The sequence below is a fragment of the Delftia tsuruhatensis NBRC 16741 genome (assembly GCF_001571325.1).
Taxonomy (GTDB): Bacteria; Pseudomonadota; Gammaproteobacteria; order Burkholderiales; family Burkholderiaceae_C; genus Comamonas; species Comamonas tsuruhatensis.
This window is the reverse complement of the sequence record NZ_BCTO01000040.1, coordinates 1-54,594: the sequence shown is the minus strand read 5'-3', so window position 1 is coordinate 54,594 and position 54,594 is coordinate 1. Positions and strand designations below refer to the sequence as shown.

Annotated in this window: 55 protein-coding genes and 1 riboswitch (1 of these 56 only partly in view); of the genes, 23 read left to right on the top strand and 32 right to left on the bottom strand. The window is 67.3% G+C overall.

Going from position 1 to position 54,594, the window contains the following annotated elements; all coding sequences use genetic code 11:
* Positions 1-757: the 5' portion of a bifunctional diguanylate cyclase/phosphodiesterase gene (locus DTS01S_RS19615; RefSeq protein ID WP_026062289.1), read on the bottom strand. The gene continues 2,525 nt to the left of window position 1, outside the view; 757 of the gene's 3,282 nt are visible here — the first part of the coding sequence; it begins with the start codon at positions 755-757; its stop codon lies beyond the left edge, outside the window.
* A 581-nt stretch (positions 758-1,338) separates the two neighbouring features.
* Between DTS01S_RS19615 and prpF the strand changes: the two genes are divergently transcribed.
* Positions 1,339-2,550 carry a 2-methylaconitate cis-trans isomerase PrpF gene (gene prpF, locus DTS01S_RS19610; RefSeq protein ID WP_026062288.1) on the top strand — a complete coding sequence of 404 codons (1,212 nt, stop codon included), beginning with the start codon at positions 1,339-1,341 and terminating at the stop codon, positions 2,548-2,550.
* 34 nt (positions 2,551-2,584) lie between these two features.
* Here the strand turns inward: prpF and DTS01S_RS19605 are convergent, their stop codons facing one another.
* On the bottom strand, positions 2,585-3,517 hold the full coding sequence (locus DTS01S_RS19605; protein ID WP_026062287.1) for a pyridoxal-phosphate dependent enzyme: 933 nt from the start codon (positions 3,515-3,517) through the stop codon (positions 2,585-2,587).
* Between the two features lie 67 nt (positions 3,518-3,584).
* Here DTS01S_RS19605 and DTS01S_RS19600 point away from each other — a divergent pair, with 67 nt between their 5' ends.
* Positions 3,585-4,505, top strand: coding sequence for a LysR family transcriptional regulator (locus tag DTS01S_RS19600; protein ID WP_016453509.1), 921 nt, complete (start codon positions 3,585-3,587; stop codon positions 4,503-4,505).
* On the opposite strand, the gene prpR is transcribed toward DTS01S_RS19600, so the two are convergent.
* Entirely contained in the window at positions 4,506-6,503 is a 1,998-nt protein-coding gene (gene prpR, locus DTS01S_RS19595; RefSeq protein WP_017405023.1) for a propionate catabolism operon regulatory protein PrpR, read from the bottom strand.
* 219 nt (positions 6,504-6,722) lie between these two features.
* Here prpR and DTS01S_RS19590 point away from each other — a divergent pair, with 219 nt between their 5' ends.
* From DTS01S_RS19590 to DTS01S_RS19580, 3 genes are read left to right on the top strand one after another with little or no spacing between them, the layout of a single operon-like run.
* On the top strand, positions 6,723-7,733 hold the full coding sequence (locus DTS01S_RS19590; protein ID WP_017405022.1) for a tripartite tricarboxylate transporter substrate binding protein: 1,011 nt from the start codon (positions 6,723-6,725) through the stop codon (positions 7,731-7,733).
* 44 nt (positions 7,734-7,777) lie between these two features.
* The gene (locus DTS01S_RS19585; protein ID WP_061288561.1) at positions 7,778-8,788 is read left to right on the top strand and encodes a Bug family tripartite tricarboxylate transporter substrate binding protein; all 1,011 of its coding nucleotides are present in this window, start codon (positions 7,778-7,780) and stop codon (positions 8,786-8,788) included.
* Positions 8,789-8,832: 44 nt separating this feature from the next.
* Complete coding sequence (locus tag DTS01S_RS19580; protein ID WP_017405020.1) at positions 8,833-9,693, top strand: isocitrate lyase/PEP mutase family protein; 861 nt, start codon at positions 8,833-8,835, stop codon at positions 9,691-9,693.
* Positions 9,694-9,710: 17 nt separating this feature from the next.
* On the opposite strand, the gene DTS01S_RS19575 is transcribed toward DTS01S_RS19580, so the two are convergent.
* Complete coding sequence (locus DTS01S_RS19575) at positions 9,711-10,307, bottom strand: TetR/AcrR family transcriptional regulator (protein WP_026062285.1); 597 nt, start codon at positions 10,305-10,307, stop codon at positions 9,711-9,713.
* A gap of 122 nt (positions 10,308-10,429) precedes the next feature.
* Between DTS01S_RS19575 and DTS01S_RS19570 the strand changes: the two genes are divergently transcribed.
* The gene (locus DTS01S_RS19570; protein WP_017405018.1) at positions 10,430-11,650 is read left to right on the top strand and encodes an MFS transporter; all 1,221 of its coding nucleotides are present in this window, start codon (positions 10,430-10,432) and stop codon (positions 11,648-11,650) included.
* Positions 11,651-11,684: 34 nt separating this feature from the next.
* On the opposite strand, the gene DTS01S_RS19565 is transcribed toward DTS01S_RS19570, so the two are convergent.
* Positions 11,685-12,566 (bottom strand): LysR family transcriptional regulator, encoded by an 882-nt coding sequence (locus DTS01S_RS19565; RefSeq protein ID WP_016445906.1) that lies wholly within the window; start codon positions 12,564-12,566, stop codon positions 11,685-11,687.
* Between the two features lie 113 nt (positions 12,567-12,679).
* On the opposite strand from DTS01S_RS19565, the gene DTS01S_RS19560 reads away from it, so the two are divergent.
* On the top strand, positions 12,680-14,224 hold the full coding sequence (locus tag DTS01S_RS19560) for an MFS transporter (RefSeq protein ID WP_017405017.1): 1,545 nt from the start codon (positions 12,680-12,682) through the stop codon (positions 14,222-14,224).
* Between the two features lie 103 nt (positions 14,225-14,327).
* Here the strand turns inward: DTS01S_RS19560 and DTS01S_RS19555 are convergent, their stop codons facing one another.
* A complete protein-coding gene (locus tag DTS01S_RS19555) occupies positions 14,328-14,909 on the bottom strand; it encodes a superoxide dismutase (RefSeq protein ID WP_016445904.1) in 582 nt (193 codons plus the stop codon).
* A gap of 318 nt (positions 14,910-15,227) precedes the next feature.
* On the bottom strand, positions 15,228-16,553 hold the full coding sequence (xseA, locus tag DTS01S_RS19550) for an exodeoxyribonuclease VII large subunit (protein WP_026062284.1): 1,326 nt from the start codon (positions 16,551-16,553) through the stop codon (positions 15,228-15,230).
* A gap of 395 nt (positions 16,554-16,948) precedes the next feature.
* Between xseA and DTS01S_RS19545 the strand changes: the two genes are divergently transcribed.
* The 6 genes from DTS01S_RS19545 (at position 16,949) to adk (ending at position 21,067) form a co-directional block, all read left to right on the top strand.
* Positions 16,949-17,581 (top strand): MotA/TolQ/ExbB proton channel family protein, encoded by a 633-nt coding sequence (locus DTS01S_RS19545; protein ID WP_016445902.1) that lies wholly within the window; start codon positions 16,949-16,951, stop codon positions 17,579-17,581.
* Positions 17,582-17,603: 22 nt separating this feature from the next.
* Positions 17,604-18,029, top strand: a complete 426-nt coding sequence (locus DTS01S_RS19540; protein ID WP_012205405.1) for an ExbD/TolR family protein — start codon at positions 17,604-17,606, stop codon at positions 18,027-18,029.
* Between the two features lie 13 nt (positions 18,030-18,042).
* Positions 18,043-19,059, top strand: a complete 1,017-nt coding sequence (lpxK, locus tag DTS01S_RS19535; RefSeq protein WP_017405015.1) for a tetraacyldisaccharide 4'-kinase — start codon at positions 18,043-18,045, stop codon at positions 19,057-19,059.
* A gap of 64 nt (positions 19,060-19,123) precedes the next feature.
* The gene (locus DTS01S_RS19530) at positions 19,124-19,306 is read left to right on the top strand and encodes a Trm112 family protein (RefSeq protein WP_016445900.1); all 183 of its coding nucleotides are present in this window, start codon (positions 19,124-19,126) and stop codon (positions 19,304-19,306) included.
* 53 nt (positions 19,307-19,359) lie between these two features.
* Positions 19,360-20,154, top strand: a complete 795-nt coding sequence (gene kdsB / locus DTS01S_RS19525) for a 3-deoxy-manno-octulosonate cytidylyltransferase (RefSeq protein WP_017405014.1) — start codon at positions 19,360-19,362, stop codon at positions 20,152-20,154.
* Positions 20,155-20,410: 256 nt separating this feature from the next.
* Positions 20,411-21,067 (top strand): adenylate kinase, encoded by a 657-nt coding sequence (gene adk / locus DTS01S_RS19520; RefSeq protein WP_016445898.1) that lies wholly within the window; start codon positions 20,411-20,413, stop codon positions 21,065-21,067.
* A gap of 90 nt (positions 21,068-21,157) precedes the next feature.
* Here the strand turns inward: adk and DTS01S_RS19515 are convergent, their stop codons facing one another.
* Positions 21,158-22,147 carry an asparaginase gene (locus DTS01S_RS19515; RefSeq protein WP_026062283.1) on the bottom strand — a complete coding sequence of 330 codons (990 nt, stop codon included), beginning with the start codon at positions 22,145-22,147 and terminating at the stop codon, positions 21,158-21,160.
* Between the two features lie 98 nt (positions 22,148-22,245).
* On the opposite strand from DTS01S_RS19515, the gene lexA reads away from it, so the two are divergent.
* Together lexA and DTS01S_RS19505 are read left to right on the top strand one after the other, a co-directional pair.
* Positions 22,246-22,920: a transcriptional repressor LexA gene (gene lexA, locus DTS01S_RS19510; RefSeq protein WP_016445896.1), complete on the top strand. Its 675-nt coding sequence runs from the start codon at positions 22,246-22,248 to the stop codon at positions 22,918-22,920.
* Between the two features lie 162 nt (positions 22,921-23,082).
* Positions 23,083-23,490, top strand: coding sequence for a hypothetical protein (locus tag DTS01S_RS19505; RefSeq protein ID WP_016445895.1), 408 nt, complete (start codon positions 23,083-23,085; stop codon positions 23,488-23,490).
* A gap of 83 nt (positions 23,491-23,573) precedes the next feature.
* Here the strand turns inward: DTS01S_RS19505 and DTS01S_RS19500 are convergent, their stop codons facing one another.
* Positions 23,574-24,755, bottom strand: a complete 1,182-nt coding sequence (locus DTS01S_RS19500; RefSeq protein ID WP_017405012.1) for an MFS transporter — start codon at positions 24,753-24,755, stop codon at positions 23,574-23,576.
* A 141-nt stretch (positions 24,756-24,896) separates the two neighbouring features.
* Between DTS01S_RS19500 and DTS01S_RS19495 the strand changes: the two genes are divergently transcribed.
* The 3 genes from DTS01S_RS19495 to DTS01S_RS19485 all read left to right on the top strand — a co-directional run bounded on the left by DTS01S_RS19495 (position 24,897) and on the right by DTS01S_RS19485 (position 27,394).
* Entirely contained in the window at positions 24,897-25,778 is an 882-nt protein-coding gene (locus DTS01S_RS19495; RefSeq protein WP_026062282.1) for an AraC family transcriptional regulator, read from the top strand.
* 157 nt (positions 25,779-25,935) lie between these two features.
* Positions 25,936-26,412 (top strand): sigma-70 family RNA polymerase sigma factor, encoded by a 477-nt coding sequence (locus tag DTS01S_RS19490; RefSeq protein WP_017405010.1) that lies wholly within the window; start codon positions 25,936-25,938, stop codon positions 26,410-26,412.
* Between the two features lie 4 nt (positions 26,413-26,416).
* A complete protein-coding gene (locus tag DTS01S_RS19485) occupies positions 26,417-27,394 on the top strand; it encodes a FecR domain-containing protein (RefSeq protein WP_061288559.1) in 978 nt (325 codons plus the stop codon).
* 57 nt (positions 27,395-27,451) lie between these two features.
* Here DTS01S_RS19485 and DTS01S_RS19480 read toward each other — a convergent pair whose 3' ends face one another.
* Both DTS01S_RS19480 and crcB read right to left on the bottom strand, forming a co-directional pair.
* Positions 27,452-28,003: an AAA family ATPase gene (locus tag DTS01S_RS19480; protein ID WP_026062281.1), complete on the bottom strand. Its 552-nt coding sequence runs from the start codon at positions 28,001-28,003 to the stop codon at positions 27,452-27,454.
* Between the two features lie 178 nt (positions 28,004-28,181).
* Positions 28,182-28,568 (bottom strand): fluoride efflux transporter CrcB, encoded by a 387-nt coding sequence (crcB, locus tag DTS01S_RS19475; RefSeq protein WP_016445889.1) that lies wholly within the window; start codon positions 28,566-28,568, stop codon positions 28,182-28,184.
* Positions 28,569-28,649: 81 nt separating this feature from the next.
* A riboswitch (Fluoride riboswitch) is annotated at positions 28,650-28,713 on the bottom strand.
* Between the two features lie 167 nt (positions 28,714-28,880).
* On the opposite strand from crcB, the gene DTS01S_RS29835 reads away from it, so the two are divergent.
* On the top strand, positions 28,881-29,525 hold the full coding sequence (locus tag DTS01S_RS29835; protein WP_074931696.1) for a DUF4124 domain-containing protein: 645 nt from the start codon (positions 28,881-28,883) through the stop codon (positions 29,523-29,525).
* A 547-nt stretch (positions 29,526-30,072) separates the two neighbouring features.
* On the opposite strand, the gene DTS01S_RS19465 is transcribed toward DTS01S_RS29835, so the two are convergent.
* Together DTS01S_RS19465 and DTS01S_RS19460 are read right to left on the bottom strand one after the other, a co-directional pair.
* Positions 30,073-30,771, bottom strand: coding sequence for an SOS response-associated peptidase (locus DTS01S_RS19465; protein ID WP_061288557.1), 699 nt, complete (start codon positions 30,769-30,771; stop codon positions 30,073-30,075).
* Positions 30,764-31,264 carry a hypothetical protein gene (locus DTS01S_RS19460; protein ID WP_061288555.1) on the bottom strand — a complete coding sequence of 167 codons (501 nt, stop codon included), beginning with the start codon at positions 31,262-31,264 and terminating at the stop codon, positions 30,764-30,766. The genes DTS01S_RS19465 and DTS01S_RS19460 overlap by 8 nt, the downstream gene beginning before the upstream one ends.
* A gap of 59 nt (positions 31,265-31,323) precedes the next feature.
* On the opposite strand from DTS01S_RS19460, the gene DTS01S_RS29830 reads away from it, so the two are divergent.
* Genes DTS01S_RS29830 through DTS01S_RS19445 form a run of 3 tightly spaced genes read left to right on the top strand, consistent with a single transcriptional unit; the run spans position 31,324 to position 32,052 of the window.
* Positions 31,324-31,533, top strand: a complete 210-nt coding sequence (locus DTS01S_RS29830; protein WP_016453331.1) for a hypothetical protein — start codon at positions 31,324-31,326, stop codon at positions 31,531-31,533.
* The gene (locus DTS01S_RS19450; RefSeq protein ID WP_061288550.1) at positions 31,526-31,747 is read left to right on the top strand and encodes a hypothetical protein; all 222 of its coding nucleotides are present in this window, start codon (positions 31,526-31,528) and stop codon (positions 31,745-31,747) included. The genes DTS01S_RS29830 and DTS01S_RS19450 overlap by 8 nt, the downstream gene beginning before the upstream one ends.
* A 26-nt stretch (positions 31,748-31,773) precedes the next feature.
* Positions 31,774-32,052 (top strand): hypothetical protein, encoded by a 279-nt coding sequence (locus DTS01S_RS19445; protein ID WP_074931639.1) that lies wholly within the window; start codon positions 31,774-31,776, stop codon positions 32,050-32,052.
* On the opposite strand, the gene DTS01S_RS19440 is transcribed toward DTS01S_RS19445, so the two are convergent.
* The 18 genes from DTS01S_RS19440 to DTS01S_RS19360 form a co-directional block, all read right to left on the bottom strand.
* Entirely contained in the window at positions 32,049-32,594 is a 546-nt protein-coding gene (locus tag DTS01S_RS19440) for a Gp49 family protein (protein ID WP_306307630.1), read from the bottom strand. The genes DTS01S_RS19445 and DTS01S_RS19440 overlap by 4 nt on opposite strands.
* Positions 32,591-32,926, bottom strand: a complete 336-nt coding sequence (locus DTS01S_RS19435; RefSeq protein WP_061288547.1) for a hypothetical protein — start codon at positions 32,924-32,926, stop codon at positions 32,591-32,593. The genes DTS01S_RS19440 and DTS01S_RS19435 overlap by 4 nt, the downstream gene beginning before the upstream one ends.
* Positions 32,923-33,312 (bottom strand): hypothetical protein, encoded by a 390-nt coding sequence (locus DTS01S_RS19430; RefSeq protein ID WP_306307629.1) that lies wholly within the window; start codon positions 33,310-33,312, stop codon positions 32,923-32,925. The genes DTS01S_RS19435 and DTS01S_RS19430 overlap by 4 nt, the downstream gene beginning before the upstream one ends.
* 46 nt (positions 33,313-33,358) lie before the next feature.
* Positions 33,359-33,928 carry a lysozyme gene (locus DTS01S_RS19425; RefSeq protein ID WP_061288545.1) on the bottom strand — a complete coding sequence of 190 codons (570 nt, stop codon included), beginning with the start codon at positions 33,926-33,928 and terminating at the stop codon, positions 33,359-33,361.
* Positions 33,928-34,227 carry a holin gene (locus tag DTS01S_RS19420; RefSeq protein WP_061288543.1) on the bottom strand — a complete coding sequence of 100 codons (300 nt, stop codon included), beginning with the start codon at positions 34,225-34,227 and terminating at the stop codon, positions 33,928-33,930. The genes DTS01S_RS19425 and DTS01S_RS19420 overlap by 1 nt, the downstream gene beginning before the upstream one ends.
* Positions 34,228-34,266: 39 nt before the next feature.
* Positions 34,267-34,665 (bottom strand): hypothetical protein, encoded by a 399-nt coding sequence (locus DTS01S_RS19415; protein ID WP_255247326.1) that lies wholly within the window; start codon positions 34,663-34,665, stop codon positions 34,267-34,269.
* Positions 34,666-34,805: 140 nt separating this feature from the next.
* Positions 34,806-35,660 carry a hypothetical protein gene (locus DTS01S_RS30605; protein ID WP_074931642.1) on the bottom strand — a complete coding sequence of 285 codons (855 nt, stop codon included), beginning with the start codon at positions 35,658-35,660 and terminating at the stop codon, positions 34,806-34,808.
* 6 nt (positions 35,661-35,666) lie between these two features.
* Positions 35,667-36,173 (bottom strand): hypothetical protein, encoded by a 507-nt coding sequence (locus DTS01S_RS19410; protein WP_046238392.1) that lies wholly within the window; start codon positions 36,171-36,173, stop codon positions 35,667-35,669.
* Between the two features lie 9 nt (positions 36,174-36,182).
* Entirely contained in the window at positions 36,183-36,683 is a 501-nt protein-coding gene (locus tag DTS01S_RS19405; RefSeq protein WP_061288541.1) for a hypothetical protein, read from the bottom strand.
* Entirely contained in the window at positions 36,676-37,032 is a 357-nt protein-coding gene (locus DTS01S_RS19400; RefSeq protein WP_061288539.1) for a hypothetical protein, read from the bottom strand. The genes DTS01S_RS19405 and DTS01S_RS19400 overlap by 8 nt, the downstream gene beginning before the upstream one ends.
* A gap of 64 nt (positions 37,033-37,096) precedes the next feature.
* Entirely contained in the window at positions 37,097-38,146 is a 1,050-nt protein-coding gene (locus tag DTS01S_RS19395) for a hypothetical protein (RefSeq protein ID WP_061288537.1), read from the bottom strand.
* 2 nt (positions 38,147-38,148) lie between these two features.
* Positions 38,149-39,129 carry a hypothetical protein gene (locus DTS01S_RS19390; protein WP_139223792.1) on the bottom strand — a complete coding sequence of 327 codons (981 nt, stop codon included), beginning with the start codon at positions 39,127-39,129 and terminating at the stop codon, positions 38,149-38,151.
* A 2-nt stretch (positions 39,130-39,131) separates the two neighbouring features.
* Positions 39,132-41,219: a hypothetical protein gene (locus tag DTS01S_RS19385; RefSeq protein ID WP_061288533.1), complete on the bottom strand. Its 2,088-nt coding sequence runs from the start codon at positions 41,217-41,219 to the stop codon at positions 39,132-39,134.
* Positions 41,212-43,173, bottom strand: a complete 1,962-nt coding sequence (locus tag DTS01S_RS19380) for a beta propeller repeat protein (protein WP_061288532.1) — start codon at positions 43,171-43,173, stop codon at positions 41,212-41,214. Before DTS01S_RS19380 ends, DTS01S_RS19385 begins: the two co-directional genes overlap by 8 nt.
* Positions 43,173-43,844, bottom strand: a complete 672-nt coding sequence (locus DTS01S_RS19375; RefSeq protein WP_061288530.1) for a hypothetical protein — start codon at positions 43,842-43,844, stop codon at positions 43,173-43,175. Before DTS01S_RS19375 ends, DTS01S_RS19380 begins: the two co-directional genes overlap by 1 nt.
* Before the next feature lie 13 nt (positions 43,845-43,857).
* A complete protein-coding gene (locus tag DTS01S_RS19370) occupies positions 43,858-44,316 on the bottom strand; it encodes a hypothetical protein (protein ID WP_139223793.1) in 459 nt (152 codons plus the stop codon).
* A gap of 24 nt (positions 44,317-44,340) precedes the next feature.
* A complete protein-coding gene (locus tag DTS01S_RS19365; RefSeq protein WP_061288526.1) occupies positions 44,341-44,853 on the bottom strand; it encodes a hypothetical protein in 513 nt (170 codons plus the stop codon).
* A complete protein-coding gene (locus DTS01S_RS19360; protein ID WP_061288524.1) occupies positions 44,850-45,839 on the bottom strand; it encodes a hypothetical protein in 990 nt (329 codons plus the stop codon). The genes DTS01S_RS19365 and DTS01S_RS19360 overlap by 4 nt, the downstream gene beginning before the upstream one ends.
* Before the next feature lie 235 nt (positions 45,840-46,074).
* Here DTS01S_RS19360 and DTS01S_RS29825 point away from each other — a divergent pair, with 235 nt between their 5' ends.
* The gene (locus tag DTS01S_RS29825) at positions 46,075-46,824 is read left to right on the top strand and encodes a discoidin domain-containing protein (protein WP_082774932.1); all 750 of its coding nucleotides are present in this window, start codon (positions 46,075-46,077) and stop codon (positions 46,822-46,824) included.
* Between the two features lie 140 nt (positions 46,825-46,964).
* On the opposite strand, the gene DTS01S_RS19355 is transcribed toward DTS01S_RS29825, so the two are convergent.
* A complete protein-coding gene (locus DTS01S_RS19355; protein ID WP_217649257.1) occupies positions 46,965-54,326 on the bottom strand; it encodes a PLxRFG domain-containing protein in 7,362 nt (2,453 codons plus the stop codon).
* Positions 54,327-54,594 lie beyond the last annotated feature (268 nt).

The window sequence follows — 54,594 nt, the reverse complement described above, 5'->3', positions numbered from 1 at the left end:
GCAGGGGCGAGGTCGGGCCTGCGTCATGCATGGCCAGCGCAAGCCGGCGCAGAAAGCCGCGTTCATGCAGATCCTGCACCAGGTCGTGCACGCGCACGCTGACGTCTGCAGTCCCCAGAAACAGCGGCTGCGCGGCCTCCCCGTCCGGGGACTGGTGGTCCACAAGCGCAAAGACAGGCGCGCGCACCAGCACGGCGGTGGCATGCTCGCCGGGCTGCTTCAGCGCAAACGGTGCCGAGACCACGGCGGCCGCGCTGTCGCGGCTGCGCACCATGCTGGCCATGAGGCTGGGGCGGTCGTGCATGTCCAGGCCGGCAATGGACTCGTTGCCCTCCAGCGGCCAGAGATAGTCGATGAAGAAATAGTGGGGCCCGGGCCGGGCGGTGAAGGCCTGATCCTGGCCGGGCAGACCGCGCTGCGTTGCGGCCCGTGTAAAGGACAGCGCCTGCATGCCCGGCTGCGCCTGTATGCGCAGCGCCTGCGCCATGCGCGCGAAGGCCGATTGCCCCATCTCGGGAGAGGCGGCCAGCTGGTTGGCCACATGCTGGACCATGACCGCGTAGGCATCCAGGCGCATCTCCAGCGCCTGGCGGGCCGACTGGGCCTGCTGGGTATGGCGCTGCAGGTCGATACGCTCCAGCGCCCGCTGCTGCTGCAAGGCAAGCACAGCGCTCAGGCACATGCCCACCGCCATGACGGTTGCGGCTGGCCAGGCGGCCCGGATGGCTACAAGCGTGCGCTGGGCAAAAACTGACATGGAGCGGCTAAGGCGGAATAGGCGGTCACGGGAAATCGGTCCAGGAGCACGGAACCGCTCGTTGCCAGCCCCATGGCAGGTTCACCGGAAAGGGCAGTACAGGCCATGTGGAGCAGAGCGCGAGGATAAATGGATTTCGGCACGCGGCAGGCGAACCATGGATAAGACAAATCCTACAAACACCCTTCCTCTATCGTCTGCAAGCACACTTGCTGAAGGCTGGCCCGGGCAAACCCTAGAGAGCTCCGCAGGCCGGCGTGGGACTGGGGGACCGAACCGTTGCACGCTCCCTCATCCATGAAATCAAAAGCAGCAATTTTGAAACGACAGTGAAACGAATGTTGCGGCGGCAGCCAGCACCGCAGTGCACACGCCCTGTGCTGGCGCGCTGCAAGGCTTGCACGGGTTTTCCCTTGATGCGGATGGCATGGCGCTTGCAACAAACCTGGCCTACTGCCATCGCCTGACACCGCAGGGGACACCGTCCATGGGCATCAACCGCCGCCAGAGGCTGCGCGCTCCGGCGATCGGCAGACCGCAAGAACAGACACAGATACGAACAACAGCACAGGAGGCCTGAGATGGGCGCGATCCCCGAAACCTTTCTTCCCCAGTTGCGCATCCCTGCCACCTATCTGCGCGGCGGCACCAGCAAGGGCGTGTTCTTTCGCCTGCAGGATCTGCCCGAGGCGGCCCAGCGCCCCGGACCGGTGCGCGACGCCATCCTGTTGCGCGCCCTGGGCAGCCCCGACCCGTACGGCAAGCAGATCGACGGCATGGGCAATGCATCGTCCAGCACCAGCAAGGCCGTGATCCTGGCTCCCAGTACGCGGGAAGGCCATGACGTGGACTATCTGTTTGGCCAGGTCGCCATCGACCAGCCGTTTGTGGACTGGAGCGGCAACTGCGGCAACCTCTCGGCCGCCGTGGGGCCCTGCGCCATCCACATGGGACTGATAGATCCCGCGCGCATTCCTCGCAACGGCACGGTCACCATTCGCATCTGGCAGGCCAACATCGCCAAGACCATCGTGGCCCATGTGCCCATCACGCAAGGCCAGGTCCAGGAGACCGGCTCCTTCGAGCTCGATGGCGTGACCTTCCCGGCCGCCGAAGTGGCGCTGGAGTTCCTGGATCCCGCCGATGAAGGAGACGATGGCGGAGCCATGTTCCCTACAGGCCACCTCGTGGACCGGCTGGACGTGCCCGGCGTGGGCAGCCTGGCGGCCACGCTGATCAATGCGGGTATTCCGACCATCTTCCTGAACGCCCAGGACCTGGGCTACACGGGCTGCGAGCTGCAGGACGCCATCAACACGGACGACGAGGCCCTGGCCCGCTTCGAGGCCATACGCGCCCACGGCGCGCTGCAGATGGGGCTGATCAAGGACCTGGCCGAGGCCGCCAGACGGCAGCACACGCCAAAGATCGCCTTTGTGGCGCCACCGGCCGCCTACACGGCATCCAGCGGCAAGCGCATTGAATCGGGTGACGTGGACCTGCTGGTGCGCGCCCTGTCCATGGGCAAGCTGCACCACGCCATGATGGGCACGGCTGCCGTGGCCATCGGCACCGCAGCGGCTGTGCCGGGCACGCTGGTGAATCTGGCGGCAGGCGGCGGCGAGCGCAGCGCCGTGCGCTTTGGCCACCCCTCCGGAACGCTGCGCGTGGGCGCCGAGGCCCGTTTGGTGAACGGCCAGTGGCAGGTGACCAAGGCCCTGATGAGCCGCAGCGCACGCATCCTGATGGAAGGCTGGATCAGGGTCCCCGGCGAGGTGTTGAGCGCCGCATGAATGCGCGGGCCGGGACTTCAGGCCGCAGCCGTGCTCACGCCTCGGCTGCCAGCGCCGCCCCACGCCACGCCTGGAGCTGCTCCAGCGTGTTCGTCGTGCCGCCGCAGGCCACCACCAGCACGCGCTGGAAGCCTTGCAACGCAGGAGCGCGCCCGTAGGCCAGGGCCAGCGCGGCGCCACAGGCCGGCTCCACATGCAGGCGATGGTCGTCAATGAAGCGCAGGCAGGCCTGCAGCGCCTGCGCATCCGTCACCACGGCGCTGCGCACGGGGTGCACCTGCGCCAGATCGAAGGCCCGCTGGCAGACCTGGCGCGCGCCCAGCGAAGTAGCCACGCTGGTGATGCGGTCCAGCAGTACGCGGCGGCCCTGGGCCAGGGACTGCGCCAGAGAATCGGCGCCGGCCGTCTCCGCCGCGATCACGGGCACATCGGTCCAGCCATGGCGCTCCAGGCCCTGCACCACGCCGGCCAGCAGGCCGCCGCCGCCCACGGCCAGCACCACGGCGTCGGGCTTGAAGCCGGCAGCGGCCAGTTCGTCGACGAGGGTGGAATGCCCGGCCCACAGCAGCGGATCGTCAAACGGGTGGACAAAGGCATCGTCGGCACCCAGCAGGGACTGGGCCAGCGCATTGGCCTCGTCCCAGACGGAGCCATGCACGATCAGCTCGGCGCCCTGGGCGCGGATCAATGCCCGTGCATGCTCGGTCGTGGTCTGGGGAACGACCACGGTGACGGGCATCGACAGCTGCCGTCCCGCATAGGCCACGGCAATGCCGGCATTGCCGCCCGACGAGGCCACAAAGCGCTTCTTGCCCTGGCCCGCCAGGGTCTCGCAGGCATGGCCTATGCCGCGCAACTTGAATGATCCGCAAGGCTGCAGCGCGTCCAGCTTGAGCCAGATGTTCTGGCCGCTGGCCTGGCCCAGGGCATGGGATTCGATGAGGGGAGTGGAGGTGTGCAAAGGCATGGAGCGGCAGTGTAGAACCGGGCTGCCATCGCGATAATCCCCCGGTATTCCAAATATTCTTTGCGCCATGAGCACAAATCAAGCCCTGCCCCTGTTCGGAGAAATGGCCATCTTCGTCAAGGTGGTGGACACGGGCAGCTTCTCCGAGGCCGCGCGCCAGCTGGGCAGCACGCCATCGGCCACCAGCCGGGGCGTGGCGCGGCTGGAAAAGGCGCTGGGCCTGCGCCTGCTGGAACGCACCACGCGCAAGCTGCGCCTGAGCGAGGCCGGCCGCGAAGTGCATGCGCGCTGCCTGGACATGGTGGGCGCCGCGCAGGCCGTCATGGCTGCATCCCTGCTTCAGGACGCGCAGCCGCGCGGCCTGGTGCGCATCAGCGTGCCCAAGGCCGTGGGCCATACCGTGGTCCATCCCCACATGCCCGACTTCCTGGCCCTGTATCCCGAGGTCGACGTGCAAATGCGGCTGGAAGACCGCTACATGGACCTGATCGATGACCCCGTGGACCTGGCCATACGCATCACCAACCACCCGCCGCCAGGCCTCATGGGCCGCCACCTGATGGACATCGACCATCTGCTGTGCGCCTCGCCCCAGTACCTGGCCCGGCACGGCACGCCCGCGCATCCGCTGGACCTCAAGGCCCACAGCTGCATCTACCTGGGAGAGGAGCCCGGCGACGCGCACTGGAAGCTGCGCGGCCGCGGCAAGACCGTCACCGTGGCCGTGCGCGGGCGCTATGCGGCCAACCACACCGGTGTGCGGCTGGACGCCGTGCTGCAGCACATCGGCATCGCCAGCCTGCCCCGCTTCACGGCACGGCAGGCCCTGGCGGACGGGCGCATCGTGCAGGTGCTGCCGGACTGGAGCTTCCTGCCCAACTACAGCGGCCAGCTGTGGATTCTTCACCCGCCCACCAGACATCTGCCACTGAAGCTGCGCGTGCTGATGGATTTCCTGGCCGAGCGGCTGGGTGGCCATGCACCCTGATCAGTCCGGCGCCCTGAGCCTGCGCCACAACGTGGCCCGGCTGATGCCCAGGATCTCGCAGGCGCGGCGCTGGTCGCCCTGTACCTGCTCCAGCACTTCGCGCATGCGCTGGCGCTCGGCATCGCGCCGGGCCTCGCGCAGTTGCAGTTGCCGCTGCTGCGCTGGCAGGGCCTGAACGGTACCCTGCCCAGCCCCGCCGCATTCAGGAAACAGCTCCCGCAAGCGGCCCATGTCCACGCGGCCCGCGCTGTCGCGCAGGTCGTGGCGGCAGGCCAGCAGGCGTTCCACCCAGTTGTCCAGCTCTCGCGCATTGCCGGGCCAGCGGTGGCCGGATGCCAGCTCCAGCAAGGCCGCCAGCAAGGGCTCCAGCGATGGCCCTTCCGCCTGCAGCGACTGCGTGCGCAGGCGCCGCGCCAGCATGGCGCGGGCCAGGGCCTGGACATCGGCCGGGCCGCGTTCGTGCAGTCCGGGCATGTACAGGCGCAGCACGGCCAGGCGGTAGAACAGGTCACGCCGGAATTCACCGCGCTCGACCAGGGCCGCCAGATCGGCGTGCGTGGCGGCGATGACGCGCAGGTCCACCGGCACGGGCGTGGTGGAGCCCACGCGCAGCACTTCGCGCTCCTGCAGCACGCGCAGCAGGCGGGACTGCAGGGCCAGCGGCATGTCGCCGATCTCGTCCAGGAACAAGGTGCCCGTATGGGCCGCCTCGATCAGCCCGGTCTTGCCGCCGCGCCGCGCGCCGGTGAAAGCGCCTTCGTCGTAGCCGAAGAGTTCGCTCTCCAGCAGGCTTTCCCCCAGGGCCGCGCAGTTCACCGCCAGGAAGGGCTGGGCCGCGCGCCGGCTGGCGCGGTGCATGCCCTGGGCCAGCAACTCCTTGCCCGTGCCGCTGTCGCCCTGGATGAGCACGGTGGCATCGCTGGCCGCGAACTGGCGCGCCAGGCGGCGCACGCGCTGGGCGGGTTCGCTGTCGCCCGCGTAGTCTTCGATGCGCCAGCGCACGCCCGCGCCGCGCAGGCTGCGGTTGGCGCGCAGGTGGCGGTCGGCACGCTGGATGGTGGCCGGGTCGCGGCACACCAGCAAGGCGCCCGTGAGCTGGCCGTTTTCCACGATGGGCGCGCGCCGTACCACCAGGGTGCGCATGGCCAGCTGGACCACGTCTTCACTGCCTTCGGGCTCCAGGGACTGCGACTGCAGCGCCTGTGCCAGTGCCAGCGCGGGTGCCACCTCGTCCAGCAGCCGGCCATGCAGCGCATTGGCGGGCGCGCCCAGCAGCGCGGCCATGGTGGGGTTCAGGGCCTGGATGCGGCCTTGCGTGTCCACGGCGACCACGCCGTCCTGCAACTGGCCGAGCACGGTTTCCAGCCGCTGGTGGCGGGCGCGCTCGGCATGGCGGTGGCGGGCCAGCAGCACGGCGTCACGCAGGGCCTGCAGCACGGCGCCATCGGAGTACAGCAGCACGCTGGGAATGCCGGCCTGCTCGGCCAGGTCGGCCACCAGGCCCGGCGCGACGACGGCGCCCACGCCGGCGGCCTGCAGCGCACGCACGCAGGCCTGGGCATCTTCGGGTCCGTGGTAGCTGAACTGCGCAATGCCGGCGCCGAACAGCGCGTCGAACTGGGCCAGATGCGGCGAGGGATGGTCGAACGACACCAGCCCGATGCGCGGCGTGCCGCCGGACTGTGCCAGTGCACGTGCGCTGGCCAGCGCCTGCAGCAGATCGAACCCGCGCACCTCGATCATGACGACGGGGATATCGACCCGCTCGCGCACCCAGGCGCCGCTGGCCCCTGCGGCCACCAGGGCGTCTATGGGCTCGACCGCCTGCAGCGCACGCACGGCCTGCACGGCATCGTCAAAGGCCGCGCTGACATGCTCCACGCGCACCTGGTCGCCCACGGCCAGCGACATGCGCTCCAGCACGCGGCCGATGCGGTGGCGGCCCACGGTGACGACGCGCGGCCAGGCTGCGCGGGGGCCGGCAGGGGTTGCATGCATGGAAGGCACAACTGATTCATTCATGCAACCGATTATTTCATTCATGCAACACCGCACCGGGCGAATCGGTGAATGCCTGCAGAGCAGACTTTTCAAGAATCACAAAACCCATTCACATCAACAACTTGCGATATCAAGGGTTTACCCTTTGATCCGGTGGCATGCCACTTGCAAACAGGGCAGGCGTTTCAATCATTTCAAGCATTTCCAGGAGACCCCATGAACCAGCCATCCCGCCTGCCCCGCCGCACCGCCCTGGCCACCCTGCTTGCCGCCGCGCTGCCGCTGGCCGGCGTGACCTGCTCCGTCGCTGCACGGGCTGCCGGCGCCGCCGATGCCTGGCCCACCCGCCCCATTCGCCTGGTGGTGCCGTTCTCGGCAGGCGGCGCCAATGACCTGATGGCACGATCGGCTGCCGAAGGCGCGTCCAGGATCCTGGGCCAGCCCGTGGTGGTCGACAACCGCGCGGGTGCGGGAGGCACGGTGGGCGCCGACATCGTGGCCAAGGCTCAGCCCGACGGCTACACCCTGCTGGTGAGCGCGGCTGGCGTGATCTCCAACAGCATGATCAAGAAGACCATGCCGTTCAAGGACGATGCGCTGGTTCCGGTGGCCATGATCGGCCTGGCGCCGTCCGTGATCGTGGTTCCCAAGAACGCGCCCTACCAGAACCTGCGCGATTTCGTCGAGGCATCGAAGAAGGGCCAGGGCTTCAATTTCGCCACGGCCGGCACGGGCAGCACGCCGCATTTCGTGGCCGAGATGCTGAACGTGAAGTACGGCGCCCAGCTGCAGCCCGTGCCCTACAAGAGCGGGTCGGAGAGCACGACGGCCGTGCTGGGCGGGCAGGTGGAGGGCACGTCGGAGGCCAGCATCATCGCCCTGCCCCACATCCTCAACGAAGGCAAGTTCAAGGCCCTGGCCACCACCTGGACGCAGCGCATCTCGGCCTATCCGCAGCTGTCCACCGCCGTGGAGCAGGGCTTTGCCGAGCTGCAGATCGCGCACTGGGCCGGCATCCATGCGCCCAAGGGGACGCCGCCCGCCATCCTGGACAAGCTGGCCGCCGCCGTGGACAAGGCCATGAAGGAGCCGGCCACGGTGGAAAAGCTCAAGGGCCTGGGCATCGAGCCCATCGGCGGCACGCGCGCCGAGTTCGTGAAGTTCACAGACGCCGAACGCAAGCGCCTGGGCGAGATCGTCAAGGCCGCGAACATGCAGGAAAAGTGAACCGCTTGCGCCATCACCACCGATCCCAACCGAGACAAGACACCATGAATACCCGCCGCAACACCCTCCGCCTGGGCATGGGCCTGGCCCTCAGCGCCATCGCCGCCGCTGCCGCCCTGCTCGCCGCCCCCGCCACCGCAATGGCCCAGGGCGCAGATGCCTGGCCCTCGCGCCCCATCAAGCTCATCGTGCCCTATGCGGCTGGCGGCTTTGCCGATACGCGGGCCCGCAAGATCGCCGACAAGATAGGCCAGAGCCTGGGCCAGCCCATCGTGATCGACAACCGCGGCGGCGCGGGCGGCGTGACGGGCACGGAGGCCATCGCCAAGGCCACGGACGGCCATACCTTCGGCTTCGGCTCGCCGGGTCCGCTGGTGACCAATCCCATGCTGATGAAAAAGCTGCCCTACAACGCCGCACGCGACCTGCAGCCCATCATCCTGATCGAAGAGGCGCCGCTGATCCTGACCACGGCGCCCAACCAGCCGTTCAAGACCGTGGCCGAACTGGTCGCGGCAGCCAAGGCCAAGCCCGGCACGCTGACCTATGGATCGTCGGGCGTGGGCGGTGCCCACCACCTGTCGGGCGAGCTGCTGGCCTTCCAGACGCGCACGGAAATGGTCCATGTGCCCTACAAGGGCGGCGCGCTGGCGGCCACCGACCTGATGGGCGGCCACCTGGCCTTCATGTTCGAGATGGGCTATGCGGCCCTGCCCGCCATCCAGGGCGACAAGGTCAAGGCCCTGGCCGTGTCCAGCAAGCAGCGCCTGAAAGTGCTGCCCGGCGTGCCCACGCTGGATGAGGCGGGCATCAAGGGCTTCGAGTCGTACAACTGGCTGGGCATGATCGCGCCGGCCAGCACGCCGCCGGCCGTGATCGAGCGCCTGAACAAGGCCGTGAACGAGGCCCTCAAGGACGCGGAGGTGCGCGCCATGATCGAGAACACGGGCGGCATGGTCATGGGCGGCACGCCCCAGGCCTACGGAAAGTTCATCGAGGCCGAGCGCGCCAAGTGGGGCCCGGTGATCAAGAACGCCAACATCACGCTGGACTGAGCGCCAGCCCGCGCATCGCTTTTCCTCATCCAACAGAACCCTCCATGAACACCAAGCAACAACTCAAGGCCCTGGCCGAAGCGCGCCGCGGCGTGCTCGTGCCCGGCGCATTCAACGCACTGTCCGCGCGCGTCGTGGCCGATCTCGGCTTCGAGGCCATCTATGTGACCGGCGCCGGCGTGACCAACATGTGGTTCGGCCTGCCCGACCAGGCCTTCATGGGCCTGACCGACATCGCCGACCACACGGCCCGCATCCGCGACGCCGTGGATCTGCCGCTGATCGTCGATGCCGACACCGGCTTCGGCAACGCGCTCAACACCTACCATGCGGTGCGCACGCTGGAGCGCGCGGGCGCCGACTGCATCCAGATCGAGGACCAGATCAGCCCCAAGCGCTGCGGCCATTTCAATGGCAAGGAAGTGATTTCCACCGAGGAAATGCTGGGCAAGATCAAGGCCGCCGTGGACGCGCGCCGCGACCAGGGCACGCTGATCATGGCGCGCACCGATGCCTGCGCCACGCAGGGCTTCGAGGCTGCCGTCGAGCGCGCCCAGCGCTTTGCCGAGGCGGGAGCCGACATCCTCTTCGTGGAGGCCGTGACCCAGGCCGAAGAAATCCGCGCCCTGCCCCGGCGCCTGTCCACGCCGCAGCTGATGAACATGGTGATCGGAGGCAAGACGCCCATCACCGACGCGGGCGAGCTGGCAGACCTGGGCTATGGCCTGGTGCTGTATGCCAATGCCGCGCTGCAAGGCGCCGTGGCCGGCATGCAAAAGGCGCTGGGCCAACTGCGCAACGAGCGCAGGGTGGACGAGAACCCCGCCGTGGTCGCCCCCTTTGCCGAGCGCCAGCGCCTGGTCAACAAGCCGTTCTGGGATGCGCTGGAAAAGAAGTACGAGTGAAGCACGAGCGAGGGCGCTCAGCCCCTCGCAGGCGCCTTCCACCCCTTGAGCGTCAGCTCCAGCGCCTGCAGCGCCTGCTGCAGGCGTTCGGGGGGCGCCCCTTCCTCGGCAATCCAGAATGCCGACTCCACCAGGCAGCCATTGAGCAGGCGCGACATGGCCAGCGGATTGGCACGCACGATCACGCCGCGCTCCATGAGCTGCTCCAGGTAGCCGGCCACGAAGGCGATGCAGGCACGGTGCTGCTCGCCCTGGTCCGTGCCCGTCAGCACGGCGCGCGCATCCTGCAGCACGATGCGGCGTATCTCGCCCTCCTGCGCCATGGCCAGGTAGGCACGGCAGTAGGCCAGGAACCCCTCCCAGGGATCTGCATGGTCGGCCAGCACCTGCTCAAGGCGTGCGTCCATCTCGGCATCCATCTGCGCCACCACGGCGGCCAGCAGGCCCGGCTTGCCGCCGAAATGGTGGTACAGCGCGCCGCGCGTCAGGCCGGCCTTGGCCGTCAGTTCGTCCATGGAGGCCTGGGCATAGCCCTGGCTGCCAAAGGCCTCGCGCGCAGCCTCGATGAGCTTGGCGCGTGTCTCCTCGATCATGCTGGCCCGGCTTTTGCGCATGGCGCACTCCATTCACATACAAAACGTATGCCAATGATACGGCGCGTCATGGGCAACCCGTAGAATCGCTGACATACGCCGCGTATGTGATTGCAGCGGCCTGTCCGTCTTCCGAGGTTTCCATGTTCCACGCCTACCGCCAGCTGTTCTCCCGGCCCGGCACGGCCGCCTTTGTGCTGGCCGGTCTCCTGGCCCGCCTGCCCCTTTCCATGACGGGTATCGGCCTGATCACCATGCTGTCCCAGCAGCGCGGCGCCTACACGCTGGCCGGCGCGGTCGCCGCCTGCTTTGCGCTGTCCATCGCGGTGCTGGCGCCCCGCATCTCGGCCCTGGTGGACCGCCATGGCCAGCGCAAGGTCCTGCCCTGGGCAGCGGCCGTGAGTGCTGCCGCCATGTTTGCGCTGCTGGCCTGCGCGCATTGGCAGGGACCGGAGTGGCTGCTGCTGGTGCTGGCAGCGCTGGTGGGTGCCCTGCCCAGCATGCCGGCCATGGTGCGTGCGCGCTGGACCGTGCTGCTGCGCGGCACGCCACAACTGCAGACGGCCTATGCGCTGGAGGCCGTGCTGGACGATGTCTGCTTCATCGTCGGCCCGCCCCTGTCGGTCGGCCTGAGCATGGTGCTGTTCCCCGAGGCCGGGCCGCTGGCCGCCTCCTTGCTGCTGCTGGTGGGCGTGGCGCTGTTCGTGGCCCAGCGCCGTACAGAGCCACCCGTGGACACATCGCAGCGGCGCACGCGCCAGCAGTCGCTGGCCCGCCATCCCGTGGTACGCACGCTGGCGCTGTTCATGCTGGCCCAGGGCATCATCGTGGGCACCATCGACGTGGCCAGCGTGGCCTTTGCCACGCAGCAGGGCCAGCCGGCGGCGGCCAGCATCGTGCTGTCGTTCTATGCGCTGGGCTCCTGCGTGATGGGACTGGTGTTCGGCACGCTGCGCCTGAAGGCGCCGCTGCACCGCCAGATCGCCTGGGTGGGCGCCTCGGTCTGCATCACGGCCGTGCCCCTGCTGCTGGCCACCAATGTGTTCACGCTGACCCTGGCCGTGCTGCTGGCCGGCATTACCTTCGGCCCGACCATCACCGTGGCCATGGGCCTGGTGGAGCAGCAGGTGCCGCCCCAGCGCCTGACGGAGGGCATGACCTGGCTGCTGACCGGCATTGCCATGGGCGTGGCCCTGGGCGCGGCCGCCGCCGGCTGGGCCACCGACCTGTGGGGCGCGCGCATCTCCTTCGTGGTGGCGCTGCTGGCCGGTGCTGTCATGTGGGCCCTGGGCGTGCTGGCCGCACGCCAGGCACGAACGAAAGAGAGCCCGCCTGCCGAAGACGCAGCCGCTGCCTGCACCTGAACACGGCCCCAACGCCCGCGCCAGCCCAGACCGCTCAGGCCGTGGCCATCAAGGCCAGCAGCTCGGCCAGGCGCTGGCGCATCCACAGCGCTTCGACCCCGGGCGCCAGCCCTTCCAGCCAGAGCATGCGCACGGTCAGCGGCGGCAGCGCCAGCCCCTCGCAGGCGCGTTGCCGCAGATGCGGGCGCAGATCGCCGAACTCGGCAATATTGACCGGCAGGATGGCCCAGCCCAGGCCGTCGGCCACCATGTCGGCAATCACATAGAAGCTGTTGGAGCGCCAGACGGCGGGACTGAGCACGGTGTCCTCCACGCCTTCGATGTGCATCAGCAACTGGCGGTGCGCGGCCAGCTGCCTGCGCGTCAAGGGCTCTGCGCCATCGAGCACATGGCCCTTGGCCACGCAAATGGTCTGCGGCACGCTGCCGATATGGCGCTGGGCACAGGTGGCCGGCGCAGGCGCTCGGTCGAACTGGAAGGCGACCTGGGCACGCTGCGCCGCCACATGCTCGGCCACTTCGGAGGCCGTGCCGTTCAGCACGGTCAGCTCCATGGCCGGAAAGCGTGCCGCCAGCTCCTTGAACAGCTGGGCCAGCGGCACATAGGGCAATGCCTCGTCCAGCGCAACGGCCAGGCGCGCCTGCCCGCCTGCGGCCAGGGCGCGTGCGCGGTGGTCCATGGCCTGGGCCTGGTGCAGCAGGGACCGGGCCTCCAGCAGCATGACCTCGCCTGCGGCCGTGAGCCGCACATGGCGTCCCACACGGTCGAACAGCTCCAGCCCCAGATCGGCCTCCAGCAGGCCGATGGCCGTGCTCACGGCCGATTGCGCACGGCCCAGGCGGCGCGCAGCCTCGGTCATGGTGCCGGCCTCGGCCACCGCCACGAAATGCCTCAGTCTGTCCAGTGTCCATTCCATCCATCAATTTTATGGATTGAATCAAACTTTGATAAAGCATTTTATTGATGGAAACTGCGGCTTTCATCCAAAGGAAGCTCCGGCCCACAAGGCCAGGGGCAAACAGGTGCTTTATGGCGTTCACGACGCAAACCCGGGTCCCCGCTGCGGGGCATCCCTCCAAATCTCTGGCGGCCGACCCGCGCCGCTGGCTGGTGCTGGCCATCGTCTCGGTGGCGCTGCTGCTCATCGTCATCGACATGACGGTGCTCTACACGGCACTGCCGCGCCTCACGCATGACCTGGCGGCCACGGCCTCCGCCAAGCTGTGGATCGTCAATATCTATGCCCTGGTGGTTTCCGGCCTGCTGCTGGGCATGGGCACGCTGGGCGACAGGCTCGGCCACAAGCGGCTGTTCATGGCCGGGCTGTGCGTGTTCGGCCTGGCATCGCTGTGCGCGGCCTTTGCGCCCTCGCCCGCCCTGCTGATTGCGGCGCGCGCGCTGCTGGGCGTGGGCGCGGCCATGATGATGCCGGCCACGCTGTCCCTGATCCGCCTGAGCTTTGCCGATGAGCGCGAGCGCGCGCTGGCCATCGGCATCTGGGCCTCGGTGGCATCGGGCGGTGCGGCCTTCGGTCCCGTGGTGGGCGGGCTGCTGCTGGAGTATTTCTGGTGGGGCTCGGTGTTCCTGATCAACGTGCCCATCGTGCTGCTGGCCCTGCCCCTGGCCTGGTGGCTGATTCCCGCAGGCGGCGCCACCTCGCAGCGGCCCTGGGACTTTGTGGGCTCGCTGCAGGTCATGGCAGGCCTGGTGGCAAGCACCTACGCGATCAAGGAGGCTGGCAAGCAATCGCCCGACTGGGTCCTGGCCGCCGTGACCCTGGTGCTGGGCCTGGGCTTTCTTGCCCTGTTCGTGCGGCGCCAGCGGCGCAGCAGCGACCCGCTGCTGGACTTCGCCCTGTTCCGCAACCCGGCCTTTGCCACGGCCGTGGCCTCGGCCCTGGTGGCTGCGGCAGCGCTGATCGGCATGGAACTGGTCTTCAGCCAGCGCCTGCAGTTGGTGCAGGGCCTGTCTCCGCTGCAGGCGGGCCTGGCCGTGCTGCCGCTGCCGCTGGCCGCCTTTGTGGCCGGCCCCGTCGCAGGCCACTGGCTGCCGCGACTGGGTGGGGCCCGCATGCTGCCGGCCTCCCTGTTGCTGTCGGGCCTGGGCATGGGCGGCTACCTGCTGGTCCATGACATGGGCTGGTGGCCGCAGGCGGGGGCGCTGGCCCTGCTGGGCCTGGGCATAGGCGCGGCCATGACCACGGCGTCGAGCACCATCATGCAAAGCGCTCCCGCAGACCGTGCAGGCATGGCGGCTTCGGTCGAGGAGGTGTCATACGAGCTGGGCGGCGCCCTGGGCGTGACGCTGATGGGCAGCCTGCTGTCGGCCGTGTACGCAGGCTCTTTGCGCCTGCCTGAGGGGCTGGGCCTGGCCCTGCCCGATTCCGTGCGCGACAGCCTGGACGAAGCCCTGCTGGCCGCCGAACAGCTGAGGCCTCAGGCCGCGCACCAGTTGACCGAACTGGCACGCACGGCCTTCGGCCAGGGTTTCAGCGCCGTGATCGCCGGCGCCACGCTGCTGCTGGTGTGCACGGCGCTGTGGACGGGGTGGCGGCTGCGCGGTCAGCGCCGCTGAACGGCGGCACCCCGGCCTCAGCCAGAAAGCCAAAAAGCCCCTTTCGGGGCTTTTTGGGCGCTGCGTGCACGTTGCGCGTGCACATTGCTGGCAGGTGCTTCGATCAGGCGAAGTTCTGCTCGGCAAACTTCCAGTTCACCAGCTTGTCGAGGAAGGTCTCGACGAACTTGGGACGCAGGTTGCGGTAGTCGATGTAGTAGGCGTGTTCCCAGACGTCCACGGTCAGCAGGGCCTTGTCTTGCGTGGTCAGGGGCGTGCCGGCGGCGCCGGTGTTGACGATGTCCACCGAGCCATCGGCCTTCTTCACCAGCCAGGTCCAGCCGGAGCCGAAGTTGCCCACGGCCGACTTCACGAAGGCTTCCTTGAAGGCGGCATAGCTGCCCCACTTCTTGTTGATGGCGTCAGCCAGGGCGCCGGTGGGCTCGCCGCCACCGTTGGGGGCCATGCAGTTCCAGAAGAAGGTGTGGTTCCAGATCTGGGCTGCGTTGTTGTAGATGCCGCCGGAAGACTTCTTGACGATCTCTTCCAGGGTCATGCTTTCGAATTCGGTGCCCTTTTGCAGATTGTTCAGGTTCACCACATAGGCGTTGTGGTGCTTGCCATGGTGGTACTCCAGCGTTTCCTGGCTGTAGTGGGGCGCCAGCGCGTCAATCGCATAGGGCAGAGGGGGCAAGGTATGTTCCATGGTGTTTCCTTCGTGGTTGAAATCTTTTAGGACGGGCCAGCACCTGTTGCGCAGAGCGCCTGCAGCGCCTGCCGTGACCGTCGCGCGGGGCCTGCATTGCGCGCATTGCTGCGAGCCCTGGCCCTCACGCACCCGAACGGGCATTGTAGGAACAAGTTCGTGACCCTGCGGCGAAAGCGCGCTCCAAATCGGCCATCTTGGCCCGCTGCCGCGAGGGTGGATGTGAATTGACCGCAATCCGGCCAATCGGCCTACACGGATACCGCCTGCCGCCCGCCACTCCCTGCACGCCGAACGCTGCACACAGCGGGCCGCAGTTCAGAGCAGGCGCGGCTGCGTCACCACCAGGTCCAGGCTGCCGTCCGCCAGTTGCGCCTGCAGCGCCGTGCCCGGTGGCGCACGGCGCGCCTCGGTCACGGGATGGCCCTCGGTATCGGTGAGCAGGGCATAGCCGCGCTGCAGCACCAGGCGCGGGTCCAGCAGTTGCAGGCGAAGCTCCATGCGCGCCAGGTGGTCCGCGCGCCTGTCCAGGCCGCGGCGCATGCCCGCAGGCAGCTGCGCCTGCAGGCCCTGCCCCGCGTGGTCCATGCGCTGCAGCCTCAACTGCATGGCATGGCGCAGGCGCTGCGCCTGGCGGCTGAGCTGCAGCCGGCTGCGCGCCAGCTGTTCGCTGGGCCGGCCCAGGCGCTGCGACGCCAGGTCAAGGCGCTGCTGCTGGCGGTCCAGCAGCCGTTGCACCCCGTCCTCCAGCCGGCCCTGCATGAGCTGCAGCGCACCCAACCAGACGTCGCGCGGCTGGCTTACCAACTCTGCCGCCGCCGTGGGCGTGGGCGCGCGCAGGTCGGCGCAGAAGTCGGCAATGGTGAAGTCGGTCTCGTGCCCCACGCCGCTGATCAGCGGCACCGGGCTTTGCACGATGGTGCGGGCCAGGCGCTCGTCATTGAAGGCCCAGAGGTCTTCGATGGAGCCGCCGCCGCGCACCAGCAAGATGGTGTCGATGTGCGGCGCGCCGGCTACCGATCCCGCGCCTTCCTGCGCCAGCCCATAAAGCCTTTGCAGCGCGTCGATCAGCGAGGCCGGCGCCTGCGCGCCCTGCACCAGGGCCGGCACCAGCACCACGGGGATGTGGGGCACGCGGCGGCGCAGCGCGGTGATCACGTCGTGCAGCGCGGCAGCCCCCGGCGAAGTCACCACGCCAATGCCGCGCGGCAGCGGCGGCAGGCTGCGCTTGCGCGCCGCATCGAAGAGGCCTTCGGCCTCCAGTTGCGCCTTCAGCCGCAGGAACTGTTCGAACAGTGCGCCCTGGCCTGCACGCTGCATGCTTTCGACGACCAGTTGCAGATCACCGCGCTGCTCGTAGACACCCAGCCGGCCCCGCAACTCGACCAGCTCGCCATCGCGCGGCGAAAAGTCCATGAGCTGGGCCGCGCGCCGGAACATGGCGCAGCGGATCTGCCCGCCGGCGTCCTTGATGCTGAAGTAGCAATGGCCGCTGGCCGCGCGCGAGAAGCCACTGATCTCGCCGCGCACCGCCACCGGATTGAAGCGCGCCTGCAAGGCATCGCTCACGGCGCGGCACAGCGCGCCGACTTCCCAGACCAGCGGCGCCGCTGCTGGATTCATTGCGCCAAATGCACCGCTCATGCGGGCTCCCGGTCAGCATGCAGTGCAACATTCTCCACAGGCCGGCAGATGCAGCCTTGAAGAGGCACTTTGGCGATGATTTGCACAAGCAATCTCAAGAATACCTCGCAAGCATTTGATTAATAAGAGATTTTTTACTGAAACAAAGAATTCACATTTGTCACAGTGATCATTCGCCGTCGCCGCCGCATCTGCGCAGGCAGCTTGATAACAAAGTTATCCACAGAAAATTGTGCTATATGAGCAAGCCCGAGGCCAGAAACCGGGACACCGCCCGTTGCCTGGATGCTGCGCCCGGTCACAGTTTTAGGCCGATCGCGCAGCCGGGACGCCTGGACCGGCCACATGGCTGGGCCATAATCGTCGGCTGCAGTTAAACGCGGGGGGAAAACAACTTGCTGTCGATCATACAAGCCGCAGGCTGGCCGATCTGGCCACTGATTGCCTGCTCCATCCTGGCTCTGGCCCTGGTCTTTGAACGCTTCGTGGCGCTGAAAACAGCCCGTGTTGCGCCGCCTGCCCTGTTGGGCGAGGCGATTTCCGTGTCCTCGCGTGGCCTGCCCAGTCAGGAAGTCGTGCAGCAACTGGCACAGAACTCCACGCTGGGCGAGGTCCTGGCCAGCGGGCTGCGCGCACTGCAGGCCCATCCGGACAGCAGCGAGGAAGAGCTGCGCGCGTCCATGGAAGGCGCCGGCCGCGCCGCCGCCCACACGCTGGAAAAACACCTGAGCGCGCTGGCCACCATCGCCTCTGCCGCCCCTTTGCTGGGCCTGCTGGGCACGGTGATCGGCATGATCGAGATCTTCGGCTCGCAAGGCGGCGCATCGGCCACCGGCGGCAGCAACCCCGCCCAGCTGGCGGCCGGCATCTCCATCGCCCTGTACAACACGGCCTTCGGCCTGATCGTCGCCATTCCGGCCCTGATCTTCTGGCGCTACTTCCGCGCCCGCGTCGACGGCTACCTGCTGGGCATGGAGCTGGCTTCCGAACAGTTCGTGCGCCACCTCACCCGCGTCGGCGGCAAGTGAACCAGCACGCGAGAGACCTGACATGAACTTCCGTCCCCGCCGCCGTGACGAGCCCGAGATCAACCTGATCCCGTTCATCGACGTGCTGCTGGTGGTGCTGATCTTTCTGATGCTGTCCACCACCTACAGCAAGTTCACCGAGCTGCAGCTGACCCTTCCGGTGGCCGACGTCGAGCAGCAGCGCGACCGGCCCCGCGAAATCATCGTCGCCATCGCAGCCGATGGCCGCTATGCCATCAACAAGACCGCCGTGGAAGACCGCAGCGTCACCGGCCTGACCCAGGCGCTGGCCGCAGCGGCCGTCGCCGGCAAGGACAGCGTGGTCATCATCAGCGCCGATGCCACTGCGCCGCACCAGTCCGTGGTATCGGTGATGGAAGCCTCGCGCCGCGCCGGACTGTCCCAGATCACCTTCGCCACGCAGACCTCGGCCAGCGCCGGGCGCTGAAGGCAAGGCCGCCATGCCCCGGACTGGTCCTGCCCCCGCAGCCCGGGGGCTTCGCGCGGCCTGGCGCCGCCGCGGCCCGCTGGCCTGCGCGCTCCTTCCCCTGTCCCTGCTGTACCGCGCCCTGCTGGGCCTGCATCGGCTGCCATATGCACTGGGCTTCAGGCGTGGGGGCCAGGCCGGCATTCCGGTCATCGTCGTCGGCAACGTGATTGCGGGCGGCGCCGGAAAGACCCCCGTCACGCTCGCCCTGGCCCGCCATCTGCGCGATGGCGGCTGGAGTCCCGGCATCGTCTCGCGCGGCTATGGTCGCAGCACGGACGACTGCCGCGAAGCCCGTCCTGACAGCGCCCCCGCCGACGTGGGCGATGAACCCGCGCTGCTGGCGCGTGCCAGCGGCGTGCCGGTCTTCGTGGCCCGCAAGCGCATCGAGGCCGTCCAGGCCCTGCGCGCCCGCCACCCGCAGGTGGATGTGGTCATCAGCGACGACGGCCTGCAGCACCTGGCCCTGGCCCGCGACATCGAGCTGTGCGTCTTCAATGACGACGGCATCGGCAACGGCTGGCTGCTGCCGGCCGGCCCGCTGCGCGAGCCCTGGCCGCGCCCCGTCACCGCCGTGCTGCATGCAGGCGCAGCCCCCGACACCGATGCCCCCGCGTTTGCCATGCAGCGCCAGCTGTCCAGCGAAGCCGTCAATGCCCAAGGCGAGCGCATCGCACTGTCCGCCCTGCGTGCGCAGCCCGTGGAGGCCGTGGCGGCAGTGGCCCGGCCCGAAGGCTTTTTCTCCATGCTGACCCGCGAGCAAGGCCTGACGCTGGAGCATGTCCAGGCGCTGCCGGATCACTATAATTTTGAGAGCTTCCAGCGCCTGGGGCGCAACGAAGACCCGCTGGTCTGCACCGAAAAAGATGCCGTCAAGCTGTGGCGCACCCATCCCCAGGCCTGGGCGGTTGCGCTGCAATTGCAGCTGCCGGCGGATTTCTGGGCGCTGCTGGATGAGCGGCTGCAGGCACTGCGCCCCTGCCCCGCCTGACTATCATCTCCGTCTCGGCTGGCTGCCACGGCCCGCCCTTTCCCTTCAAAACACAGGATCCGCCATGGACGCCAAACTTCTCGAACTGCTGGTCTGCCCCGTCACCAAAGGCCCGCTGCGCTTTGACCGCGAGCACCAGGAACTGGTCTCGCGCAGCGCGCGCCTGGCCTACCCGGTGCGCGACGGCATTCCCGTGCTGCTGGAAACCGAGGCCCGCACGCTGGACGACGACGAGATCGAGGACTGATTTTTCCCATCACCTGCGCCGCCCCACGCCTTCGCCTCACTCCTGCACGCACCATGTCCTCCGCGCCCTTCACGGTTCTGATTCCCGCCCGCCTGTCTTCCAGCCGCCTGCCGGGCAAGCCCCTGGCCGACATTGCAGGGCTTCCCATGGTCGTGCGCGTGGCACAGCGCGCCAGCCGCAGCGGCGCCGCACGGTGCGTGGTCGCAGCCGATGACGAAAGCATCCTCGCCGCCTGTGCCGCGCATGGCGTGGCGGCCGTGCTCACGCGCAACGACCATGCCAGCGGCAGCGACCGACTGGCCGAGGCCTGCGCGCTGCTGGGTCTCGATGGCGATGACATCGTGGTCAATGTCCAGGGCGACGAGCCGCTGATCGCCCCCGAACTCATCGACGCCGTGGCCGCCCTGCTGCCCCGGCAACCTTCGGCCAGCATGGGAACGGCGGCGCATGCCATTGACAGCCTTGCCGACTTCGTCAACCCGAACGTGGTCAAGGTCGTCTGCGATGCCCAGGGCATGGCCCACTATTTCAGCCGTGCGCCCATTCCCTTCGCGCGCGAGCATGCGGACCAGGCATGGTGGGAGACGGAATCGGCCGCCTTGGGCCACCCCGGCTTCGCACCGCTGCGCCACATCGGCATCTACAGCTATCGCGCCGGCTTCCTGCGCAGCTTCCCCCAGCTTTCCCAGGCACCCACCGAGGCACTGGAGGCCCTGGAGCAGTTGCGTGCGCTGTGGCACGGCCACCGCATCGCCGTCCATGTCACACCCCATGCACCCGGCCCTGGCGTGGACACGCGCGAGGATCTGGAGCGGGTGCGCGCCCAGCTGTCCAACCCGCCGGCCTGAATCGGCCGGCCGCTGAAAACGCACAAATGGCGATGCCGGGCATCGCCATTTGCAGCAACACCGCCCATGCGGTTTTGTCGGACAGCAAAACGCAGGTTTTGGCGATTGCACAGGCGACAGTTTTGCCCCGTGCGTGTAAGCCAGTGTTGGCCCTGTGCGTGCTATCCTTGCCCGCGACAAAAATATGACGCATGGACTGTCCGCCCCGGTGGGCCGATCCGGCAGACAAGAATTTCTACTCTCCTCAAGGACTTCCATGAAACTGATTTTGTTGGGCGCACCCGGCGCCGGCAAAGGCACGCAAGCCGCTTTCATCTGCCAGAAGTACGGCATTCCCCAGATCTCCACCGGTGACATGCTGCGTGCCGCCGTCAAGGCCGGCACGCCCCTGGGCCAGCAGGCCAAGGCCGTGATGGACGCCGGCCAACTGGTCAGCGACGACCTGATCATCAATCTGGTCAAGGAGCGCATTGCCCAGCCCGATTGCGCCAACGGCTTCCTGTTCGACGGATTTCCCCGCACCATTCCCCAGGCCGACGCCATGAAGGCCGCCGGCGTGAAGCTGGACTACGTGCTCGAGATCGATGTGCCCTTCGATGCCATCATCGAGCGCATGAGCGGCCGCCGCTCCCACCCCGCTTCGGGCCGCACCTACCACGTCACGTTCAACCCGCCCAAGGTCGAAGGCCTGGACGACGTGACCGGCGAGCCGCTGGTGCAGCGCGAGGACGACAAGGAAGAAACGGTCAAGAAGCGCCTGGACGTCTACAGCAGCCAGACCCGCCCGCTGGTGGACTACTACCGCGCCTGGGCCGAGAAGGAAGCCGCAGCAGCCCCCAAGTACCGCGCCATCAGCGGCCTGGGCTCGGTGGAAGACATCACCCAGCGCGCCCTCGCAGCACTGGCTGAATGACGCAGGCCATGCGCCAGACCCCAGAAAAGCACCCGCCGGGTGCTTTTTTGTTGCCCGCCTGCATCTGAAGCGCCGGCGACGCCCGGAGGATCAGTCGCGCGGCTGCGCGGCCAGCGCCAGCATCATGGCAATCCGCGCCTTGGCCACGGGCAGTTGGACCAGATCGGCCTCTGCGGGGTCCGTGCCAAGCCCCGAGGCAACGGGCAGGCCTTCGGCGCAGCGCGTGCCCCGCCAGATCCAGACGCCTTTGTCGCGCGCGCGCAGCAAGGCCGCTTCCATGCTTTCGTGAATGGTCGCATTGCCCGTGCCGGCCACCACGATGCCGCGCACGCCTGCGGCCACCAGCGCATCCACGCCGCAGGCTCGCGCCAGGGCACTGCTGAACACCACCTCGACCCAGGGCAGCTCATCCAGCGCCAGCAGGTCAGACAGAGCGGGAGCGGAAATCGCCATCCGCGCAACGGGGGCAACCGGCGTGACCGGCGCATCAGGCACCAGCCAGCGCACGCGCCCTTCCTCCACCAGGGCCTGCGGACCACCTTCCATGGAGCGCATGGCCTGCAGTCGGTAAGGGTGGACTTTTTGCACCTGGGCCGCCGCATGCACTTCGCCGCCGGCCACCACCCACACACCGCTGCGCCCGCCGCTGGCGGCCACGGTCACGGCATCGCGCAGATTCTGCGGTCCGTCGGCCAGCAGGGCCGTGGCCGGGCGCATGGCGCAAGTGAGCACGATGGGCTTGGTGGCAGGCAGCAGGCTGTGCAGCAGCCAGGCCGTCTCTTCCAGCGTGTCCGTTCCATGCGTGATCACCACGGCGCGTGTGTCCGCATCCTCCAGCGCCTGCGTGCAGGCACGCAGCAACGCGCGCCACACGGGCCAGTCCATATCCTTGCTGTCCACCTGCGCGAGCTGCTGCGTCTGCACAAGCCCCAGCGCCTGCTGCTCCAGATCCGGCACGGCATCGAGCAGCGACTGCACCGTGATCTGTCCGGCCTTGTATCCCACTGCCTGCGACTGCGAATCCGCCCGGCCGGCGATGGTGCCGCCCGTGCCAAGAATCACCAACTTTGACTGCCCCACTTGCACCTCTTGGAAAACTGGTTAAAAATACAGATACTGTATAAATCATCAGATGACTTCTCTGCCTGCCATCTGAATTCAAGGACCGGACGCACGCCATGCTCGACCATCCCAAGCTCACCGCCCGCCAGCAACAGATCCTGGACCTGATCCAGGCCGCCATCTCCCGCACGGGCGCGCCCCCCACCCGCGCGGAAATCGCCAACACGCTGGGCTTCAAGTCCGCCAACGCAGCAGAGGAACACCTGCAGGCCCTGGCCCGCAAAGGCGTGATCGAACTGGTCAGCGGCACCTCCCGCGGCATTCGCCTGCGTACCGACACCGTGCGCAACATCAATGCCGCACGCGGCACCAGCTTCGGGCTGCCGCTGTCGGCCCTGGCGCCGCTGATGCTGCCGCTGGTGGGCCGCGTTGCGGCGGGCTCGCCCATTCTCGCCCAGGAACATATCGACCAGACCTATTCCGTCGAACCCAGCCTGTTCCAGGTCCGCCCGGACTATCTGCTGCGCGTGCGCGGCATGTCCATGCGCGACGCGGGCATCATGGACGGCGATCTGCTGGCCGTGCAGTCCGCGCATGAAGCCCGCAACGGGCAGATCGTCGTGGCACGCCTGGGAGATGAAGTCACCGTCAAGCGCCTGCGCCGCACCACGCAGGGCGTGGAACTCCTGCCGGAAAACCCCGATTACCCGGTGATCCGCGTCGCTCCCGAAGAGGCCTTTGCCATTGAAGGCCTGGCCGTGGGGCTGATCCGCAACAGCATGTCCATGTAAGCCGGACGGGCAGCCCTGCACGGGTTGCCACACCCTATTTCATGCACCGCCCAGGTGGTAGGCGCGAAGCCTTGCAGCTTCGCCCTGGGCGGAGCTTTGCCCGCAAACCGCAATCCTGCCTGTGTCCATGCCTCTTTGAAATACGCCAACAGGAGTCGTCACATGGGATTCGCTCTGCCAACACTGTCTTCTCTGTCCTTCCTGCGCCTGGCACAGGGCATTCGCCTGCCCGCCGCCGCCATGGAGCCCGCCATGCGCACCATCCAGCCCGAATCGCCTGTGCAATCCGAGCAGGCGACCATCCTGTCCTTCAGCAAGGCACGCCGCCGCAGCCAGCAGCGGCGCAGCAAGTCAGCACGGCTGCCAGAACACAGGGATGCGCAGCTGCTGCTGCCCCTGCAACCCGAACTGCCCTCCCTTCCGGCAGATCAGGCCCTGCCTTCGGGTCTGCGCATCATCCAGCGCTCGCCGCAGGAGCAGCCCGAATGCCTGTTCATCTCGGGCCGCATGGCCGATGTCTGTGCCGCCCTGGAACGCATGGAAGCGCACGGCGCGCAGACACCGGCCTGAGGTCGCCCTGAGACCAACCCGTCCACCCGGTCTGCGAGAGCCCGGGCCTGTCTCTTGCCTTGCCCAGCGGCAGGGGCTGCGCATCAGGCCCTGACAGCCGCCGGTGCAGCACTCCCCTCGCTGCGCCGATTGCGCATGCACCACGCCTGCGCCGCGGCAACGCACAGAATGCACAGCACGACGCTCAACGAAAAACGCAGTCCGCGCGCATCGGACAGCATGCCGAACAACGGCGCCACCATGCCGCCTATCGACATGGCCAGCCCCAGGGTCAGCCCGCTGGCCGTGGCCTGGTTGCGCGGCAGATAGTCCTGGGCCAGCGTGACCTGGGCGGCAAACGGAAGAAACATGCACACGCCCAGGGCCATGGTGCAGGCCAGCGCCATCCATGGCGTGGAGGCCAGGGCCAGGGCCGCCAGAGCAGGCAATGCCAACAGGTAGCCGGCGCGGATGGCCTGCATGCGCCCCCGGCGATCTGCAAGCGTGCCCCCCAGCAAAGTGCCCACCGCCGCAGCGGCTGTGAATGAGGTCAGCGTGGCCGCTCCCATGAAGTCCGAGCCGCCCAGCTCGCGCGTCACGAACATGGGCAGGGTGGACAGCACCGTCACATAGGGAATCGACCAGCAGACGATGACCCCGCACAGCAGGAAGAAGGCGCGCCAGTGGTTGGCGGGCAATTCGCCCTGAGCCACGGCCGGGCGCCGGGTGGCGCAATGGTCCTTGGCTCCATCCCGCCAAGTACAGGCATACCAGAGCACCAGCATGGCCGCTGCAGGCAGGGCCAGCATCCAGCTGCGGTGCAAGGCGCCTGCGCCCACCACGGCCGCAGCCAGCATGGGAGCGAACGATGCCCCCGCCGTTCCGCCCACCGAAAATACGCTCATCGCCTTCTGCGAGCCGCCGCCCGCCATGCGGGCCGCCACCGTTGCGGACGGATGGTAGGCCGCGATCCCCAGGCCGCACAGCACGGCAGCCAACCAGCTGACCCAGTAGTCCGGGCTCATGCCCACCAGGGCCAGGCCCAGGGCGGCCACCACAAAGCCGGCCGGCACCATCCAGGGCCGTGGCGACCGGTCGGCATACAGGCCGAACAGCGGCTGGACCATGCTCGACAGGCCCGTGGCCGCCAGCATCAGGCCGCTGGCTTCCGTATAGCTGTAGCCGCGCTCCAGCACCATGAAGGGCAACAGCGCAGGAACCAGTCCCTGGTAGAGGTCGTTGATGGCATGCGTGCCCGTAAGCAGCCCCAGACGTGCGCGGTTCATGCCCTGCCTCCTGTCACGTCCGTCATTCTCGAAAGGGAAATCATCTCCATACCTGCCACTTTCCTGCGGATTGAAAGTGGGTCATCGTAGAAAGTGCATGATCTGCATTCCTGCTACGAAGCAACAACAATCGTCGAGAAAATGACAACCCGGCAAAGTGGCCCACTTTCCCATGCCCGCACACGCGCCTGCCTGGATGACGTGCCTGCGGCCGCTCCATTGCCCCCGCACGGCGAGCACACGGCCCGCCCGGTCGTGGCCTTTGCCACAGACATGGCGGCCGGCGCTGCCATCGCACCGCATGCCCACCGCCGCGGCCAGCTGCTGCATGCCACCGAAGGAGTGATGCTGATCCGCGCGGATTCGGGCAGTTGGGTCGTCCCCCCGGGATGCGCCGTCTGGGTTCCACCACAGGCCCTGCACGCCATCCACATGGCCGCCGGCCCCGTGGCCATGCGCACCGTGTTCGTGGAGCCGGGGCTGCGGCCCGGCCTGTGGCAAGACTGCCGAGTGATGCAGGTCACGCCCCTGCTGCGCGAACTCGTGCTGGAGGCCATCGAGCTGCCCATGGACTACCCGCTGGGCGGCAGGGAGGAGCGTGTCATGCAGTTGATCCTCGACGAAATGGAGCGCGCCCGCGCCCTGTCCTTGCACGTGCCCATGCCCCGGCATGGCGCCCTGGCCGCCTGCTGCCGCAGCTTTGTGGACGACCCATCGCAGGCCGCCGGCCTAGCCAGCTGGGCACAGCGGCTGCACATGCATCCCCGCACGCTGGCACGCCTGTTCCTGCGCGAGACCGGCATGAACTTCGGCGCATGGTGCCGCCAGGCCCGTCTTCTGCTCAGCCTGCCCCGGCTGGCCGCTGGCGCCTCGGTCCTGGAAGTGGCGCTCTCCCATGGATACGACAGTCCCAGCGCCTTCACCGCCGTCTTCCGGCGCAGCTTTGGCGCTCCGCCCAGCGCCTACCAGCGCAATCGCCCGGCGCAGGGCCGGCGTGGAAGTTCCGCCAGCATCTCCCTGTAGCGCACATGCAACAGAAAGATACCCAGTCCTCAGGAGTAAAGCCTGTGTGAAAGATAATTGATAAGCATTCTTATTATCTTTTGCAACCGAGACCGCCACGTTGCCCATCTCGGCTTCTACGCCCGGCCTCCCCGCTTCTTTCGCACAAGCCCTCTCCGTGCACAGCCTCTACCAGAATCACCATCCCTGGCTGGAAAGCCTGCTGCGCAAGCGCCTGGGCAACCGTGACGATGCGGCCGACCTGGCCCAGGACACCTTCGTGCGCCTGCTGCGCTCGCCAGTGCCGCAGCAGGACATCCGCGAGCCCAGGCGCTACCTGGCCACCATCGCCCGCGGCCTGGTCACCGACCTGTTTCGCCGCCGCACGCTGGAGCAGTCATATCTGGACTATCTTGCCCAGCTGCCGCAGTCGCTGGCGCCTTCGCCCGAGGAGCAGGCCATCGTCCAGCAGACCCTGCTCGACGTGGACCGCATGCTCCAGGGCCTTGCACCCAAGGTGCGCGAAGCCTTCGTCCTGTCCCATTTCGAGGAACTGAGCTACCCCGAGATCGCCGAGCGCCTGGGCGTGTCGCTGCGCACCGTCAGCAACTACCTGACCCGGGCGATGGAGCATTGCTGCCTGGTCCTGGCATAGCCACATGGGCGAGGGATCTTTGGAAAGCAACGACCGACGGGCCTTGCATGAGGCCGCTGCCTGGCATGTGAAACTGCGCGGCACCGCGGTGACGCCAAGCCTGCAGCAGGCCTGGACGGACTGGCACGAGGCCGACCCCGCCCACCAGCGCGCCTGGCTGCGCGTGCAATCCGTCACCGCACAGCTGTCGCATCTGCCCGCACCCTTGGCGCGCCAGGCGCTGGGCCGCCGCTCCGACCCCAATCGCCGTTCTGCGGTGCGTGCTGTGGCCCTTGGCCTGGGCAGCGGTGCCACGGCCTGGCTCGCCTGGAAAGGCGCGCCGCTCGAGCACTGGCAGGCCGCTCATCGCACTGCCACTGGCGAGCGCCGCGACCTGACGCTGCCCGACGGCTCCCTGGTGGCCCTGGATACAGCCACCTCCGTGGACGTGGCTTTCGACGACCGCCAGCGCCTGCTGCGCCTTTACCGCGGCCGCATCCTCGTCGCCACCGGGCCAGACGCACTGGGCCGCCCCTTCAGTGTGCAAACCCCGCAAGGCCATGTACTGGCCCTGGGAACGCGCTTCACGGTCCATGTCGCGGACGACGGCCTGTGCCATGTCAACGTGCAGGAAAAGACCGTGCGCCTGCAGCCCCTGGACAGCGAAGCCACCCCCGCCGAGCTGCAGGCCGGGCAACACGCCGCCTTCTCGGCCAGCGCCGCCCAGCCACCCGCGTCTGCCGATCCCTTTGCCGCCAGCTGGCACGAAGGCGGACTGATCGCGCTGGACATGCCGCTGGGCCAGCTGATCGACGCCCTCGCCCGCTACCGGCCCGGCTACCTGGGCTGCACGCCCGAGGTGGCAGGCCTGCGTGTCTCGGGCGCCTTTCCCGTGGACGACACCGATCGCGCCCTGGCCGCGCTCGTCAGCCGCTTCCCCTTGCAGTTGAGCACCCGTACACGCTATTGGGTGCAAGTGCAGGCACGGTCTGGCGGGGATTGAGTAGGCGATCGAGGAGGCGTTCCAGTGGGCGAGCCGGCGGCCGCACGGCCTTTGCGGTCAGGCCCGCACATACGGGTGATGCACCACGTCGAAGCCCTCCTGTGCGCAAGGCGCGACAAAGTAGCTGGTGATCAGGTCGAACTGCTCATCGCTGGCCTGAAAGGGATGATCCCCCGCCGCATTGCGCGCACGCAGGCGCTGCTTGCAGACCCCATCGGGCACATCCAGGAAATGCAGGCGGTGGGAGGCACCCACCCTCTCGAACACGCTGCGCGCCCAACCTCTGCCTTCCAGCGTGTTGGCAGGAAAGTCCAGCACCACTGAAACGCCGGCATCCAGCAGCGCCTGCACATGCGCCCCCATCAATCCCTTGAGCCGCGCGCTGCAGCGCACATAGTCGGCCACCGACTGCATCTCGCCAGGATACAAACCGGCCAGCCAGGAATCCTCGCTGACCAGCACCGTGCCGGGCTGCGCCGCCAGTTGCCGTGCCAGCGTCGACTTGCCCGAGCCGATCTTGCCGCAGACCATGTGCAGCGTGGCCGGCCGCGCAGCGCGGGAATCGGCCTGGGCGTCGTCCGCATGGCGGGACGGTTCGAGAACCTGCATATCCATCTCCTGAAAGGCTTGTGAAAACCCTGGAGGCGGAATGAAAAAACCCGCCTCCTCTGGGCGGGTTGCATGGCGCCGAAGGCCGCTGGCTAACCCACCATCCAATGGATGGTGCGAATAATCTGCGTTGCGTTCAGGCGGGCCATGGCGCACAGCATAGCGCAATCAGGGCGCCTCAATGGGCCACCATCCGAACCAGCCCCAGCCCCGCAAACAGCGCGGCAACGCCCAGCACCAGCGAACCCAGCGCATACAGCACGGAAGCGAGCCAGTCGCCGCGCTCGTACAGCATGCCGATCTCCAGTGCGTAGGTCGAAAACGTGGTGAAGCCGCCCAGAATGCCCGTGGTGATGAACAGCCTCGCACTCTGCGGCAGCGAAGTCTTGAGCGCAAACCACTCCACCACCACCCCCATCACGAAAGCGCCCAGCACATTGATCGCCAAGGTGCCCAGCGGATAGGCACTGCCCACCAGCCGCAGTGCAAGCAGGTTCGAGCCATGCCGTAGCGCGGAGCCGAGGCCGCCGCCCACGAACACCAAAATGAAACCGTAGATACCCATGACCGTCCTTTCATCAAACAACCGGGACGGGCGCGCCGGGCAGGATCAAGACACGGCCCTGCCACCGGCAGGACACGCCCCACCAAGGCAGGAGCCATCAGCCCCTTGCAGGGCGGTTTCGGGAAGCTCCATTCCCATCGTGCAGCCATTGCTGCGGTGGTCGAGTTTACTCCGGGCAAGCGAGCACAGGCAGCCATCCCGTGGCGGCAATACCGACCCTGCATCCCTTGCAGCGGCCTATTGGAATAACTTAACCTCAACCGATTCACCGTACCGGGATACCATCACTCCCATTCATTCACCGAGATGCATATGCGCCTATTGACTCTGACAATCGTTGCGACATTTCTGGCTTTACCTGCCGCCGCCCAGGTCTATCAATGCAAGGATGTTTCTGGAAAACTGATTTTTTCAGACAGCCCCTGCAGCAGCGACCAATCCGGCGCACTGATACAGCGCAAAAAATCGGACGATGAAATCTACCGCGAACGGGCCGAGGCCGCAGAGGCCAATGAGCGAAAGCAGCAGCGCCAGATGAACGAAATGCAGCAGCGCCAGATCGAGAGCCAGCAGCGCGTCATCGAACAGCAGGCCCGCAAGGCGAATGCTCCTGCACCGGAGCAGCTCGGCGCATCCTCCCAGTGCAAGGAGGCGCGCAAGGAGCTGGAATTCGTATCCAGCATTCGCACCCTTTCCCTGGATGAAAAACGGATACGCACCAATGCAGCAATCACCAGCGTCAATGCTGCATGCGGCTCCAATACGCCGCTGATGCAGGAACCACCGAAGCCGGTTTTCACACCGCGGGCGGCCCATCCTGTTCCTCTATCCAGTTGCAATGGTGCACTTTGCTACGACAGCAATGGCGGAATCTACAACCGCAACGGCCAATTCATCAGTGACAGTCAAGGGCGGAGCTGCCGAATACTGGGTGGAACCATGATTGAGTGCGACTGAGCGCGGTCCATCACACTCTCGGCCTTCACCGGCTTCGCCGGCAGGTGGCAACCCCCAAGTCCCGTCCGACCAGGGGTCCGCAAGGCGTTGCAGGGTGTAATTCGCTGATACAGCTGCGCGGGCGACAGAGCGTGCCAGTGAGCGGCTTCACCTGCCAGGGCTTGCTGGCATCTGCGCGGCTTGTGTAACCATGGCTGCGCGATCTGGCGCGGGCCGAAGCCTTCAGCCTCAAGCCCGGGGCTGCTTGAACGACAATGTGACCGTCGGGCCTCGGGGCCCTGGCTGCGCAAGCGTCACACAATAGTCAGGCAGGCCGGTTCAGGTAGGCGTTGATGATGCCCAGGGCAAAGCGCAAAAGCGGATCAGAACATTTGCCGACAACCTCTTGCGCGGCAACCCGGAGATAAATCAAAGGCTTATGAGAGATTCACAGGCAATGAACATCATCATTCTTGAAGAAGCCTTCTCCCTCTGATTATCAGAATATTCTCTAAAAGCTACACCAGAACCTACACCGCATTCAGCGGGGAGCGGGTTCTGCTTCTGCTTATTCCCCAGCTTTTAGAGCGAGCAGCTGCTCGGCTGGAAGCAGGCCCTCTTCCTCAGGCTTCTCTGCCCCGCTCCGCAACGCTCCCAGCGGCGGCAGCTTAATCAGCACGTCGGCCTGGGCGGCCGTGCCGTGCAGCCAGGCATCCCAGTCGCCAGGCTCCAGCATCACGACCCCGCGCTTTTCTTTTCCCGGCCGGTGCATCAGCGAGAGCACTGGGTGCCCGTCAGCAGGCTGCGTGATCATCGTGTAGTTCGGCACCAGCTCGCCCGTCTCCGGGTCCGTCCATTCGCTGTACAGGCCGGCAAGAGCCGCTGGTTGCCCGTCCGCGCGCCGGAACGACCACCACACATTGCGCGATCCTAGGCCCCAATACGGCTCCACCCACGACGTCACGGGGATGAGGCACCGCTGACCGGCGCGCCATGCCGGCGCAAACGTCCAGGACTTGGCCAACGTCTCGCGCCGCGCGTTGTTCGTGCTCATGGGCGTCCCGTCGCGGGTAGTCGGCCGGCGCGTGGGAGCGCTGCGCGGGATCATGCCCCACTGCCCCACCTCCAACTCGCCGCCGGGCTTGACGTACGGACCCAGGGCCAGCGGCGTGACGTGCGGCTTCCACCACCTGTTCGGCGCTTGGCGTCCCAGCGCGAAGGCACGCTCGATCTCTATCTCTTCCGGCGGGGTGTAGCGATTACACATAGGGCCACCTCTTGGTGGGCCGCTCGATTGCAGCCTTGGCCGCAGCGTACTGCCCTCCAAGCCAGCTTTGCATCAGCTGCAGCGCCGGATCAATGCCGGCAGCGTCCGGACAGCACAGCCAAGTCTGGTTCCACCGCCGCAGGCCCCCTTCATCCCATTCTTGGCCGCGCAGCAGCATGGACCCGTCCTCGCGCATTCGCAGCATTTCCACCTGGGTCATCCCTCTCGTGAGCTGATCCCCCGATCCGGGATCAATGATTTCCACGCGATCATCGCCATACCCTCCTCTGGTCGTGACCAGCAGGCCCGTGACGCGGCGGATGTCACGCAACATCGGCACGGACAGGTAGACGCCACAAAAGCGCAAACGCAGCATGGTCGTGCGCCAGCCGGCCTCGACTTGGCCCTTGCGCTCCTGCTCGCTGCCGGGCGCGCAGCCCTCTGAGCGATATCGGCCCGGCAGATCTGCCAATCCTGCTGAATCCTGGGTCATGACATTTTCACTGTATGAATGTACAGTTATTATGCAAACCCGATCTCCAGGAGGTCCAGATGATCACCCCTCAAGCAACCCAGAAATTCGCCCTGCTCCGCATGCCCGAATGGTTCGGCGTGCCTGAGATTGAGCCGCTGCCAGCCCCGCCAGAGGCCTATCGGATAGTGGAAGCGCACCCCGGATGGTTTGAAGTGCGCGGGCCGGGCGGCGCGCTGGTATACAGCGGCCTGGGGCCGGTCCAGATTCTGGCGAACCACCATGTATGAAGATGACGACCCGCTGAACTGCCTGCACCCCACAGTGGTATGGCCATCGGGCTGGGCGGCGGTCTGTGGGCAGGAGATCCTCCCGCTGGCCCCGGAGTGCTACCGGGTTGTGCACACGGCTCCATGGTGGTCCATCGTCCTGGACCCGGAGGGCAATGTCGTGTACCGCGGCTTCGGGCCTGTCAGCGTGATCCGCTCGCCTGCGCCGTTCTGATTCGGGTCACGGGCACAATGCCGCCCATGATCGATCCCAATCACCCAAAGCACACAGTCCACAAGCGCGTCGTGGAGGGCTTTCAGGGCCACTGGAAAGCCCACGGCAGCGACAAGTACCCGCAGCGCTTCAGGTTGCCGCCTGAGGAGCTCTACCACCTGGACTATGTGATGCATAAGGGCGAGCACCCGGGCCTGATGTGGGGCGTGCCACTCGAAGCTGACCCCGCGACGAAAGGCGAAATGGTCGCAATCGACGGAACGGTGGTCTCGATAGCGCCGGCTGACCCGGCGCCTGCGGCTTAGGAGCCTGCCGCCAGCTTGTCGCGCAGCCGGAAGCCCAGCAGCGGCCAGATCTTCTGCACGGCGTTCTCGCGCGCGATGCGGCGGCCGATCTCAGCGTCGAAGTTCTCGGGGCTGGCGCACGCGCTTTCGCCTGTCACAGTGAAGCCGTTGCGCAGGCGGAGCACGCAGAAGGTCAACAGGCCCAAGTTCCCGGGGATATCACCGAAGTCCAGCGGGTTCTGCGCATCGGGATGACGCGCGCCCTGCTCCGCTGTGAAGTAGTGCTCGCCGACGATCTCTCGCTGGATGTCATCCGGGGTGACCCGTGCCGCGGTCTTGCCCTTGGCCTGGATCTCGTCTTCGATGGACTGCTCAGCCGGAGAGAGGTCGGGCAGAGGGCCTGGGCCGGTGGCTGTTGTGCCGTCGGCATAGGCCTTGGATTCGATCACCGCGCCAGGCACGCGGGTGGCGCAGTCGCACGGCCCGGCCGGCATGGCGGGCTCGTTGTGCACGGCGCAGTCGGAGGCATGGCTGCAGGCACTGCCGCAGGTGTGTTGTGTCATGGGTGGCTCTCTGTGGTGGTGCCTGCGGCCGGCAGGCTCGGGGTAATGGGGCGGCGGCAGTTGGCCAGGGCCGCTGTCAGCCTGATCTCGTAGGCCTCGCGCCGCTCGATCTCGGCCAGGACGGCCTGGGTGAACTGATCCACCGTGGCGCCGGGGCGCAGCTGCTCGGTGGGCATGGCCGGTCGCTCAGGCACCGGCTCGTCGCATGCCACTGGCACGGGCACGTTCACCCGCTGCAGCTCGACGCGCGCCGGTGGCGCCTGGCAGCCGGCCAGGGCCAGCAGGGCAGCCAGCACTGCGAATTGACGAATTGAGCAATTTGTCAATTTCATGGCTTCGCCCTCCCCTGCAGCCAGTTGTCCACCCGGTGCTGGGCGCTCGCGCAGGCATCGCCGGGCACGGCTGGGGGTTTGGCCAGGATCTCATCGGCGCGCTGCTCGTGCTTCCGGGCTTGTGCGGCGGCGCTGGTTCGCGCGGCCTCGCCCTCTTTCTTGCGCCGGTCGGCCAGCTCGCGGAGGTCATCGACTGCATCGCTGCAGGCGGCGGCCAGGTCGCGAGCGCCGTCCCGCTGCTGGGTCATCTCGCCCACACTGGCGCGCGCGACTGCGGCGGCGTCACGCTGGCCCAGGTAGGCCCTGGTCAGCAGCACGTTGCCAAGCAGGCTCACCAGCAGCGCGAGGACAGCGGCCGCGAGCAGTTTCGGTGTGATCCCGATCACCGCCCGCCCCTCCACCAGTACCACCACATTGCCCAGAGGATCGGGTTCATAGGTCCGCCCCGCACTTCTTCGTTTCGTCGGCGCGCCGGTTGGCCAGGCCCTGGACGAAGGTGTAGACCTTCCGGCCGGTCTTCGGCTCAATGTGACTCGTGAAGCTCCAGACCACGCTGCCGTCATCGCCGCGGCTGATGCGCTGGCAACCGCGCTCCCACTCACCCCGATTCCATGCGGCCATGGCGCCGCTACCGCAGGTGGCCGGTGCACCCAGGTTCCAGGCATGGCTGCTGGCCATGTCGAGCACGCTGGGCGGCGGGAGTCTCTTGAAGCAGGGAATCACCTGCCGCTGCACACGCTCCAGCGCCGCAGCCTCCTCTGCCACGCACTGCTCCTCGGTCCACCGCTGGCCGACAACGATGGGGGTGGTAGTGACGTGGCGCGTCAGACCGTTGCAGACCGTTGGCAGGCCGCCGGCCATGCTGTCTGCGTAGACCACCAATACCCTCTTGGGGCCGCTCTCCCACTGCTCCAGGTGCTGGACCAAGGTCGGAGACAAAAGCGTCACAAAGCCGCCGAGGGCGGCCACCCAGATGACTCTGGACTGAATTCGGGCGGCCATCAGTCCACGTCCTCAAGGGCGCCCATATTCGTGTCGTGAGGCACCGGCTGGCGTGTCGCGCGCATGAGATCGATGCGAATCTGGCGCTCTTGCTGCCGCAAAGCGTGCTCTGCGACCAATCGTCGATTGGCTTCTCGCTTGTAGTACCAAGTGATCGCCACGCCAGCCAGGGCCACCAAAGCGCCTACGATAGCCGCAAACTCACTTGCGGTGATGTAACCCGCCCCAGACAAGCCGGCCCCTGCGATGGTGACCTTGTTGCCGGCGGCGCCGATGGAGTCGAGGGTTTCAGTTTTCATGACCCCGATGATTCCGGGGCCGGGCCGCGCTGGCGAACCCTACACGGGGGCCGCAGGCCAGCCGGCCGCGACATCGATCTGCGACAGCGCCAGGGCGTCGTCGGCCACAGCGTAGATCTGGTCCTCGATGCGCTGCCGTGTGCCCGTCAGCAGCCCATGCACCTGCCGGTACTTGTCGTCCTTCTCGCGGATGCGCTCGGCCAGCACCAGGCGGTCCAGCCCGCGCGCCAACGCTGCGGCATCGATCCAGGGCGTGGCCGCTGCTGGGTCGACCTCGAGCGCCCTCGCCTCCTCCGTCTGCACGGGCCAACTCTCGCGCTCGCTCAGCGGGTATCCGGCTGCGATGACTTGCATGCGCCTGCGGTACTCGGCTGCCAGGGCCTGGCGCAGCGTGGCGGCAAGCTCCACAGCAGGCGGCAGCTCTGCAGGTATCGGCACGCCGCCAGCCGCGAGCCAGGCGCGGTATGCGACAGCGTCAGGGCTGAGAGGGAACTCTGGCGCCGAGGCCAGAGGAATCGTGGCGCGCACACCGTCAGTCCAGAGGTAGACGTGCCCGGCGTCTTGCGAGAGCTGATAGGTCACGAGTAGACCCCCGATCCATCATTCGTTCCAGCAGCATCACCAGGGAAGTAATTGGCGCCAGACCCGAAGGTCTGAATCACGGAATTCGTGCCGACTGCATATCGAATGCCTGTGGCACTGCCGGAGAACGTGATTGCGTTGATAACGACGACAGAGCAGAGCCCGGCAACCACGGTGGCATATCCAGCAACTGGAGTGCCGACAATCGTGCATGTGTAACCGCCAACATATTCGAAATATGCCCCGGCGTAGGCCGCTTCGAAAAAGGTCTGTGCGGCGCCTGTGATGCGCGTGTTTGCCACGATGTAAACGGCAGCGCCACCACGCGAGAACACGTGCCGACTTGCGCAGGCGCCAAATTCGGTGAAATCACTGAACGTCACCGTGGTTCTGCCTTCCGCTCGAAGGCCGGAAGCACCCGATCCCGTCGCCTGCAGTTTCAGTCCACCCAGCGCCCAAGCTCCTGCATTCACGGCACGCACGGCATTGACGCTCGCTGAAGTCGCACTGATAAGCACATTGGCGGGGGTGGTCGTGTTGCCTACGATTCGAGGAGCCAATGCGCCAACACATGAGCGCAGTTCAAACGGCGCATAGGTTCCGTCTGCAACCTGGATCGTGGCTTGCTGGGTGCCAAGGTCGAGGTTCGCAATGGTGTCCACTGCTTTCTGCACAGTGGCGAACGCCCCGCCCGCCGTATTGCTAAGCCCGGTGTTGCTGTCACTGCCATCGGTGCGGACGTAGTATGTGCGCGCGGCGGTGAGCAGCTCGCGCACGCCGGCCAGCGTGTCTCCCGTGGGCAGCTCGCGGATGCTGCCGCTGACGTTGACCAGGGGACGCCGAGAAGCCATGGCGGATCAGGCCAGCACTACGGGCACGCCGCCCTCGAAGTTCACGGCGGTGGTGCTCACGGCCACGCCCAGGCGCTGCACCACGTTGCCCGATGCGCTGGGTGCCGTGGCGCCGCCCGTGCCCGCAGTGGTCTGCAGGAATACAGGCCCAGGGGTCTGGGCGGTGACCTGGGTATTCGTGCCCTCGAAGTACACCGTAGCGTTGGCGCCGCTGGTGACGGCCGCCAGCACGAAGCCATGCGCCTCCTTGCCGGACGTTGTGGCGTCGGCCTTGCGGACCTTGGCGCCCGTGCTGTTCCACACGTTGACCCAGTCGCCGGCCGCGAGCGCCTCGCTGGCTGCGATGACGGCGGTGTCGGCGCCAATTCCCACGGGCATCATGCTGTTGTCGATGCGGCCCGAATCGTCCAGGGCCACGATGTCGCCCGCATTGGCCGCGCCGGCCGAGGTCTGGATGCCCAGCACCTCGGTGACCAAGTTGTTGACGAGGCGGAGAAATTTCTTGGCAGCCATGGTGGCCTCCTATGCAAGGGTGATGGGTGGGTTGATGTCGATGAGAACGCGGGTGGCGGACAGGGCCTCCCCGATGACTTGGGAGAACAACGCGCCTGGCGGCAACGCCTGGGCCAGTTGGCCGGCCTGCCCGACCAGCACCGGGCCGGACGTCCAGGTCCAGCCGCTGTGCTCCAGCACAAAGCCGGTCTGCACCACAGCGTCGTCGCCTGGGCTGTAGGCATCGGCCACCACGCCCAGCACAGCGCCACGGTGCGTGGGATTGGTGGAGTCGGCCGCGATCAGCTCACCCAGGGCGTTGCAGGCCACCACGCTGTGGCCGCTGATGGGGGATGGGCCGACCTTGACCGTGATGGCGTCGCCGGCTGGACCTGGCGGGCCCTGACGGCCAGGAGGCCCCTGCTGTCCCAGCTCAACGATCTCGGTTTCTTGGACCTGCTCGACCAGCACCGAGTCCTGCGCCTCTTCAGCCAGGATCTCGGTCTCGTGCACGACCAGCACGTCAGCCACGGGTGACCTCCGGGCTCACACAGCAGGAGCCTTGGGCCAGGCGCGTGACCTCGCCGCCGGGGTGGACGATTTCCAGATCGAACACCCCGCCGCTCCAGGCGATGGTCGCCGTGGTGCCCGCATCGACCAGCAGATCCACCGTGCCGGCCGTGCCGCCCAAGGCAATTCGACTGTTCTCCGTGGTCAGTTCCAGCAGCGCGGCCGTAGACTCGACCTCCTCGCGCACCTGCATGCGGGCTGTGCAGCCTGTCAGGTCAATGGGGGTCTTGTCGGGGTTGAGCCAGCGCAGGCGCCGCCGGAACGTGGCGCCCTGGTAGATCGTGAAGTTGAGCTTGGCCGGCTTGGTCATGCCCAGCAGTGTCCCGGCCAGGGACTGCAGTAGCGAACCCTAGCCGGGGGCGCGGCTCAGTGCATCACGGATTCAGGATCGAATCCCAGTCCGTCACATCCCGCTCGCTGCCGCTGTAGCTGCCGCTGGCCCGGATCTGGTTGTTCAGCGTCGTCACCATGTTGCCCAGCATGTCCACGATCTCCTGGCCGTTGACCATCTTGAGCTTGGCCACGTCCACTGCCACATCGCTGATCTGCAGGGCGTCGGCCGTGCTCTTGTAGTGCCGCTGGGCTGCTTCCTGGGCCAATTGCGCCAGTCGGGCGTTGAACTGGGCGGGCAGCGCGTAGCTGCGGTTGTAGCTGTCGATCACGGCATCCTGGTCGCTGATCCACAGGCCTCGGGCACGCAGCTTGTCGCGGAAGGCCTGGGCCGTCTGCTGGTGCAGCTGCTTGATGCGGTCCATGCGCTGGTCCAGTTCGGCGCGCACCAGGCGCATCTTGGTCTCGCGCTCTTCGCGCAGGCGCGCGGCGTGGGTGGCCGCGATGGCATCGGCTGCTGCCCGGGTGCTTTCGGCGTGCAGCCGCGCGATGGCGTTGTGCGTGGCGCCCGGGGCGAAGCGGTGGCCGCTGGCGGCGGCGGAATCCAGCAGATCCCGCTCCCCTGCCCAGGCGTCCTTGCGCGCCAGCACGAAGGCGGTGTCGCCGGCCACGCGGTCCACGCTCTCGATGTAGGTCGTGCCCACCGCCGATGTCAGGGCCGACTGGATCCACGCATCCGCGTCGGCGCCTGCGTCCAGCAGACCCGGGAACAGGTCGTTGACCACGCTGCTATAGCCCGTGAAGAACGTACCCACGGCCTGCTCGATGACCTGGGGCAGTTGGCCCACGACCGGGGCCGAAGCCTCGCCCGAGGCCGGGCCCAGGGCCGTCAGCACGGCCGATAGGCTGTTGCTGTGCTTGGCCTTGGCGACATCGGGTTCGCCCGGGATGCCATCGATGATCTGGGTGATGGCCGGGCCGATCTTGGACTGCATCCGGCCTTCGGCGTCCGTGATCATCTTGCCGATCTTGTCGATGGCGGTGTAGACGATGGCGGCCGACAGGCCCTGCATTGCGATGCCGGTGGTGGCCATGCTTACTCCTCGGCGTTCACGGTGTTGGATTCGGTGGCCTGCGAGTTCACCGAAACGCCGGCACTGTTGAGCGCCGATGCGGAGCCGGTGGACAGGCGGCGCAGGCGCTTGACCTGCTGCTCTACGTTCAGGCCGATGACTTCCAGCGCGCGGTCGTTCATGGCCTTGACGGTGCGCTGCGAGGCGGCGCTGCCGTCCTGGTTGGCCAGGACCTGGGCGTCCCAGCGCTGCAGCTCGGCGCTGGCCACCTGCATCTGGGCGGCGAGGGCCTGGTCGTCGCGGCGCACGCGCGTCAGGTACTCGTTGTTGCGGCCGAACACGTCGTACATGATGTTCATGCGCCCGAACACGAAGTCCATGGCCGTGTCCAGCGCGGCATTGCGCAGGCGCGCCAGCTCGGTGACGGCGTCCACCAGCAGGCGGCGGCGCTCGGCTTCGCGGGCGGCTGTCATCTGGGCGGCCAGTCGGCCCTGGTACAGGTCCACCACGCCGCCGGCCACGGCCTGCAGCGCTTGGGCCGCGCCGGCCGGCACGGGCAGCCCGCGCTGGTTGAGTCCCCCCAGCACCTGCAGGCCCTGCTGTTGGGCCTGGGCCAGCCGGTGGTCCTGGCCGACATAGCCCAGGCCGTCCTGGCCGTGCATGGTGGCGCGCAGCCAGTCCACGGCATTGCGCCAGCCCGGGCCCACGGGCGCCACGATGTCCATCACGCCCTGGAACTCCACGGCCCATTCGTCGGCCACCTGATCCAGCTGCCGGGCCAGGGCCTTGTCGTGCTGGGCCACCCAGCTGCCAGCGGAAGCGGGATTGAACCCACTGCTGTACTGGGGCAGCCGGTAGGCGCCATCGGTCCTGGCGGGGGTGAAGGATGTCACCGGAGATTCGATGGCCTGGGCTTCGCCGTACTTCTGCAGCGCAATGCCCCAGGCACGGCCCAGCAGCTCGTCAAACAAAATCGCTGATGGCAGCGCGCGTCCATTGGCCATGGTCAGCCCCTCCCGATCCGGCGCTGGCCCGCGACCACGCCGAAAACAATGTTGTCCAGCTCGGCCGCGCCCTCACCCACAAGGTCGAAGGTGAAGTAGTTGGCAGCCAGGCCCCGGCCCGGATCGAAGCGCTGCACACGCTGCACCGCATCCACGCGCCGCGCGCGGTAGGTGTAGGTCTGCTGGCCGTCGCCGATGCGCACATACAGCTGGCCCGTGGCCGAGACGCCCGCATGCACGGACTCCAGCCGCTTGATGGCCTGGCTGCCGAAGTCGTGCTTGCCCAGGCCCGCACCCCATTCGATGGGCAGGCCGGCATCGGTGGTGCCGCCCAGGCTGTAGACGCCATCGGCACGCAAGCCGAACTGCCGGCCACCCACGGTCATGAAGCTGTCGAAGGCGTAGCCCTCGTAGCGGGTGGAGGCGCTGGATTCGGTATTGACGACCCAGGCATGGCCCGGATCGACCAGCACAGGCTGACCGTCCACGACCCGGAACACCAGCGCCCGATAGCGCTCCACGGCGCCCAGATGCTCGAGCACGCTGGCCACGATGGCCCCGGAGATCTCCGTCTCGGCCGCGCAGCTGATCTGCTCGTTCACGTCCAGCACCAGACCGGCCGCGCCCAGCGTCAGCGCGCCCGAGGCGCCCACGCGCTCGGCGATGACCAGGGTCACATAGCCGCTGGCGTTCAGCGCCGCCTCAGCGCTCAGCAGGTCCTGCGCCCGCACCAGGTGGGTCAGCGCTTCCACATCGGACAGCAGTTGCACGGGCCCCAGGGCCAGCCGGCCCTCGGCATGCCGGTCCTGGGAGGCCACGGTGAAGGCCGGGCCCAGGCGCATCTGGTAGTCGTGGCCCTGGCCGCTGATGATGGAGCCGTTGACCACGGGCGGCGGCACGAAGGCCGTGCCGATGGAGTACTGCGGGATCCAGGCGCCCTCTCCCACCTCGACCTCGGCCGTGGTCTGCAGGCGCGCCAGCGTGGGCCGCGCCACGGCGTCATTGCGGGCGTCCGATGCCCGGACCTGGGCGCCGGCCAGCCGCAGCGCGCCGCGCGGGATGGGGTCGCCGGCCACGCGCAGGGGCTGCAGCCGCGCCTTGACCTGGGCCAGCGGCCGGTCAGCGGCGAAGAGGTCCAGCGGCTGCAGCCCCATGCGGATCTCCAAAGGCTCCAGCGCCTGGCCCTCCACCTGCAGCGGCGCCAGGTTCAGCACGGCCGTGCCGTCCTGCTCGACCACACCGTCCTGCAGCCGGGGCGCGTCCACGACGTCATCACCGGCATACAGCACAGCATCGAGCACATAGGGTCCGGTCATCGCAAAGCGCCCCTTGTAGACGCTGACATCGTTCAGGAACCACTCGATGCGCCCGCCTCCGACCTGGCCGCGCACCGTGTCATTGCCCGTCATCGAGCCCACGCGCTGCAGCGTGACGCCGGCATGGCGAACGTTGACCTGGCCATCCCCAAAGAGCAGGCCGTACTCCACATTGGCGAACGATGAACGGCTCACGCGCGGAACCTGGCTGGCCAGGGTGAAGCCCACCACGGCGCCCACGGGCTTGCCAATCACGAAGCTGGCCGTGCCGATCCAGCTGGCCGGCAGCTCGCGCAGGCTGTGCGCTCCACCGTTCCAGCCGAAGTGCCAGTCGTAGGTGCGGCGCTCCGGCGTGGCGACCTTCGGCGGCCGCGCCGGGATCGCAGGCTGGGCCGGTATCACGATGCGCACGTTCTCGCGGCGCATGATCCAGGCGCTGGTCCAGGTCAGGGGCACGCGCTGGGCGTCGGCATAGTCGGATGTCTGCACGTAGGCCCAGACATCGCTGTAGTGGGCTGTCGCTGCGCTGAGTGATGGGTTGCCCACGCGCTCACGCAGCACATCCAGCGGCGTGCGCCAGGACACCAGGCGTTCTCCGCCGGGCAGCTCCCGCTCCAGCCGCTGCATCTCGTGCGGCCCAGCCTCGACCCGCACATCGCGCCATTCGTAGGTGACGCGCTCGGGGATGGCCGGCTGCCCCGGGAACCCCGGGTCCGCAGGCGTGGCCGGCACGAACTCGACCAGCTTCTTGTTCTTGATCAGCGCGTTAACCATTGGCGGGCTCCTTGGCGCGGTGGTCGGCCATCCAGGGCCGGCCGGGGTTCATGGGCAGCAGCTCGCCGTTGTCGTCGCGCAGGCTCAGCACGGGGAACAGCTCGCCGCGGTTGAAGTCGAAGCGCGAGTCGTCGATGTCGTAGCCGCTGGAGCCGGGCAGCAGCTGGCCGTCCACCCAGGCCCAGTACGGCAAGCGCATGCTGAGCGCCGTGGCGCGCCAGCGCTGGCCCCCGTCGCGGCTGGTGTACAGCTTCACGGCCAGCGGCAGGATGGCGCCGCTGTCGTCGGTCTGGCGCGGGCCGTAGACGGGGATGGCCAGCGTGCGCTGGTCCAGCGCCACGACAAAGCCCACGCGCTGGGGCCAGGGCTGGGGCAGCATCCGCCGCTCCCAGGTGGCGCCGCCGTCATCGGAGACCATGAGCTGGGCCCGGCTGCCGGGATAGTCGATCACGCCCGGCGAGCCCTCGGCGTGGATGTACTGGGGATCGAACTGGACCCACAGCAGCGGCTTCCTGTCCACGCGCACGCCGCCGCCGTAGCCCACGGCCCAGTAAGGCGGGTAGTGCCGCAGGCCGCCGATCACATCGCCAGCATGCAGCCCTGCGCTGAACCGGCTGCCCGGGATGGTGCTGATGCGCGTGGCGCCGGCGCGGGTGAACGCATAGACCTGCACGCTGGCCGCATCGGGCGCGGGTACCAGACTGTCCAGCTGCAGCGCGGAGACCAGCAGGAGCGTGTCCTTGTCGCGCGGCACCATGGCGGCGATCACGGGCGCGGCGTTGCCATCCGTGATCCCGGTATGCGGCACATGGACCCAGGTGGCGCCGTTGTCGTCGCTCCAGAGATAGGCCCAGCCCGCGCTGGCCGCGCCCTGGCTGCCGCCACCGGGCAGGCGCAGCGTGGTCATGCGCAGGGCCAGCACCAGAGTCTGGGGCGACAGGCGCACCAGGTCCATCTCCACCGGTGCCATGTACTGCCCAGGGCCCACGGCAGCGGGCATGGTGATCTTGGAGGTCTGCACGCCATTGGCCGTGGTGCGTGTGCAGGTCAGGCGGTACAGGCCCGAGGAATCGGGGTGGTAGCAGTCCTCGGCCAGGCCATGGACGGCGACCAGGCTCAGATAGCTCTTGCCATCCTGCTTGGCCATGGCCGGCTCGGCCACGGCATAGGTGCTGCTGGGGTCGGCACGCATGCTCAGCAAGACCCTGCCGAACAGCAGGCCGGCGTTGGCCGCATAGACCTTGCTCGCGTCGTACAGCTGATCGTCGTCTGCGAAGAAATCGATGGAGCGCGACCCCGGGTCAAAGCCCAGGCCGCTGTGCACGCCGAACGAGAGCAGCACCTTGCCGCCGGCCGGCCGGTCCGGGTCCATGCGCACCAGATCGACACCCGTGCAGCGGCCGACGCGGCGCACGGGCTGCGCGAAGCCATTCATCCCCGCGAAATACCGCGTGTCGCCGGCCGCCGAGACCTCGCGCACCAGCAGCACCGTGCCGTCGCCCAAGCTGAACAGCCGCCGCTTGCCGTTCTTGGTGGCATGGTCAGCCGTCTCCACACGGGTCTCCACACGGGTGAAACGCGGCACGCGGGTCTGCAGCTTGGAAGCGGCCAGGTTGCCGAAGGACAGCGGCCCCTGCTGCTCGTCCAGCGCAGACGCCATGAGCTGCACCCGGGGCACAGCGTCGGGCGCGCCCGGGGCGGGCGGCGCCACATCGTCGGGTACGGCCTGTGCATAGCCATCCGTCAGGCGGCGCGCGTCCGGCGGCTCCCACAGCGACACCAGCTGCACGACCTCGCCACCCGTGCGGCGCATGGTGACGAACTCGCCCGAGCGCTGCACCTCGCTGCCGTCGCGCCGGTCGGTCATGAAGGTGTTGCCCACATCCAGCATGCCCTTGAGCGCCTGGTGCTCTGGCCCGCCGGCATCGCCCTTGAGGTCCTTGTGGATCAGCATCACAGCTCCTCGCGCGCCAGCAGGAAGTCGGTCCAGAACTCGGAGGGGCCGCCTCCGCTGGTGCCGTTCCACCAGAAGGCAGCAAGGCGATCAATGCCGTTGAAGGCGCCATCGGCCTGCACACGGTTCGTCGCTGATAGCGCATAGGGCCGCATCTCTTGCCACTCGAATTCCGTGCCCGCCAGTTCGGCTGCCGTGATCTCGCCCAGCAACACCTCGCCGTCGAGTACCTGGAAGCCACCGCCCAGGCTCACCAGGCGCAGCTCCTGCACCGTCGAAGGCACGTTGACCGGCTTGACCACAGCACCGGCCGCGTCCAGGTCGAACTCATGCACGCCCTCGTTCGTGTCCTTGTACAGCAGAGTGACGTCCGCCGTGACACCGACGGGCTCACCGGCCACCGTGACCTGGTACAGGCCCACGTTGATCGTGCGCACCAGCTGGGCCGGAGCGCGGACCTCAAAGTCCGGCGCCGGTGGCAGGCCCAGCTCGAGGAAGCCGCGCGACGGGTTGATCGCATCCCCGTTCCAGCCGAACGCCCAGTGCGCCGCATCGATCAGGTCCTGGAAGTCCAGGCCCAGGTAGGGATCATCGGCGGCCACCACGGCCACGAGCACGTCGGCTTGGGGCAGCAGGGCCCCGGCCTCGTAGACGAGCGTTCCAGCAGCCATGCCCGCGCCCCGATCAGAACGCCGGCAGCGCGATGGAGAAGAAGTTGACCGCCTGCGGCGCGCCCACCGCCAGATCCACACTGGTGATGTTCAGGTCCGCGCCCGCACGCGCGATGGTGCCCTGCAGACGGGGCTGGGTCGTGGAAGCCGCTCCGGTATCACCGGCTGCGGTAAAGCGGAAGAACCGCGCAGTGCCCGTCTCGATGACAGTGCCAGACCAGGTCTGCGAGGCGAGCTTCTCGATGAAGCCGTCGGCGGCGGCCAGGGCGAGGGTCAGGCCCGCCGAGGTGCCGTCGCTGTACATCCGGGCCAGCAGCTTGTGCACGGCAGGGTCGAGCGCGGCGTCGGCGGTGGCCGGAATCGACACATCCGGGCAGCCGTACAGCTCCAGGAATCCGCCATCCAGGGCCGCCTTGAGCGAGCCCGTGGCGAGCATGTGATTGCGAAGGCCGGTAGAGGCTTTGGTCGTCATGGTGGTGGTCCTCAGAAAGCTGGATCAGGAAACGGAAATGAACTGGAAGCCCGCCAGGATCTCCAGATAGAAGGCGGGATCGACGGTGCGTGCCACCGGCAGGCGCACGATGGACAGCAGCGCGCCGGTGTCCGAGCCCTTGCCCGCACTGCTGCTCACGAACACGCCGTTGACGGTCTGCATGCCGGTGAAGCTGAACCGCGCCAGGCTCAGCTCGTTGCTCACGCCGCCGGCCGAAACGCTGCCCGGCACCCAGGCCTTGCGCGTAGCCCCGTCGTACTGCGTGACCTCGGTCACCAGAGAAGGCAGCGTGGCGGCCGTCTCGGTGCCGTTGGGCACATAGGAGCCGGACCACAGCCCGATGAACAGGTTGGCCGGCATGGCCGCGCCTTTGAAACAGGCATTGGCGATCAGGTCCAGGCCCTCGCCCGGGACGCGGTTGTGCAGGCGCTCCCGGTGCACCAGCGCGTCGTCGGCGCGGCGGCGCAGCACCAGGTCGTAAACAAAGCCGCAGGGGATGGCGTGGTTGGTGTTCATGGCTGGGCCTTTCGAACGAGCCGGGCCTGGGCATAGGAGCCCACGCCGGCCGAAGTGCTGGGGGATTGAGAGAGGGTGGCCACGATGGCGCGCATGCCGTCGGCCTCGCGGTACAGCGTTGCGCCAGCGCCCGAGGCATCCATGGCGATGTGCTCGGCCTGCAGGTTGGCCAGCGACCCGTCGGGCCGCGCCGAGACGATGCCGCGCGTGCTCATCCAGTGCGCGCCGTCCGTGCCACCCGTGGCCGCGAGCCGATACCCGGCCTGCTGCTGCAGCGCGCCGTACGGCAACACCGCGCGCATGGACTGCGCCGGCAGGCCGCCGGCCAGGAAATAGGTCTTGTCCGCCATCACGAACACCCCGGCCTCCACGGCCGCGATGCAGGTGATGGGCGCCGGGAAAATCTCGAAGCCCCGCGACTCGTCGCGCAGGCCCGCCGTAAACGGCTCGCTGTAGATCAGCGCCGATCCCACAGCCACCAGCAGCCGGCCGCCCTGGTAGGCAATGCTGCTGCCTGCAGGCATGACCGAGAACTGCACATCGCCCACGACCTGCGGCTGGGCATCGAGCCAGCGCGGCGTCGGGCCAGGCACGGGGTGGTAGGAGCCTACGCGGATGCCGTCCGTGAAGTACACAGCCTCGTTGACCTCGGCATAGACCACGGGCGTGACCCGGCCGTAGCCCGCGGCGACCTGGGTGCGCGTGGTGGCGCCCGAGGCATCCACATCGATGCGGAAGATATCGCCGCTGTCGCAGTACAGGCCATAGGAGCCATCGAGCGGCGACCAGCCCGAATGGCAGTCCAGGCCCTGCTCCGCCAACGCATAACCGCCTCGCGTCTTGAGCGAGCCCTGGGCCGTCACATCGACGTTCAGCGCATCACGCAGCAGGTGGCCGGCGCCCTCGGGCAGCCCGAGCTTGAAGTCGGGCGCGCGGTTGTCCATTCCGAGGGGGAACGGGCCGATGGGCTTGGGGGTGGATGGCATGGCCCGCAGTTTCCCGGGCGTGCATCCATTGGTCGAACCCTAGCCGGGGCACGCGCTCCGCGAAAGTGTGCGACCAATTACATTTTCATTACTCCAATAGTTAGCAAAGTAATAGTTTGCTTAATAACCAATAGGTTGCAGTAATTTATTCACAGCTCAATAGGGGAAATCTAAAAATACAAGGGCAAAACTCTATTAGCATGCATGACTTCACACACTGGAGGAGTAGTTGCAAATGAAATCATTCAAGTTGGTGGCTGCGTCAATTGGAACAGCTGCTGCAATGTTCGCGGCGGGTGCATCCGCACAAAGCCCCGGCGTGCTGCTGCCGATCTCAATCACCAACGCGTCCGGCAACGTTGCCGACATGACGAAAGCGGCGGATGGCAATCCAAATACCTCATGGAATGCTGGAGGAGGCCCTACTCAGTGGATAGATATTGACCTCGGTTCCGAGAGAGTCTTCTTGAAATTGCGCATGCTTCCCTCGCAAAATCCAGCAGGCAATACTGTCCATCATGTTTGGGGGCGAAATGACGCAGGCGAGTGGTTTCACTTTGGAGAAATCTCGGGGTACACGGAAGACAACAAGTGGATCGAATACAAAAATCTGAAGGAAATCCCTGTCAGAACAATCATTCTCCAAACTACCGCAAGTCCATCATGGGTGGCATGGCGCGAGTTTCAAGTAGTTGATGGTGGCGATTTGAGCAAGAGCTGCCACACCAATCTCCCATGGGGAATGGCCGTGTACCGCACTGAGGCTGGAGGATGCCCAGACTACACATTTAACACCACCTACTATATAAGAGATACTCGAAATCTACCCAAGGGTGCGGAAATATATGTCTGCTCGACATTCAACATGAATGGGTGGAGCTGGATTAATACTACCGGATCACTACCTTACGCTGGCACGATCCCGAGACAAGGGCGCTGCGGAGCATATCAAGGTGACGGGCTATTCAGAATGCGGAAAAACTGAATCTGGCACGTTCTTGAACCTCGCTAAGACCGATCCACTCGCCGAGCGCCGCTCGATGATTGAGACCTACTGGCTCATCATCCTGGGGCTCGGCGCCGTGGGCTTCACCCACCAGGTAGTGCGCCGATCCCCGCTGTGCATTACCGTGCCTCCGCAGCCATCTCACGCATTTGCTGACGCAGCGCCTTGGGCGAGTTGTCCGCGATACGGTCAATGCGATCCTTGCCCATCTCGCGCACCTTCTTCCACACGTCGGGCATCTTGACGACGATGGGCTGCTCTGGATTGTTCTGATTCCAATCGGCCAGCCGTGCGCGCACGCGCGCCAGGGCGCCCTCGTCCTTGCGGAACAGCGCATCCGCCCACTGCGCCTTTATCTCGCTGCTGGTCAGGCTGTAGAAGCTCTTGGCTCGCTGCATGAAGCTGTTGGCTTCCTGGATCTCAGCCACGCTCTTGGGCTGAAAGCCGACAGCCTTGGCCACAGCCTCGGCCAGCGTGGTGTCGATCACTTTGTAGCCCTTGGTGTCCTTGTACATGCCGCTGGCGGCCATGTCCGCGCCCTTGAACGCATTGCGCACCGCCGTGGGAGACACCTCCAGCGCAGCACCGCCGAAATCGCCCGTGAGCGCCTTACCACCGGCCTTGAAGCCACGCATCACCAGATCGCCCGCGGGCCCCACCACCTCGAGTAGATCCCGCTCGCGGCCTTGCTTGGTCAGCAGCAGGCCGGTGCCGGGCAGCAGGTTGCCCATGCCCAAGCGCCCGGACACGTCGATGGGAGCACCGGGCAGGCCAGAGACGCCCTGCTCGAGGAACTCGGCCAGCTCCTTGCCCACGATGCCGGCTAGCGCCTCCTTGCGCCACTGCTTGGAACTGAGGTTGTAGCCCATCATCTGGCCCACGCCGTCGATCAGGTCCTCGGCGTCTTCCATGAAGGGCACGCCGCCGGCGCCGCCCATCAGCAGCAGCATGGCCAGGGCCCAGCCCACGGCGCGCTTGCCCTCCGGGCCGCCCTGCTTCCACATGCGCTGCATCAGCTCCAGGTAGGAGACGCTATACGTTTTAAACGTAAAAAGAGTGCCGGCTACCGCGCCGCGCGCCCACTGGGGCTTGTTGGCCTTGGAATAGACGAACTGCGTTTCCAGCACCGCCTTGCGCGCAAAGGCGCCCGGATCATCCATGCCCTGGGCCTTGGCGATGCGGAAGGCTGCGATGAAAGTGGAGCGCCGGTTGAACTGCTCGGCCAGGGCGAAGGGCTGGCCCCAGGCCACCTTGGCGCGCTCCCAGGCATTGCCGGCCGCCGCGCGCGCATCCCCGGCCCGCGTACCGTCACCAGAGCGCAGGCCGCCCGCGCCGCGCGCCTGGGCCATGAGCTGGTGCACTTCCTGTGGCGAGACCACGCCGTCGTCCTCGGCGGACTTCAGCGCGTGGGCCAGGTCAGTCTCGTACTTCATGCCGCGCGTGCCCATATCCTTCAGCGCCCGCGCCATCTGGCCGCTGGCCGCACGGATGCCGCCGAACTGGCTGAGCCAGGGTAGCGTCACCGCAAAGGGCTGGGTCATGTTCACGGCGGCCGAAGCCAGCGAGCCGCCCAGGTACTGCGCGAACAGCATGCCTCGCACGGCCTGGCCCTCTTCCTGGGGATCGCGGATGTAGCTGCGCAGGCCCATGGCCAGGTCCTTCAGCTCGCCCTGTTCCTTCGGGATGTCGTTGATCGCGCGATCCATGGTGCCGGCATTCAGGCCCGCCGCGCCCTGGCGCGCATTGCTATAGATGAAGTTGGCCACCACGCGGCCCACGTCTTCGCTGTAGCCCTCGATGCCCTTTCGCTGGATCAGGCGCTTTAAGGCGCTGTGGTTGTTCTTGGTCAGCTTCAGGTATTCATCGAACACCTTGCGCGTGGCCGCGTCGGCCTCCTTGCCCACCACCATGTCCTTGAAAATTTCCAGCGTCTCGGGCGTGATGCCAGCGAACAGCTTGAAGGACTGCTGGCTCATCGTGCCCTGGGTTATCACGGCGCCGGGGAAGGCCTGGGCCATCTGGATCATGGCCAGGTTGGCGTCCTTCATGGTCTCGTACATGCCGAAGTACTGGCGATTGCCATCCTGATCCACCACGTCCAGCGTGTACCGGCCGAAGCGCGATAGCGGCGCATACCCGGCGTCCTGCAGATCCTTGGCCGTGGCGGCACGGTCCACCACCAGGTTGTTCAGCTGCAGCAGCCGGTCGGCCAGCTCCGGCTTGGCCTTGGCGTCGTGTTGCAGCGTGGTGGTCAGAAGCTCCAGAGCGTCCGAGAGCTTGGGCGCATCCAGCACCAAGTCACGCATGCCAGCGTACTCGTCGCCCAGCGCGCGCATCATGTCCGCCCGTGCGGTCATGTCGATGGAGCGGTCGATGGCCGCGCGCGCCTCGCGGTACAGCGCGATCTGGTTGGGCGTCGCGCCAAACATCGTCTGCAGTTCGGCATCCGTCCATACCGCGCCGGCCTTGAGCATCTTGCTCTCGAAGCGAGAATTCACCAGCGCTTCATACTGGGCCAGCGGCAGCCCGCGCCAGGCGCGCAGCATGCGGTCGTCCAGGCGGCCGGCGCGCAGCAGCAGTTGGGCCTTGTCATCGGCGGGCAGGTTGCCGTACTTCTTGGTCAGCTCGTCCACCAGCACGGCCTTGCCGTCCACGTCCCTGCCCCACAGCAGCGTGCCCTCGAAGAGAGGCTTCGCCACGGCCTTGTTGTCGGCCGCCGAGACGGGGGTCTTTCGGTTTTTGCCCACCAGATCGCCGATGGTGTCCACACGCGGCAGCAGGCGCGGCGCCCGGTCGGCCGCATCGTTGGCCAGCATGGAAACGTCATCGATGTTGCGCTGGGCGGTTTCGTAGACCGGCTTGAAGGCTGGCGCACGCTCGGCCAAGTGGCGCATCGTGCCGATGGTCTTGTCCCAGACAGAGACCTTGCCCGGGTGGGACATCGTCTTCTGGAGCTGGTCCAGAGCGCTGTCCTTGATCTCCGAAAGCCGCGAGCGGCTGAAGCTCAGTTCGTCGCCTGCATCGCCTTGGCGAGGATTGCCTTGATCTGCTCGCTCGCCTGCGCGTCGTCCTTCTTCAGCGATTCGATCTCGGAGTCGCTCAGCCGGCTCGAATCGCGCGAGGTATCGGGCTTCGGACTCGGTGAGCGCGTCGAAGCCGTAGCCTGTGGCCGTGCGGAATTGGTCTTCGAGGTCACCATGTTTTTGACGGAGGGAGGCCAGGGTTTCGGGAGAGGGCTGGATTTTTGCACTGTACTGCTTGCCGGTCAACGCAACCACGGCGGAAACGTTGCCACCGCCCTCGCGGATGTGGCTGGCCAGCGCAGCGAAGGTGCCGCCTTGCGTGAGAGTGTCATCCACCAGAAGGTAGTCGCCCGGCTCGACCGTGCCAGCAAAGTCCACAGGCGCGAAGATGCGGTCCAGCCCATCAAGACCCGTGCGCTGTGCACGGTTCGCCTGCACGATGCCCGTCGCCGTTTCCAGGCCAAGGCGTGCCGCCAGGACTTCGGCCACGGCGCGCGGAATCTTGTTGCGACCCGAGGATTCCTCCGCTGCCACCGGAAGCACACGCGGTCGCGCACCACCCAGCGCAGCGGCCACCTTCGCCACCATCTCGGGCGTCACGAGGTCCACGGCCAGCCGCGTGGCGGCCTCGACCTCTCCCGCCTTTGCCGCAGCGTAGTCGGGATGCTTCGATGCGCTGCCGAGCGTGCTGCCGATGATGGCGTCCGGCGTGGCGGCTGGCGAGTCCGACCGGCTGAACACAGGGTCGATGCGGTCGGTAGCGGCACGCTGCCCGCGCTCCACGAAATCTCGCGCCGGCAGGATGTAGCCCTGGATGATGTCGGCATCCGACAGCTTGAGATTCTTGAACCCCGGCACGTTGGCCCGCAGCCAGTTGCGGATGGCGGCCACGGCCCGGCGAACGAAATGCAGCTGCGGCGTCTTCTCGGCCATCTCTGCCAGCACTTCCTCGGCCGCATGGCGCCGGCTCAGGTCAGTGACGCCACGCAGGCCGTATTCCTTGATCTTGGCCGCCACCTCTGCCTGGCGCATGGTGGCCACCTGGTTGAGGATCTTGTTCAGCTCCGGCCCGAACATGCCGCGCAGGCCGTGGTGGCCCAGCACCTCGTGATGCAGCACGCGCGCCGCGTCGGCGGGCGTGTTCAGCTTGCTGGCCAGCAGGTAAGCCTTGCCGCGCCAGTAGAAGCCCTCGGGCGCGCCACTGGCGCCGCCGCTGCGCTGGCGCAAATCCGCGCGCCGCGCCGCCTCGGGCACGGCCGGATCGTTCATGTCGAAGGCCACCACGACTTCCGGCCCGTTGCTCCAACCCTTGCGGATGGCATCCACCGTCTCGCGCACCTGGCCCACGGCCTGGGCGCGCGCAGCATCGGAAAACGCCGTCGGCTCGGGCCGCATGATGCGCAGCAGGTTGGCCATCTGGTCATCGGTCAGGCCCTGGCCATCGGATTCGCCACGGCGGAACGGCAGTTCCTCGGTGCGCTCCACCGGCCCGGCCTTCAATTCGCGTGCGCTGGGCTGCGTGGCATGGGTGCGCTCGCGCACGCCCGACACATCCTGCCAGCCCGATCCCTGCTTCTCCACCTGGCGCACCGTCACGCTCCAGACGCCATCGGCATTGGCGGGCGTGTACGAGACCACGCGGACATGGCTATCCCCGTAGCCCTTCACGATGTTGCCCGGGGTGAAGTAGTCGGCGCGGGCGGCCTCCTCAGCGGCTGCCTTCTTGGCCAGGACGCCGCGCGGCTTCTTCGTTGTTGCAGGCGCTGCGCCGGGCAGCGTGCCGGCCGGCTTCTTCGTCTTCGCCGGATCACGCAGCCAGGTCTTGAATTCGTCCTGCGTCATCTGCGTGATCGCGCCGAGGCCAGTCCACCCCTTCTCGTAGTTGCCCAGGTAGGCTGCCCGCGCGTCGGCCTCGTCGGCCACGCCCAGCACCACCTTGTGCTCATCGAACGAGCCATCTCGGTTCACCTGGTCCACGACGAACACCGGCAGGTCCGGATCGCTCGCACGGTCGGTCATGAACACGTCCACATGGTCCTTGTCCGCGCCCACGGAACCCTTGAAGTAGCCGTAGTGGTTCTGCAGCGGAGGCCATTCGGGCCGGCGGCGGCTGCCGGCCGGGTTCTCGATGCTGATGTCCAGGCCGTTCAGGCGGACGTGACCCTTCTTGTAGTTGCCCGCCTCCTTCTGGGCATCGGTGGGCTCGGGCAGGTCGTTGGCTTGGCTGGTGGCCGCCTCCCGCGCAGCTGCTTCCACGACTGCAGGTGCTGCAGGTGCTGCAGCAGCATCGGGCATGGCGGCGGCCAGCTTCTCGCGTACCTTGGGCGCCAGGTCAGCCCATGCCCGCGTGTGGGCCCCGGCGCGGGCCGGGGCGTTCAACCCCTTCGCGGCCTTGGCCACCGCCTGGCGCTCGGCCGCCGGCATGCTGGTCCAGCGTTCGCTGGCGGCCAGCAGCTGGGCGCGCCGCGCGTCGTTCCCTTCCTTGGCGATGGCCACGGCCTGCTGCTCGCCCGCCGTGGGCGCTGGCGCAGCAGCAGGCGCTACAGCGGCAGCCTGTTCGCTGGCGCCACTTCGGCCAAGTACAGCAGATTGCACGCCGGCAGCAGGCTGTCCGGCACTTCCACCTCGCGGCCCAGCAGGCTGCGCATCTGCCGCGCGTCCTGCCGGCTCACCGCCCCCAGCCTCCGCAGCAGCCGAAGGGCCTGCTGGGCGTTCATCTGCCAGCCGTACTGCAGGTGCGGTTGAATCATTGGTTGCTCCTTGCGCTTGCATGGCGTCAGCAAGACGGAGCTGCAGCTCCGCATTCAGGTTCTCCCAGCGCGCGCCGTGGAGACTTCCTTTGATGGCAGCGTTTACACCGCCCACACGCTTGGCCAGGGCCTTGCGCTCTGCGGTGGGCATGCTGGCCCAGGCCGCGCGCCCAGCGTCGATGCGCTGGGCAGGGGTTTGGACTGGCGCTTGAGCCTGCGGGCCTGGCGCCGCACCTGCTTGCGAGCCATCGTGCTGAGACGAGGTGGTGCCATTGGTCAGCCCCTGCGCAGGGCCAGGACGTGCAACCGGCGCTCCCTGCGCTCCTGCTGCCGGCGAAGATTCCGCGCGCGGCGGCTGGGCTTGATCGGCTTGTGTGCCATCGATGCTTCCTTGCTGGGTGGATGGATTTGCGGATGCGGCCGGCGCGGTGGCCGGGGTCTGCTGGTCACGCTCGGCGCGGCGGCGCGACAGCTCGCGCGCCAGCTGCAGGCGCACGTTCTTGGCCTGGGCAGAGCGGAATGCGTTGGACAGGTCTTCATCTGTCCAGGTGGCCATGGCCCCGCCCGCGATCTCGCCGGTGGCAGGATCTGCAGTTACCCGGCGCTCGGACGCCTTCTTCTTGGCTGGTGCGCGTTCCGCCTGCTCTGCGGCCTGGGCCATGGCACTGGCCTGCTGGGCCTGAGCCGCCGCGCCGGAGTCCACGGCAATGGCAGCAGCTGCAGACAGGGAGCCGGCAGCAGGGTCCAGGCCCATGGCCTCGGACGGGCGCAGTTCGCCGACGGCAGCGTCTATGCGCGCGGCATCAAGTTGCGGCGCAGGCGTGATGCCCTGCTCGCGCAGCCGTGCTTCATCGATGACCGGCTCTTGCTGGACAGCCAGCTGCCGCATGAATTCATCGCGCACTTTCGACAGGCCAGAAGGCGTTTCGCCAGCGGGTTGGCTCTCGCTGTCCTGCTGGAACAGATCCGGGCTGAACGCCTGGTGCAGCGAATCCGCTGCGGCTTTTCGCTCTTCTGGGGACAGGGATTCATCCTGAGCGCGTGCCAGTGCATCTCGGTACTGCTGCTGGTTTTCCGGCCGCACCATCTGGTCGATGGCCGGCCCGTAGGTTGCAACATCGGGCAGGCCCACGGGCTCTGCGCCGGCATCCGGGGGCTGGGCGGCAGCATCGCCCGGCTGACCAGCAGGCACCCGTGGCTCTCGCATCGCCCGATACCCCGCCGCGCCGCCGCCCATGGCCGCGCCCGACAGCGTGCCCAGCACCACCGCCGTATCCACATCCTGGGACCAGTCCTTTCCCAGGGCCAGGTTCTGGAAGATCTGTTCGGCAACCGACTGCGGCAACTCCTCGAGGAAGCCTTCGGAGATGGCGCCTTCGATCACCTGCCGGGGAATGCTCTTGACCGCGCGCTGCTGCAGCAGAGGATTGGCGGCCGCCGTGGCCGCGTCATCGGCAAACTGCTTGGCAATGCCCTTGTTGCCCTGGGCCAGCATGGTCTCGGCATCACCAATGCCCAGGCGCTGCGCCACGCGCCCACCGGCATATCCGAAGCCCGCAGTGGCCGCTCCCGTGGCTGCCGCCGCCGCAGCCTGGCCCGGCGAGAGCAGCCCGTCATCTGTTTCCTGGCGGATCTGCTCGGCCGCAGAGCCCGCGCCCACGACACCCTCACCCAGCGCGCCAGCAGCAGCCGCGCCGCGCGCTCCCATCGCAGCCACCTTGGGAATGGCCGCGATACCCCGCGCGACCGCCCCGCCCGCACCCATGGCGCCAAGCGACGTTCCAACGGCTTTGGCAATAACGCTTGGGTTTTGAATCGCCGCTACCGTTTTGTCGACAATCCCATCAGCCTGCTGGACCTTGCGCTCAGCTTCTTGGGTTGCGTCCGAATACCAGCCGCTTGTTACCTCCCGGGCATCCTTGAACCTGAGCCCTACGGCGCCGTCCTTGTTCTCGAGGAATTTCCCCACCCGCCCA

What these genes read in the sequence shown, in the direction of transcription:
- prpF (WP_026062288.1), top strand. Translation starts at nt 1,339, where the DNA reads ATGGGCGCGATCCCCGAAACCTTTCTTCCCCAGTTGCGCATCCCTGCC.
- DTS01S_RS19605 (WP_026062287.1), bottom strand. Translation starts at nt 3,517, where the DNA reads ATGCCTTTGCACACCTCCACTCCCCTCATCGAATCCCATGCCCTGGGC.
- DTS01S_RS19600 (WP_016453509.1), top strand. Translation starts at nt 3,585, where the DNA reads ATGAGCACAAATCAAGCCCTGCCCCTGTTCGGAGAAATGGCCATCTTC.
- prpR (WP_017405023.1), bottom strand. Translation starts at nt 6,503, where the DNA reads ATGCATGCAACCCCTGCCGGCCCCCGCGCAGCCTGGCCGCGCGTCGTC.
- DTS01S_RS19590 (WP_017405022.1), top strand. Translation starts at nt 6,723, where the DNA reads ATGAACCAGCCATCCCGCCTGCCCCGCCGCACCGCCCTGGCCACCCTG.
- DTS01S_RS19585 (WP_061288561.1), top strand. Translation starts at nt 7,778, where the DNA reads ATGAATACCCGCCGCAACACCCTCCGCCTGGGCATGGGCCTGGCCCTC.
- DTS01S_RS19580 (WP_017405020.1), top strand. Translation starts at nt 8,833, where the DNA reads ATGAACACCAAGCAACAACTCAAGGCCCTGGCCGAAGCGCGCCGCGGC.
- DTS01S_RS19575 (WP_026062285.1), bottom strand. Translation starts at nt 10,307, where the DNA reads ATGCGCAAAAGCCGGGCCAGCATGATCGAGGAGACACGCGCCAAGCTC.
- DTS01S_RS19570 (WP_017405018.1), top strand. Translation starts at nt 10,430, where the DNA reads ATGTTCCACGCCTACCGCCAGCTGTTCTCCCGGCCCGGCACGGCCGCC.
- DTS01S_RS19565 (WP_016445906.1), bottom strand. Translation starts at nt 12,566, where the DNA reads ATGGAATGGACACTGGACAGACTGAGGCATTTCGTGGCGGTGGCCGAG.
- DTS01S_RS19560 (WP_017405017.1), top strand. Translation starts at nt 12,680, where the DNA reads ATGGCGTTCACGACGCAAACCCGGGTCCCCGCTGCGGGGCATCCCTCC.
- DTS01S_RS19555 (WP_016445904.1), bottom strand. Translation starts at nt 14,909, where the DNA reads ATGGAACATACCTTGCCCCCTCTGCCCTATGCGATTGACGCGCTGGCG.
- xseA (WP_026062284.1), bottom strand. Translation starts at nt 16,553, where the DNA reads ATGAGCGGTGCATTTGGCGCAATGAATCCAGCAGCGGCGCCGCTGGTC.
- DTS01S_RS19540 (WP_012205405.1), top strand. Translation starts at nt 17,604, where the DNA reads ATGAACTTCCGTCCCCGCCGCCGTGACGAGCCCGAGATCAACCTGATC.
- lpxK (WP_017405015.1), top strand. Translation starts at nt 18,043, where the DNA reads ATGCCCCGGACTGGTCCTGCCCCCGCAGCCCGGGGGCTTCGCGCGGCC.
- DTS01S_RS19530 (WP_016445900.1), top strand. Translation starts at nt 19,124, where the DNA reads ATGGACGCCAAACTTCTCGAACTGCTGGTCTGCCCCGTCACCAAAGGC.
- kdsB (WP_017405014.1), top strand. Translation starts at nt 19,360, where the DNA reads ATGTCCTCCGCGCCCTTCACGGTTCTGATTCCCGCCCGCCTGTCTTCC.
- adk (WP_016445898.1), top strand. Translation starts at nt 20,411, where the DNA reads ATGAAACTGATTTTGTTGGGCGCACCCGGCGCCGGCAAAGGCACGCAA.
- lexA (WP_016445896.1), top strand. Translation starts at nt 22,246, where the DNA reads ATGCTCGACCATCCCAAGCTCACCGCCCGCCAGCAACAGATCCTGGAC.
- DTS01S_RS19505 (WP_016445895.1), top strand. Translation starts at nt 23,083, where the DNA reads ATGGGATTCGCTCTGCCAACACTGTCTTCTCTGTCCTTCCTGCGCCTG.
- DTS01S_RS19500 (WP_017405012.1), bottom strand. Translation starts at nt 24,755, where the DNA reads ATGAACCGCGCACGTCTGGGGCTGCTTACGGGCACGCATGCCATCAAC.
- DTS01S_RS19495 (WP_026062282.1), top strand. Translation starts at nt 24,897, where the DNA reads ATGACAACCCGGCAAAGTGGCCCACTTTCCCATGCCCGCACACGCGCC.
- DTS01S_RS19485 (WP_061288559.1), top strand. Translation starts at nt 26,417, where the DNA reads ATGGGCGAGGGATCTTTGGAAAGCAACGACCGACGGGCCTTGCATGAG.
- DTS01S_RS19480 (WP_026062281.1), bottom strand. Translation starts at nt 28,003, where the DNA reads ATGCAGGTTCTCGAACCGTCCCGCCATGCGGACGACGCCCAGGCCGAT.
- crcB (WP_016445889.1), bottom strand. Translation starts at nt 28,568, where the DNA reads ATGGGTATCTACGGTTTCATTTTGGTGTTCGTGGGCGGCGGCCTCGGC.
- DTS01S_RS29835 (WP_074931696.1), top strand. Translation starts at nt 28,881, where the DNA reads ATGCGCCTATTGACTCTGACAATCGTTGCGACATTTCTGGCTTTACCT.
- DTS01S_RS19465 (WP_061288557.1), bottom strand. Translation starts at nt 30,771, where the DNA reads ATGTGTAATCGCTACACCCCGCCGGAAGAGATAGAGATCGAGCGTGCC.
- DTS01S_RS19460 (WP_061288555.1), bottom strand. Translation starts at nt 31,264, where the DNA reads ATGACCCAGGATTCAGCAGGATTGGCAGATCTGCCGGGCCGATATCGC.
- DTS01S_RS29830 (WP_016453331.1), top strand. Translation starts at nt 31,324, where the DNA reads ATGATCACCCCTCAAGCAACCCAGAAATTCGCCCTGCTCCGCATGCCC.
- DTS01S_RS19450 (WP_061288550.1), top strand. Translation starts at nt 31,526, where the DNA reads ATGTATGAAGATGACGACCCGCTGAACTGCCTGCACCCCACAGTGGTA.
- DTS01S_RS19445 (WP_074931639.1), top strand. Translation starts at nt 31,774, where the DNA reads ATGATCGATCCCAATCACCCAAAGCACACAGTCCACAAGCGCGTCGTG.
- DTS01S_RS19440 (WP_306307630.1), bottom strand. Translation starts at nt 32,594, where the DNA reads ATGACACAACACACCTGCGGCAGTGCCTGCAGCCATGCCTCCGACTGC.
- DTS01S_RS19435 (WP_061288547.1), bottom strand. Translation starts at nt 32,926, where the DNA reads ATGAAATTGACAAATTGCTCAATTCGTCAATTCGCAGTGCTGGCTGCC.
- DTS01S_RS19425 (WP_061288545.1), bottom strand. Translation starts at nt 33,928, where the DNA reads ATGGCCGCCCGAATTCAGTCCAGAGTCATCTGGGTGGCCGCCCTCGGC.
- DTS01S_RS19420 (WP_061288543.1), bottom strand. Translation starts at nt 34,227, where the DNA reads ATGAAAACTGAAACCCTCGACTCCATCGGCGCCGCCGGCAACAAGGTC.
- DTS01S_RS30605 (WP_074931642.1), bottom strand. Translation starts at nt 35,660, where the DNA reads ATGGCTTCTCGGCGTCCCCTGGTCAACGTCAGCGGCAGCATCCGCGAG.
- DTS01S_RS19410 (WP_046238392.1), bottom strand. Translation starts at nt 36,173, where the DNA reads ATGGCTGCCAAGAAATTTCTCCGCCTCGTCAACAACTTGGTCACCGAG.
- DTS01S_RS19400 (WP_061288539.1), bottom strand. Translation starts at nt 37,032, where the DNA reads ATGACCAAGCCGGCCAAGCTCAACTTCACGATCTACCAGGGCGCCACG.
- DTS01S_RS19395 (WP_061288537.1), bottom strand. Translation starts at nt 38,146, where the DNA reads ATGGCCACCACCGGCATCGCAATGCAGGGCCTGTCGGCCGCCATCGTC.
- DTS01S_RS19390 (WP_139223792.1), bottom strand. Translation starts at nt 39,129, where the DNA reads ATGGCCAATGGACGCGCGCTGCCATCAGCGATTTTGTTTGACGAGCTG.
- DTS01S_RS19385 (WP_061288533.1), bottom strand. Translation starts at nt 41,219, where the DNA reads ATGGTTAACGCGCTGATCAAGAACAAGAAGCTGGTCGAGTTCGTGCCG.
- DTS01S_RS19380 (WP_061288532.1), bottom strand. Translation starts at nt 43,173, where the DNA reads ATGCTGATCCACAAGGACCTCAAGGGCGATGCCGGCGGGCCAGAGCAC.
- DTS01S_RS19375 (WP_061288530.1), bottom strand. Translation starts at nt 43,844, where the DNA reads ATGGCTGCTGGAACGCTCGTCTACGAGGCCGGGGCCCTGCTGCCCCAA.
- DTS01S_RS19370 (WP_139223793.1), bottom strand. Translation starts at nt 44,316, where the DNA reads ATGACGACCAAAGCCTCTACCGGCCTTCGCAATCACATGCTCGCCACG.
- DTS01S_RS19365 (WP_061288526.1), bottom strand. Translation starts at nt 44,853, where the DNA reads ATGAACACCAACCACGCCATCCCCTGCGGCTTTGTTTACGACCTGGTG.
- DTS01S_RS19360 (WP_061288524.1), bottom strand. Translation starts at nt 45,839, where the DNA reads ATGCCATCCACCCCCAAGCCCATCGGCCCGTTCCCCCTCGGAATGGAC.
- DTS01S_RS29825 (WP_082774932.1), top strand. Translation starts at nt 46,075, where the DNA reads ATGAAATCATTCAAGTTGGTGGCTGCGTCAATTGGAACAGCTGCTGCA.
- DTS01S_RS19355 (WP_217649257.1), bottom strand. Translation starts at nt 54,326, where the DNA reads ATGGGAGCGCGCGGCGCGGCTGCTGCTGGCGCGCTGGGTGAGGGTGTC.